The organism is Nocardioides litoris (assembly GCF_006346315.1).
In the GTDB taxonomy this organism is placed as follows: domain Bacteria; phylum Actinomycetota; class Actinomycetes; order Propionibacteriales; family Nocardioidaceae; genus Nocardioides; species Nocardioides litoris.
Genome location: NZ_VDMR01000003.1, coordinates 338335 through 395080, shown reverse-complemented (window position 1 = coordinate 395080; position 56746 = coordinate 338335). Strand labels below are relative to the sequence as shown.

General features: G+C 72.8%; 54 protein-coding genes and 1 pseudogene (2 of these 55 running past the window's edge). 36 read left to right on the top strand and 19 right to left on the bottom strand.

The annotated features are described in order from the left end of the window. The 3 genes in view from FJQ57_RS14045 to FJQ57_RS14040 are tightly spaced (at most 32 nt apart) and all read left to right on the top strand, a layout consistent with a single transcriptional unit that may run on beyond the window. On the top strand, positions 1-531 hold the 3' end of the coding sequence (locus FJQ57_RS14045) for a phosphoenolpyruvate--protein phosphotransferase (protein WP_139981275.1). 1179 nt of this gene lie to the left of the window's left edge; 531 of the gene's 1710 nt are visible here — the last part of the coding sequence; the start codon falls outside the window, past its left edge; the stop codon is at positions 529-531. Positions 532-563: 32 nt separating this feature from the next. Next, entirely contained in the window at positions 564-896 is a 333-nt protein-coding gene (locus FJQ57_RS23010) for a hypothetical protein (RefSeq protein ID WP_211348928.1), read from the top strand. A gap of 8 nt (positions 897-904) precedes the next feature. Next, positions 905-1795 (top strand): molybdopterin-dependent oxidoreductase, encoded by an 891-nt coding sequence (locus tag FJQ57_RS14040; RefSeq protein WP_211348927.1) that lies wholly within the window; start codon positions 905-907, stop codon positions 1793-1795. Here the strand turns inward: FJQ57_RS14040 and FJQ57_RS14035 are convergent. Further along, positions 1782-3926, bottom strand: a complete 2145-nt coding sequence (locus tag FJQ57_RS14035; RefSeq protein WP_139981273.1) for a molybdopterin-dependent oxidoreductase — start codon at positions 3924-3926, stop codon at positions 1782-1784. The genes FJQ57_RS14040 and FJQ57_RS14035 overlap by 14 nt on opposite strands. A 108-nt stretch (positions 3927-4034) precedes the next feature. Here FJQ57_RS14035 and FJQ57_RS14030 point away from each other — a divergent pair, with 108 nt between their 5' ends. The 3 genes from FJQ57_RS14030 (at position 4035) to FJQ57_RS14020 (ending at position 7057) form a co-directional block, all read left to right on the top strand. After that, positions 4035-4616 (top strand): TerD family protein, encoded by a 582-nt coding sequence (locus FJQ57_RS14030; protein ID WP_139981271.1) that lies wholly within the window; start codon positions 4035-4037, stop codon positions 4614-4616. A gap of 51 nt (positions 4617-4667) precedes the next feature. Then, positions 4668-5756 (top strand): DUF475 domain-containing protein, encoded by a 1089-nt coding sequence (locus tag FJQ57_RS14025; protein WP_139981269.1) that lies wholly within the window; start codon positions 4668-4670, stop codon positions 5754-5756. A gap of 86 nt (positions 5757-5842) precedes the next feature. Further along, positions 5843-7057 carry a hypothetical protein gene (locus FJQ57_RS14020; protein ID WP_139981267.1) on the top strand — a complete coding sequence of 405 codons (1215 nt, stop codon included), beginning with the start codon at positions 5843-5845 and terminating at the stop codon, positions 7055-7057. Positions 7058-7283: 226 nt separating this feature from the next. Here the strand turns inward: FJQ57_RS14020 and FJQ57_RS14015 are convergent, their stop codons facing one another. Further along, positions 7284-7862, bottom strand: a complete 579-nt coding sequence (locus FJQ57_RS14015; RefSeq protein ID WP_139981265.1) for a TerD family protein — start codon at positions 7860-7862, stop codon at positions 7284-7286. Positions 7863-8032: 170 nt separating this feature from the next. On the opposite strand from FJQ57_RS14015, the gene FJQ57_RS14010 reads away from it, so the two are divergent. From FJQ57_RS14010 to FJQ57_RS13980, 8 genes are all read left to right on the top strand, one after another. After that, positions 8033-9202, top strand: coding sequence for an HpcH/HpaI aldolase/citrate lyase family protein (locus FJQ57_RS14010; protein ID WP_139981263.1), 1170 nt, complete (start codon positions 8033-8035; stop codon positions 9200-9202). After that, positions 9199-10434: a phosphoribosyltransferase family protein gene (locus tag FJQ57_RS23005; RefSeq protein WP_211348926.1), complete on the top strand. Its 1236-nt coding sequence runs from the start codon at positions 9199-9201 to the stop codon at positions 10432-10434. Before FJQ57_RS14010 ends, FJQ57_RS23005 begins: the two co-directional genes overlap by 4 nt. Continuing rightward, complete coding sequence (locus tag FJQ57_RS23000) at positions 10431-11576, top strand: cysteine protease StiP family protein (protein WP_211348925.1); 1146 nt, start codon at positions 10431-10433, stop codon at positions 11574-11576. The genes FJQ57_RS23005 and FJQ57_RS23000 overlap by 4 nt, the downstream gene beginning before the upstream one ends. 1 nt (position 11577) lies before the next feature. After that, positions 11578-12333, top strand: coding sequence for a Cof-type HAD-IIB family hydrolase (locus FJQ57_RS14000; RefSeq protein ID WP_139981262.1), 756 nt, complete (start codon positions 11578-11580; stop codon positions 12331-12333). Between the two features lie 40 nt (positions 12334-12373). Continuing rightward, on the top strand, positions 12374-13465 hold the full coding sequence (locus FJQ57_RS13995) for a WD40/YVTN/BNR-like repeat-containing protein (protein WP_139981260.1): 1092 nt from the start codon (positions 12374-12376) through the stop codon (positions 13463-13465). Positions 13466-14189: 724 nt separating this feature from the next. After that, positions 14190-14465: a 30S ribosomal protein S15 gene (gene rpsO, locus FJQ57_RS13990; protein WP_139981258.1), complete on the top strand. Its 276-nt coding sequence runs from the start codon at positions 14190-14192 to the stop codon at positions 14463-14465. Positions 14466-14723: 258 nt separating this feature from the next. Beyond that, positions 14724-16949, top strand: coding sequence for a polyribonucleotide nucleotidyltransferase (locus tag FJQ57_RS13985; protein WP_246081814.1), 2226 nt, complete (start codon positions 14724-14726; stop codon positions 16947-16949). 81 nt (positions 16950-17030) lie between these two features. Next, complete coding sequence (locus FJQ57_RS13980) at positions 17031-18338, top strand: M16 family metallopeptidase (RefSeq protein WP_246081813.1); 1308 nt, start codon at positions 17031-17033, stop codon at positions 18336-18338. Positions 18339-18351: 13 nt separating this feature from the next. On the opposite strand, the gene FJQ57_RS23635 is transcribed toward FJQ57_RS13980, so the two are convergent. Both FJQ57_RS23635 and FJQ57_RS13970 read right to left on the bottom strand, forming a co-directional pair. Continuing rightward, positions 18352-19884, bottom strand: a complete 1533-nt coding sequence (locus tag FJQ57_RS23635; RefSeq protein WP_139981253.1) for an outer membrane protein assembly factor BamB family protein — start codon at positions 19882-19884, stop codon at positions 18352-18354. A gap of 10 nt (positions 19885-19894) precedes the next feature. Continuing rightward, positions 19895-20410 (bottom strand): SAM-dependent methyltransferase, encoded by a 516-nt coding sequence (locus FJQ57_RS13970; RefSeq protein WP_139981251.1) that lies wholly within the window; start codon positions 20408-20410, stop codon positions 19895-19897. 60 nt (positions 20411-20470) lie between these two features. Here FJQ57_RS13970 and dapB point away from each other — a divergent pair, with 60 nt between their 5' ends. Together dapB and FJQ57_RS13960 are read left to right on the top strand one after the other, a co-directional pair. Beyond that, a complete protein-coding gene (gene dapB, locus FJQ57_RS13965) occupies positions 20471-21226 on the top strand; it encodes a 4-hydroxy-tetrahydrodipicolinate reductase (RefSeq protein ID WP_211348924.1) in 756 nt (251 codons plus the stop codon). 167 nt (positions 21227-21393) lie between these two features. Further along, complete coding sequence (locus tag FJQ57_RS13960) at positions 21394-23028, top strand: M4 family metallopeptidase (protein ID WP_139981249.1); 1635 nt, start codon at positions 21394-21396, stop codon at positions 23026-23028. 440 nt (positions 23029-23468) lie between these two features. On the opposite strand, the gene FJQ57_RS13955 is transcribed toward FJQ57_RS13960, so the two are convergent. Beyond that, entirely contained in the window at positions 23469-24023 is a 555-nt protein-coding gene (locus FJQ57_RS13955) for a GNAT family N-acetyltransferase (RefSeq protein ID WP_139981248.1), read from the bottom strand. A gap of 44 nt (positions 24024-24067) precedes the next feature. Here FJQ57_RS13955 and FJQ57_RS13950 point away from each other — a divergent pair, with 44 nt between their 5' ends. Then, the gene (locus tag FJQ57_RS13950; RefSeq protein WP_139981246.1) at positions 24068-25078 is read left to right on the top strand and encodes an aldo/keto reductase family protein; all 1011 of its coding nucleotides are present in this window, start codon (positions 24068-24070) and stop codon (positions 25076-25078) included. An 88-nt stretch (positions 25079-25166) separates the two neighbouring features. On the opposite strand, the gene FJQ57_RS13945 is transcribed toward FJQ57_RS13950, so the two are convergent. Beyond that, positions 25167-25718 carry a DUF3043 domain-containing protein gene (locus tag FJQ57_RS13945; protein ID WP_139981244.1) on the bottom strand — a complete coding sequence of 184 codons (552 nt, stop codon included), beginning with the start codon at positions 25716-25718 and terminating at the stop codon, positions 25167-25169. Between the two features lie 62 nt (positions 25719-25780). Here FJQ57_RS13945 and FJQ57_RS13940 point away from each other — a divergent pair, with 62 nt between their 5' ends. The 5 genes from FJQ57_RS13940 (at position 25781) to FJQ57_RS13920 (ending at position 29662) form a co-directional block, all read left to right on the top strand. Next, entirely contained in the window at positions 25781-26563 is a 783-nt protein-coding gene (locus tag FJQ57_RS13940; protein ID WP_211348923.1) for a PspA/IM30 family protein, read from the top strand. Beyond that, positions 26560-26868, top strand: a complete 309-nt coding sequence (gene pspAA / locus FJQ57_RS13935; protein WP_139981242.1) for a PspA-associated protein PspAA — start codon at positions 26560-26562, stop codon at positions 26866-26868. Before FJQ57_RS13940 ends, pspAA begins: the two co-directional genes overlap by 4 nt. Before the next feature lie 10 nt (positions 26869-26878). Then, complete coding sequence (htpX, locus tag FJQ57_RS13930; protein WP_139981240.1) at positions 26879-27790, top strand: zinc metalloprotease HtpX; 912 nt, start codon at positions 26879-26881, stop codon at positions 27788-27790. An 11-nt stretch (positions 27791-27801) separates the two neighbouring features. Then, the gene (gene pspAB, locus FJQ57_RS13925) at positions 27802-28398 is read left to right on the top strand and encodes a PspA-associated protein PspAB (protein ID WP_139981238.1); all 597 of its coding nucleotides are present in this window, start codon (positions 27802-27804) and stop codon (positions 28396-28398) included. A gap of 106 nt (positions 28399-28504) precedes the next feature. Next, positions 28505-29662 carry a sensor histidine kinase gene (locus FJQ57_RS13920; RefSeq protein WP_139981236.1) on the top strand — a complete coding sequence of 386 codons (1158 nt, stop codon included), beginning with the start codon at positions 28505-28507 and terminating at the stop codon, positions 29660-29662. Positions 29663-29836: 174 nt separating this feature from the next. Here FJQ57_RS13920 and FJQ57_RS23720 read toward each other — a convergent pair. Both FJQ57_RS23720 and FJQ57_RS13910 read right to left on the bottom strand, forming a co-directional pair. Beyond that, a pseudogene (locus tag FJQ57_RS23720) lies at positions 29837-30273 on the bottom strand (VOC family protein). Then, on the bottom strand, positions 30270-30884 hold the full coding sequence (locus FJQ57_RS13910) for a DinB family protein (RefSeq protein WP_139981234.1): 615 nt from the start codon (positions 30882-30884) through the stop codon (positions 30270-30272). The pseudogene FJQ57_RS23720 and the gene FJQ57_RS13910 overlap by 4 nt, the downstream one beginning before the upstream one ends. 62 nt (positions 30885-30946) lie before the next feature. Between FJQ57_RS13910 and FJQ57_RS13905 the strand changes: the two genes are divergently transcribed. The 4 genes from FJQ57_RS13905 (at position 30947) to FJQ57_RS13890 (ending at position 34486) form a co-directional block, all read left to right on the top strand. After that, positions 30947-31939, top strand: a complete 993-nt coding sequence (locus tag FJQ57_RS13905) for a helix-turn-helix transcriptional regulator (protein ID WP_246081812.1) — start codon at positions 30947-30949, stop codon at positions 31937-31939. Positions 31940-31963: 24 nt separating this feature from the next. Continuing rightward, positions 31964-32446 carry an MSMEG_6728 family protein gene (locus FJQ57_RS13900; protein WP_139981230.1) on the top strand — a complete coding sequence of 161 codons (483 nt, stop codon included), beginning with the start codon at positions 31964-31966 and terminating at the stop codon, positions 32444-32446. Between the two features lie 82 nt (positions 32447-32528). Then, positions 32529-33872, top strand: a complete 1344-nt coding sequence (locus tag FJQ57_RS13895) for an MFS transporter (protein ID WP_139981228.1) — start codon at positions 32529-32531, stop codon at positions 33870-33872. After that, on the top strand, positions 33869-34486 hold the full coding sequence (locus tag FJQ57_RS13890; protein WP_139981226.1) for a hypothetical protein: 618 nt from the start codon (positions 33869-33871) through the stop codon (positions 34484-34486). Before FJQ57_RS13895 ends, FJQ57_RS13890 begins: the two co-directional genes overlap by 4 nt. Before the next feature lies 1 nt (position 34487). Here the strand turns inward: FJQ57_RS13890 and nadA are convergent, their stop codons facing one another. Next, positions 34488-35663 carry a quinolinate synthase NadA gene (gene nadA / locus FJQ57_RS13885; RefSeq protein ID WP_139981224.1) on the bottom strand — a complete coding sequence of 392 codons (1176 nt, stop codon included), beginning with the start codon at positions 35661-35663 and terminating at the stop codon, positions 34488-34490. 42 nt (positions 35664-35705) lie between these two features. Next, positions 35706-36611 (bottom strand): GNAT family N-acetyltransferase, encoded by a 906-nt coding sequence (locus FJQ57_RS13880; protein ID WP_139981222.1) that lies wholly within the window; start codon positions 36609-36611, stop codon positions 35706-35708. 42 nt (positions 36612-36653) lie between these two features. On the opposite strand from FJQ57_RS13880, the gene FJQ57_RS13875 reads away from it, so the two are divergent. Continuing rightward, complete coding sequence (locus FJQ57_RS13875; RefSeq protein ID WP_139981220.1) at positions 36654-37739, top strand: glycerate kinase family protein; 1086 nt, start codon at positions 36654-36656, stop codon at positions 37737-37739. An 85-nt stretch (positions 37740-37824) separates the two neighbouring features. Next, positions 37825-38184 (top strand): iron-sulfur cluster insertion protein ErpA, encoded by a 360-nt coding sequence (erpA, locus tag FJQ57_RS13870; protein WP_139981218.1) that lies wholly within the window; start codon positions 37825-37827, stop codon positions 38182-38184. An 85-nt stretch (positions 38185-38269) separates the two neighbouring features. Here erpA and FJQ57_RS13865 read toward each other — a convergent pair whose 3' ends face one another. After that, complete coding sequence (locus FJQ57_RS13865; RefSeq protein ID WP_139981216.1) at positions 38270-38491, bottom strand: hypothetical protein; 222 nt, start codon at positions 38489-38491, stop codon at positions 38270-38272. A gap of 129 nt (positions 38492-38620) precedes the next feature. On the opposite strand from FJQ57_RS13865, the gene FJQ57_RS13860 reads away from it, so the two are divergent. Further along, the gene (locus FJQ57_RS13860) at positions 38621-39553 is read left to right on the top strand and encodes a carbohydrate kinase family protein (RefSeq protein WP_139981368.1); all 933 of its coding nucleotides are present in this window, start codon (positions 38621-38623) and stop codon (positions 39551-39553) included. Positions 39554-39560: 7 nt separating this feature from the next. On the opposite strand, the gene FJQ57_RS13855 is transcribed toward FJQ57_RS13860, so the two are convergent. Beyond that, a complete protein-coding gene (locus FJQ57_RS13855; protein WP_139981215.1) occupies positions 39561-39797 on the bottom strand; it encodes a sulfurtransferase TusA family protein in 237 nt (78 codons plus the stop codon). Continuing rightward, on the bottom strand, positions 39794-40909 hold the full coding sequence (locus FJQ57_RS13850; protein ID WP_139981213.1) for a cysteine desulfurase family protein: 1116 nt from the start codon (positions 40907-40909) through the stop codon (positions 39794-39796). Before FJQ57_RS13850 ends, FJQ57_RS13855 begins: the two co-directional genes overlap by 4 nt. Before the next feature lie 93 nt (positions 40910-41002). Between FJQ57_RS13850 and ctaC the strand changes: the two genes are divergently transcribed. From ctaC to FJQ57_RS13830, 4 genes are all read left to right on the top strand, one after another. Further along, the gene (gene ctaC / locus FJQ57_RS13845) at positions 41003-41911 is read left to right on the top strand and encodes an aa3-type cytochrome oxidase subunit II (RefSeq protein ID WP_246081810.1); all 909 of its coding nucleotides are present in this window, start codon (positions 41003-41005) and stop codon (positions 41909-41911) included. After that, positions 41908-43677 carry an aa3-type cytochrome oxidase subunit I gene (ctaD, locus tag FJQ57_RS13840; protein ID WP_139981211.1) on the top strand — a complete coding sequence of 590 codons (1770 nt, stop codon included), beginning with the start codon at positions 41908-41910 and terminating at the stop codon, positions 43675-43677. Before ctaC ends, ctaD begins: the two co-directional genes overlap by 4 nt. Continuing rightward, entirely contained in the window at positions 43674-44090 is a 417-nt protein-coding gene (locus FJQ57_RS13835; protein ID WP_139981209.1) for a cytochrome c oxidase subunit 4, read from the top strand. Before ctaD ends, FJQ57_RS13835 begins: the two co-directional genes overlap by 4 nt. A gap of 129 nt (positions 44091-44219) precedes the next feature. After that, positions 44220-45461, top strand: a complete 1242-nt coding sequence (locus FJQ57_RS13830) for a L,D-transpeptidase (protein WP_139981208.1) — start codon at positions 44220-44222, stop codon at positions 45459-45461. Between the two features lie 712 nt (positions 45462-46173). Here FJQ57_RS13830 and qcrB read toward each other — a convergent pair. From qcrB to ctaE, 4 genes are all read right to left on the bottom strand, one after another. Then, positions 46174-47922: a cytochrome bc1 complex cytochrome b subunit gene (gene qcrB, locus FJQ57_RS13825; RefSeq protein ID WP_139981206.1), complete on the bottom strand. Its 1749-nt coding sequence runs from the start codon at positions 47920-47922 to the stop codon at positions 46174-46176. After that, positions 47919-49037 carry a cytochrome bc1 complex Rieske iron-sulfur subunit gene (qcrA, locus tag FJQ57_RS13820; protein ID WP_246081809.1) on the bottom strand — a complete coding sequence of 373 codons (1119 nt, stop codon included), beginning with the start codon at positions 49035-49037 and terminating at the stop codon, positions 47919-47921. Before qcrA ends, qcrB begins: the two co-directional genes overlap by 4 nt. After that, positions 49034-49918, bottom strand: coding sequence for a cytochrome bc1 complex diheme cytochrome c subunit (gene qcrC / locus FJQ57_RS13815; RefSeq protein WP_246081808.1), 885 nt, complete (start codon positions 49916-49918; stop codon positions 49034-49036). The genes qcrA and qcrC overlap by 4 nt, the downstream gene beginning before the upstream one ends. Before the next feature lie 144 nt (positions 49919-50062). Further along, on the bottom strand, positions 50063-50701 hold the full coding sequence (gene ctaE / locus FJQ57_RS13810) for an aa3-type cytochrome oxidase subunit III (RefSeq protein ID WP_139981202.1): 639 nt from the start codon (positions 50699-50701) through the stop codon (positions 50063-50065). Between the two features lie 74 nt (positions 50702-50775). On the opposite strand from ctaE, the gene FJQ57_RS13805 reads away from it, so the two are divergent. From FJQ57_RS13805 to trpD, 3 genes are read left to right on the top strand one after another with little or no spacing between them, the layout of a single operon-like run. Beyond that, positions 50776-51750, top strand: coding sequence for a cytochrome c oxidase assembly protein (locus FJQ57_RS13805; protein WP_246081807.1), 975 nt, complete (start codon positions 50776-50778; stop codon positions 51748-51750). A 23-nt stretch (positions 51751-51773) separates the two neighbouring features. Next, positions 51774-52202, top strand: coding sequence for an Rv3143 family two-component system response regulator (locus FJQ57_RS22995; protein WP_425465423.1), 429 nt, complete (start codon positions 51774-51776; stop codon positions 52200-52202). Further along, positions 52199-53239: an anthranilate phosphoribosyltransferase gene (gene trpD, locus FJQ57_RS13800; protein ID WP_246081805.1), complete on the top strand. Its 1041-nt coding sequence runs from the start codon at positions 52199-52201 to the stop codon at positions 53237-53239. Before FJQ57_RS22995 ends, trpD begins: the two co-directional genes overlap by 4 nt. 3 nt (positions 53240-53242) lie before the next feature. Here trpD and FJQ57_RS13795 read toward each other — a convergent pair whose 3' ends face one another. Together FJQ57_RS13795 and FJQ57_RS13790 are read right to left on the bottom strand one after the other, a co-directional pair. After that, positions 53243-53863, bottom strand: coding sequence for a YgjV family protein (locus tag FJQ57_RS13795; RefSeq protein ID WP_139981198.1), 621 nt, complete (start codon positions 53861-53863; stop codon positions 53243-53245). A gap of 43 nt (positions 53864-53906) precedes the next feature. Next, positions 53907-56746: the 3' portion of an Ig-like domain-containing domain gene (locus FJQ57_RS13790; protein WP_170219438.1), read on the bottom strand. It continues 667 nt past the right edge of the window; 2840 of the gene's 3507 nt are visible here — the last part of the coding sequence; the start codon falls outside the window, past its right edge; the stop codon is at positions 53907-53909.

Below are 56746 nucleotides of genomic sequence, written 5' to 3'. Positions count from 1 at the left end.
GAGACCTGGGTGATGGCCCCGATGGTGGCCACGGTCGCCGAGGGGGCGGAGTTCGCCGAGGCCGTCCGCGCCCGTGGGCTCAAGCCGGGCGTCATGGTCGAGGTGCCCTCGGCGGCGCTGCTGGCCCACCGCCTGCTCGAGGTGGTCGACTTCCTGTCCATCGGCACCAACGACCTCACGCAGTACACGATGGCGGCCGACCGGATGGCCACCACGCTGGCCCACCTGACCGACCCCTGGCAGCCCGCCGTCCTGCAGCTCGTCGCGATCACGGCCGAGGCCGGTCGTCAGGTGGGCAAGCCGGTCGGTGTGTGCGGCGAGGCCGCCGCCGACCCGCTGCTGGCCTGCGTCCTGGTCGGCATGGGCATCACCTCGCTGTCGATGGCGCCGGCGGCCGTGCGGGCGGTCGGCGCGCGGCTCGCCACGACCAGCCACGACGCCTGCGAGGAGGCCGCCGAGGCGGCCCTCGCGGCCGTCGACCCGGCCGCCGCCCGGGAGGCCGTGCTCGCCGTGCTCGAGCAGGGCGCCTAAGTCACCTGAGATTGTGCTGTTAGGGTCGGCCCATGTCGACCCGCACCGCAGCGACCCGCCGGACCGTCCTCACCACCGCCGTCGCGGCCCCGGCCGCCGCCGGTCTCGTCGCCACCGCGAGCAGCCCGGCCGCGGCCGGTGCGCCCTCGATCGTCAAGCCAGTGCCTGCCTCGCGCTTCTACGACTACGGCACCAACGCCGAGATGCGGTGGGACTCGGTCGACCCGCGCCGCTTCGCGACGTCGCAGGCCGACCTGTTCGTCCGCAACCACACCTCCACCCCGACCATCGACCCGACGACGTACGCGCTGCGCGGGTCTTCGGCGACGGCCTCGCCGGGCCCCGCTCCGAGGCCGAGGCGCTGAGCCTGTCGTTGCGCGACCTGAAGGCGCTGCCGCACACCCGCCTGACCTCGGTCCACGAGTGCACCGGCAACGGCCGCAGCTTCTTCGGCAGCCAGCAGGGCCAGCCCGCCAGCGGCACGGCGTGGAAGCTCGGCTCGGTCGGCACCGTCACCTGGGAGGGCGCCCGGCTGCGCCACGTGCTCCGCCGGCTCGGCCTCGCGCCCGACGCGGTCTCGATCCAGGCCACCGGCCTCGACGCCCCCTTCGTCAGCGGCGGCGTCGACTACGGCCGAGTGCGCCGGCCGTTCCCGGTCGAGAAGGCGCTGGACGACGCGATCCTGGCCTGGGGTGCCAACGGCGAGGACCTGCTGCCCGACCACGGCTTCCCGCTGCGGCTCGTGCTGCCGGGCTGGGTCGGCATCGCCAGCATCAAGTGGCTCGGCTCGCTCGAGGTCGCCCGCCGCGAGCTCACCTCGCCCTGGAACACGACCTTCTACCGGCTCACCGGCCCGTCCTACCCGGCCGACTCGCCGCCGCTGACCGTCAACCCGGTCCGCTCGGCCTGGGAGCTGCCCTTCCCTGCCACGCTGCCCGCCGGCGCCACCCACACCCTGACCGGCCGGTCGTGGAGCGGCGCCGCCCCGATCCAGCGGGTCGACGTCAGCCTCGACGGCGGCGCGACCTGGCGGCGCGCCGACCTCGTCGACGAGGGCAAGGGCGGCCCTGACCGCGACCGCGGCGACCGCGGGTTCGGCTGGACCCGCTGGTCGGTCCGCTGGGCGCGGCCCGCCGCCGGGTCCTACACCCTGCTGGCCCGGGCGACCGACCGTGACGGCCGCACCCAGCCCGACGTGTCGCCGTACAACACGCAGGGCTACTTCTTCGACGCCGTCGTGCGGCACCCGGTCACGGTCGGCTGAGGGCCCCGACGGTCACCGGGGTGCCGCTGAAAGCGGCGTTGCCCGACACGTCGAGACGCGCGGGGTCGGTGAGGTCGTTGATCGAGACCCCCGGCACGGTGCTCGCGTGCCCGAGGCGGGTGCCCTCGACCTGGTGGCCGTAGCCGTGGGGGAGGGAGACGACGCCCGGCATCATGTCGTCGGCCCCGGTCACCTCCACCTCGACCGCCCCGACCCGTGAGCGCACCTCGACCCGCTCGCCGTCGGACAGCCCGCGGGCGGCGAGGTCGTCGGGGTGCATGAGCAGGTGGTGGCGCGGGCGGCCACGCGTGAGCCGGGTCGTGTTGTGCAACCAGGAGTTGCAGTCCTGCTTGTGGCGGCGGCCGATGAGCAGCAGCTCGTCACCGTCGGACGCGGCCGACGCGGCGCCGGCCAGCCAGGCCTCGAGCCGCGGCAGGTCGTCGACGACGAGCGCGGGCACCACGTCGATGCGCTGCTCGGGCGTGCGCAGCCGGCCGGGCATGGTCGGGCGCAGCGGGCCGAGGTCGACGCCTTCGGGGTGCGCGAGCACCTCCGCCGCCGTCGTGCGCCCGCCCGCGTCGAGGAGCAGCTCGACCAGGTCGGCCGGGTCGGCCGCCAGCCGGCCGGCGGTCGCGTCGTCGAGCGGCGTGCCCAACCGGTCGGCGACCCGGGTCGCCAGGGCGGCGAAGACCTCCCAGTCGTGGCGCTGGTCGTCGCCCCTGGCGTGCACCGCCGGGGTCCAGCGGGCGGTGTTGCGGACGGCGAAGCCGTGGAAGACCAGGTCGTACTGGTCGCGCTCGAGGGCGCTGGTCGGGGGCAGCACGACGTCGGCGTGCCGGGTGGTCTCGTTGAGGTAGATGTCGATGGCGACCATGAAGTCGAGCCCGTCGAGAGCCTCGGCCAGCGCCCGCCCGTCGGGCGTCGAGAGCACCGGGTTGCCGGCGACCGTGACCATCGCGCGCAGCCGGCCCTCGCCCGGCTCGGTCATCTCCTCGGCCATCACCGCGGCGGGCAGCTCCCCGGCGTACTCGGCGATGCCGCGCACCCGGCTGTGCCAGCGGCCGTGGCGGCCCGGGCCCTGCAGCTCGACCAGGTCGATCGCCGGCTCCGGGAACATCACGCCGCCGGGGGAGTCGAAGTGGCCGGAGAGCAGGTTGAGCACGTCGATGGCCCAGGAGCACAGCGTGCCGAAGTCCTGGGTGGTCACGCCCATCCGGCCGTAGACCGCGCCCGCGTCGGCGGCGACGAGCTCGCGCGCCAGCCGCCGGGTGACCTCGGCGGGCACGCCCGAGACCGCCTCGGCCCGCTCGGGGGTGAACGGCTCGACCAGCTCGGCCAGGCGCTCCAGCCCGTCGACGTACGCCGGCGGCGCGGCCAGGCCCTCGGCGAGCAGGGTGCGCACCATCGCCAGCAGCACGGGGGCGTCGGTGCCGGGGCGGACGAAGTGGTGCTCGTCGGCCACCTTGGCCGTCTCGGTGCGGCGCGGGTCGAGCACGACCATCCGGCCGTCGCGGGCGTGCAGGTCGCGCACCCGCTGCGGGAAGTCGGGCACGGTCATCAGCGAGCCGTTGGAGGCCATCGGGTTGGCCCCGACGACGAGGAGGAACGACGTCCGGTCGATGTCGGCGACCGGGATCATCAGCTGGTGGCCGAACAGCTGCCAGGCCGCCAGCTGCTGCGGCACCTGGTCGACCGAGGAGGCGCTGAAGCGGCTGCGGGTGCCCAGCGCCTTGATGAACGTCGCGCCGTGGGTGCCGAAGCCGAGCGAGTGCGCGTTGGGGTTGCCGGAGTACAGGCCGACCGCGTCGGCGCCGTGCTCGGTGATGGTCGCGGCGAGCCGGTCGGCCACCAGGTCGAGCGCCTCGTCCCAGCCGATCTCCACCCACCCGTCGTCGGTGCGGCGCACCGGCCGGCGCAGGCGGTCGGGGTCGGCGTACACGTCGGCCAGGGCGACGCCCTTGGGGCAGACGTAGCCCCGCGAGAGCGGGTCGTCGGGGTTGCCGCGGACGCCGGTGACGACGCCGTCCTCGAGGGTCAGGCGCAGGCCGCAGATGGCCTCGCAGAGGTTGCACACGCCCAGGCGGGTGCCGGTGAAGCCGTCGGGGACCGGAGGCTGGCGGAGGATGCCCATGCGGGTCATCGAACCACCTGAGCGGCTCCGTTAGGGTTGCCGCGCACGCACTCTCCACTCCGGGCGCGCACCGGCGTGCCCGACCCCCGAGCGAAAGAGGAAGTCGACATGGTCGTCAGCTTGTCCAAGGGCGGGAACGTCTCCCTGACCAAGGAGGCCGGGCCCTCCGGTCTCAACAAGGTGCTCGTCGGTCTGGGCTGGGACGTCCGCACCACCACCGGTCAGGACTTCGACCTCGACGCGTCGGCGCTGTCGTGCAACGCCGAGGGCAAGGTCGTCACCGACCAGCACTTCGTGTTCTACAACAACCTCACCTCGCCCGACGGCTTCGTGGTCCACCAGGGCGACAACCGCACCGGCGAGGGCGAGGGCGACGACGAGGTCGTCGAGGTCAACCTCGGTGGCATGGGCGCCGACGTCGACAAGGTCGTCTTCGCGGTCTCGATCGACCAGGCCGACGCCCGCGGCCAGAACTTCGGCCAGGTCACCGGTGCCTTCATCCGCGTCGTCAACGCCGACAACGGCACCGAGCTCGCCCGCTACGACCTCTCCGAGGACGCCTCGAGCGAGACCGCCATGGTCTTCGGCGAGCTCTACCGCAACGCCGCGGAGTGGAAGTTCCGCGCCATCGGCCAGGGCTACGCCTCGGGCCTCGCGGGCATCGTGCGCGACTACGGCGTCAACCTCTGACCGACGCGCACCCGCGTCGGTCTCCCTCCGGACCTGAGCTGAGCTGAACCCATGCAGTTGTTGAAGACCCTGAAGTGGTCTTTCCTGATCACCCTGATCGGGCTCGTCATCGCGTTCTTCTACGACGGCACCGCCGCCGTGGCGATCGTGGCCATCCTGATCGTGCTCGAGGTGTCGCTGTCCTTCGACAACGCGGTGGTCAACGCGAAGGTCCTCAACCGGATGTCGGAGTTCTGGGTCAAGATCTTCTTGACCGTCGGCATCCTCATCGCCGTCTTCGGCATGCGCCTGCTGTTCCCGCTGGTCATCGTCTTCGTGACGGCCGACCTGACGCCGCTGCAGGCGTGGGAGCTCGCCCTGGAGCGTCGGCCCGAGAGCGACCCGACGTCGTACGCCGCGATCCTCAACGACGCCCACCCGCTGATCGCAGCGTTCGGCGGCATGTTCCTGCTGATGATCTTCCTCGACTTCGTCTTCGACGAGGACAAGGAGCACCACTGGCTGGGACCGATCGAGCGGCCGCTGGCCAAGGCGGCGGCGTTCCCGGCGATCACCTCGCTGGTCGCGCTGGTGTGGCTGTTCGCCTTCTCGCGGATCTTCCCCGAGGAGGCCGACCAGCTGCTGCTCGCCGGCGTGTTCGGGATGATCCTCTACCTGCTCGTCGGCGGGCTCGGTGACTTCTTCGACGGCGGGTTCGAGGACGACGACGAGAGCGACGAGGCCGAGCGCGCCCGCGCGACCGGCCAGGTCGTCAAGGCCACCGGCAAGGCGGCGTTCTCGCTGTTCCTCTACCTGGAGCTGCTCGACGCCTCGTTCAGCTTCGACGGGGTCATCGGCGCGTTCGCCATCACCACCGACCCGATCATCATCGCGATCGGTCTGGGTGTCGGGGCGTTCTACGTCCGCTCGATCACCATCTACCTGGTCCACCAGGGGACGCTGAGCGAGTACGTCTACCTCGAGCACGGCGCCCACTGGGCGATCGGCGCGCTCGCGCTGCTGCTCTTCGTCAGCGTGGGCCCGCACATCCCCGAGGTCGTCACCGGCCTCATCGGCGTCGCCTTCGTGGCGGCGGCCCTGTGGTCGAGCATCCGCTACAACAAGACGCACCGCGACGAGGAGCACGTGGTGCACGTCTAGCGCTGCCCCTCACGCACGTCGTCGACGGCCCGTCACCCCGCTCGGGGTGGCGGGCCGTCGCTCGTCCGGCCTCCTAGGATGAGCACGTGCCGAGCCGTCCCCCCGCGTCGCAGCTGGAGGCGACGCAGAACGCGCTCGACCAGCTCATGGAGGACTTCCGCCACCTCGACCAGTCCCAGCGCACGGTCCGCGGGATGGTGGAGAGCTTCCAGGCCTACCTGCCCGAGCGGGCCGGGGCGTCGGGGCTGGTGCCGCGCTTCCGGATCCTCGACCGCGAGGCCGAGCAGCTGATCACCGAGTACCTCTCGGTCCTCGACCGGCACCCCTTCGACGAGACGCTCGACCAGCGCGCGCTCGGCGCCGCCCACCGGGCGTACGCCGAGGTGGGGCCCAAGCTGGCCAGGACCGCCGAGGCGCTCGACCAAGTGGTGCTCGACTACGACGCCGACCTGACCCGCATCGGCAACGCCGTGCAGCGCGCCCGGGAGGCCAGGGAGCGGGCGACCGCACTCACCCAGCGCGTCGCGGCGGCGGCCCGCACGCTGCGCGAGACCGGCGTCGAGGTGCCCGAGCTCAACGACGTGCTGCGCCGCACCCGCGCGGCCGCCACCACGGCCTCGGAGTGGCAGCCGGCCGCCGGCGCCCCGGCCCTCGACGCGGCCGTCGGCGAGCTCGAGACCCTCGCCGCCGAGGCCGAGCGGCTGGCCACCGAGCTGCCCGACCGGATCGCCAGGGCGACCACGCGGCGCACCTCGCTGCGCACCGTGGCCGAGAGCGTCGAGTCCAGGATGCCGCGGATGCGGGAGGACCTCGCGACCCTGCGACGCGAGTTCAGCCTGGCCAACTTCGCCGACCTCGACACCGACGAGGACGCCGTGCGTGCCGACCTCGCCACCGCGCGGGCCAAGCTCGCCGACTTCGACCGGCTCGTCGCGGCCGGCGCCGACTGGGGCCTGCCGCTGCGGCTGCTCGACGAGGCCCGGGCGGCGGCCGACGCCGCCAAGGCCCGGGTGGGCGGGCCGGGCGACCGGCTGCACCGGCTCCGCGAGGTCAAGGCCGACCCGGAGGATGTCCTCAAGAAGACCCGCTTCCGGCTGCGCGACGCCCAGATGATGGTCACCCAGACCCCCAAGCCCGTCGGGCAGCAGGTCGCGCGCGAGCTCGACGCGCTCGCCGTCCGCCTCGACGGCCTCCGCTCCGGCCTGCGCGGCACCCACCCGGACTACTGGGGCCTGGCCCGCGAGGCCGACCGCATCACCGAGGCCGTCAAGGCGCAGGTCGACCGCTTCCGCTCCGCCTGACCGGCCGCACGGTGGTCGAGGTAGGCCGCCTGGCGGCCTGTCCCGAGACCACGGGACCGCAGCGGCTGGCGCTTGACGGGCGGTGGCGGTTGCGTGGTCTCGAGACGGTCCCCAGCGGAACCTCCTCGACCACCGTGCGCCCGCGGTGGTGGCGGAACCGCTTCGACCACCGTGCCCCCACGGCGGTGGCGGAACCTCCCCGACGACCGTGTGGTGGCCGCAGCGCTCAGGCCAGGGTCACGCCGTACGTCGTGATGATGCCCTGCAGGCCGGAGGCGTAGCCCTGGCCGATGGCGCGGAACTTCCACTCCGCGCCGTGGCGGTAGAGCTCGCCGAAGACCATGGCGGTCTCGGTGGAGGCGTCCTCGCTGAGGTCGTAGCGGGCGAGCTCCTCGTTGGTGGCGATGTCGAGGACGCGGATGTAGGCGTTCTTGACCTGGCCGAAGTTCTGGCCGCGGGAGTCGGCGTCGTGGATGGTCGCGCTGAAGACGACCTTGTCGGTCTGGGGGGTCAGCTGCGACAGCGCGACCTCGAGCACCTCGTCGTCGCCGGCGACCGCGCCGTCGCGGATGTCGCCGGTGTGGCGCACGGTGCCCTCGGGAGAGGCCAGGTTGTTGTAGAAGATGAAGTGCTGGTCGGAGAGCACCCGGTCGCCGGGGCCGCACACCAGGGCGGTGGCGTCGAGGTCGAACGGCGTGCCGTCGGTGGTGCGGGCGTCCCACCCGAGGCCGATGCGCACCGACTGCAGCGACGGCGCGATCTTGGTCAGGCTGACGTTGCCGCCCTTGGTCAGGGACACGGGCATGGGGGCTCCTCGGGGCTCACGGGATGGGCACTGCGGTGGTCGCGAGCAGGCTATCCACCTGAGGTTTCGGCGACACCTCAGCGGCCTATCCTGTCCCGGACCCCGCCCGACCGCCCTCCGACGGCTGGAGTCCCACCCCCCGAAGACCCCCCAGCAGAGCGGACAGCGGCGTGCGCCAGTTCCACTTCCTCGACCCGGCCGACCGGGCCGAGCTCTTCCACGTCGAGCCGGCCGAGATCAGCCGCGAGGCCCCGCTCGAGCTGCTCGCCCACGGCCTCGGCGCCACCCTCTACATCCCGGCCACGCGCGAGGAGCTGGCGGCCGACGTGCTCCGGGTCGCCGGCCGCGGGGTCAGCAGCTGCGTGGTGTGCCTGGAGGACTCGATCCCCGACGGTGCCGTCGAGTTCGCCGTCACCCACGTCGCCGACCAGCTCGCGCGCCTGCGCGGCCGCGACGACCTGCCGCTGCTGTTCGTGCGGGTGCGCAGCGCCGACCAGCCGGCCCGCCTCGCCGGGCTGATGGGCGAGGCCGCCGACGTGATCGACGGGTTCGTGCTGCCGAAGTTCTCCACCGAGCGCGGGCCGGAGTTCCTCGACGCGGTGAGCGACGTCGAGACCACGGTGGGCCGCCGGGTGCTGGTGATGCCGGTCGTCGAGACGCCCGAGGTGATGTACCGCGAGACCCGCGTCGAGGAGCTGCTCGGCATGCGGGCGCTGCTGGCCAAGCACGCCGACCGGGTGCTGGCGGTGCGCATCGGCGCCACCGACATGTCCTCGGTCTTCGCCCTGCGCCGCCCCCGCGACCTCACGATGTACGACGTCCGGCTGGTCGCCGGCGCCGTGGCCGACGTCGTCAACGTGCTCGGGCGCCCGGGCGGGCACGCGGTGACCGGACCGGTCTGGGAGTACTTCACCTCCCCCGACCGGCTGCTCAAGCCGCTGCTGCGCGAGGCGCCGTTCGCGCGCCGCCGCGACGACCGCGAGCTGCGGGCGCGGCTGCTGGCCCGCGACCTCGACGGCCTGATCCGCGAGGTGCTGCTCGACCGGGCCAACGGGCTGGTCGGCAAGACCGTCATCCACCCCAGCCACGTGCCGGTCGTGCACGCGCTGTCGGTGGTCTCGCACGAGGAGTTCGACGACGCCCAGGGCGTGCTGTCGGCCAAGGAGGGCGGCGGGGGCGTGACCCGGTCGAGCTACCGCAACAAGATGAACGAGGCCAACCCCCACCTGGCCTGGGCCCACCGGCTGATGCTGCGCGCCGAGGTGTTCGGCGTCGCCGCGCCCGAGGTCACCTTCGTCGACCTGCTGGCCGCCGCGACCCACGAGGGCGACGCCCTGTGACGCCGTCGACGACGTGGTCGGGGGAGTGGGTGTGCGCCCACGCCGGCGTCGAGCTGGTCACCCGCGAGGGCAGCGCGCCCGTCGAGGAGCTCGTCGGCCTGGCCGTGCGCCGCAACCCGCGCCGGGTCCACCTCGTGGTGAGCCAGGTGCTCGCCAAGCACGTGCCGCTCGCGCCGTCGGTCGCCCGCCGGCACGGCTCCGACCTCGGCGCGCTCGTCGAGGAGGCCCTCGACGGCGCCCGCGCCGAGCTCGTCCTGGGGTACGCCGAGACCGCGACCGGCCTGGGCCACCTGGTGGCCGACCGCCTCGGCGCGACCGCGATCCACTCGACCCGGCGGCCCGGCTGGTCGGCGCTGAGCTTCGAGGAGGAGCACAGCCACGCCACCACCCACCGGCTCCAGCCGCGCGACCCCGCGCTGCTGCAGGGCACCGGCCCGCTCGTGCTCGTCGACGACGAGCTGACCACGGGCCGCACCATCCTCAACACGGTCCGCGAGCTGCACGCCATCTCCGCCCGCCCTGCCTACGTCGTGGCGGCGCTGGTCGACCTGAGGCCCGACGATGCCCGCACCACCGCCGAGCTGGTCGCGGCCGAGCTCGGCACCAGCATCACGTTCGTCTCGCTGCTCCAGGGCGAGGTGCGCACCCACCACGAGCCCGACGAGGAGGTCCGTGCCGCGGTCTCCGCCGGTGGGCCGGGCGAGGCCGGGCCGACAGGACCGGACCGCGCGGCCGAGTCGGTGGCGGCGTACGCCTGGCCGGCGGGGGTGCCGACCGGCGGTCGGCACGGACTGGGGGCGACCGACGCAGCCGGGTTCGAGGTCGCGGTGGCCGACCTCGCCGCCGAGGTCGGCGACCTGGTGGCGGGGGCGCGCCGGGTGCACGTCCTCGGCAGCGAGGAGCTGGTGTACCTCCCGCTGCGCCTCGGCGAGGCGCTCGAGGCGGCTCGGCCGGCCGTCGAGGTCACCGTGTCCTCCACGACCCGCTCGCCGGTCGTGGTGCGCGACGACCCGGCGTACGCCGTGCGCCACGGACTCAGGTTCGCCGCGCACGACGGGGCCGACGACGACAAGCCCCGGTTCGCCTACAACCTCGAGCCCGGCCGCTTCGACGCCGTCGTGCTCGTGGTCGACGCGGCGACGCCGCCGCCCGACGAGGGTGGCGCCGCCGACCTGCGGGCCGGGCTCCGCACGCTGACCGACCGGCTCGTCGTGGTCCGGGTGGGGGCGTGAGCGACGTGGGTGCGACCCCGCTGCACGGGCCGGCCTTCGGGTCCTACCCCGCCGACGACGTGACCTGGCTGCTCACCGACCTCAGCCACGCCCAGCTCGAGGCGCCGGTCGAGGAGCGCGAGGAGGCCATCCAGGCCGGGCGCGCCCACTACGCCGAGTCGCTGCCGGTGGAGTACCAGCCCAGCGAGGAGTACTACGCGCTCTTCGACCGCGCGCTGGCCGACCAGGCCCGCCGGGTCGCGCTCGCGGCGGCCACCCTCGTGCACCTCGTCGTCGAGCTCCGGGGCCCGGACGCCGTGCTCGTCTCGCTCGCCCGCGCCGGCACCCCGATCGGCATCCTCCTGCGCCGGTACGCCGCCCGCCTCGGTCTGGGCGGGGGAGCCGGGCTGCCGCACTACACGATGTCGATCGTGCGCGGCCGCGGCCTCGACACGGTCGCGCTGCGCCACCTGGCCGCCCACCACGACCCGGCCGACGTCGTGTTCGTCGACGGCTGGACCGGCAAGGGCGCGATCTCCCGCGAGCTCACCGCCGCCTGCGCGGAGGTCGAGGAGACGCTCGGGCTGCGCTTCGACCCGTCGCTCGCCGTGCTCGCCGACCCCGGCAGCAGCACCGACGTCTTCGGCACCCGCGACGACTTCCTCATCCCCTCGGCCTGCCTCAACTCCACCGTCTCGGGCCTGGTCTCGCGCACCGTCCTCAACGACACCCTCATCGGCCCCGACGACTTCCACGGCGCGAAGTTCTACGCCGAGCTCGCCCCGGCCGACGTGTCGATGCGCTACGTCGAGACCGTCGAGGCGTGCTTCGACGACGTCGCCGAGGAGGCCCGGGCCGAGGCCGCGCGCCTGCTCGCCACCGACCGGTCGCCCACCTGGTCGGGCTGGGCCGCCGTCGAGCAGGTCAGCACGGCGTACGGCATCGGCGACGTCAACCTGGTCAAGCCCGGCGTCGGCGAGACGACCCGCGTGCTGCTGCGTCGGGTGCCCTGGCGCGTGCTGGTGCGCCCCGACCGGCGCGACGAGCTCGGCCACGTCGAGCTGCTCGCCACCCAGCGCGGCGTGCCCGTCGAGGAGGTCGAGGGCCTCGCGTTCTCGTGCATGGGCCTCATCCACCCCCAGTTCGCCCGGACGGAGTCCTGACGTGATCGCCTCCGACATCGACCGCACGCTGTTGTGGTCGCACAAGCGGGTCGGCGACGTGCCGCTCGAGGACCTCGTGGTCTGCGAGGTGCTCGACGGCCGTGACTGGGCCTACGTCACCCGCACGGCGTACGCCGCCCTGGAGGGCCGGCCCGACCTCGTGCTGTGCACCACCCGCACCCCGGCCCAGGTGCTGCGGCTGACCCTGCCGTCGTACAAGCGGGTGCTGTGCCTCAACGGCGGCGCGCTGCTCGTCGATGGCGTGCCCGACCCCGACCACGCGCAGGCCACCGAGGCGCTGGTGGCCCAGCGGCGGCCGATGGCGGAGTTCGCGCAGCGGGTGGCCCACCTCGTCGAGGCGCCGCACGTGCGCGGGCTGCGCGACGCCGACGGCACCTTCGCCTACTTCCTGCTCAACGGCGAGCCCGTCGAGGCCGCCTGGGTGGAGGAGCTCGAGGCGGTGGCGGCTGCGGACGGCTGGCGGCTGACCCACGAGCAGACCAAGGTCTACGCCATGCCCGACACCCTGACCAAGGAGGCCGGCCTGGCCCGCCTGGTCGAGCTCGACGACGACCCGCTGGTCGCCGCGGCCGGCGACTCGCTGCTCGACGATGGCATGCTCCGGATGGCCGAGCACGCGCTGGTCCCGCGCGGCGCCTACCTCGAGACCCACGGGTGGGACGGCCCGCTCACCGACGCCACCGGCGTGCTCGCCGGCGAGGAGGTCGCGCTCTGGCTGGCCGGCCATGGCCACTGACCGACCGATGAGTCCGGGCCGCGGGGCCGGTCGACCTGGCATGGGCACTGTACTGATGGTCGGCACGCGCAAGGGACTGTGGATCGGGACGTCGGACGACGACCGGGCGGACTGGTCGTTCACCGGCCCGCACCACGACATGGAGGAGGTCTACTCCTGCCTCGTCCTCCCGCGGTCGGGCGAGGGCGGGCGGCCGCGGCTGCTCGCCGGTGCCTCGTCGTCGTGGCTCGGGCCGCAGGTGCGGTGGTCCGACGACCTCGGCGAGACCTGGCACGAGACCCCCGGCGGGGGCGTCCGGTTCCCCGAGGGCAGCGGAGCCAGCGTCGAGCGGGTCTGGCAGCTCGTCGCGGGCCCGGGCGACGGTGAGGTGTGGGCCGGGACCGAGCCGGGCGCGGTGTGGCGCTCCCGCGACGGGGGCGAGACCTTCGCCCTCGAGGAGGCGCTCTGGAACCACCCGCACCGCCCGGACTGGGGCGCCGGCTTCGGCGGCCAGGCCTTCCACACGATCCTGCCGCACCCCACCGATCCCGACTCGGTGACCGTGGCCATCTCCACCGGCGGCGTCTACCAGACCGCCGACGCCGGCCGGTCGTGGACGCCGCGCAACGTGGGCGTGCGCGCGGACTTCCTGCCCGAGGGCTCGCAGTACCCCGAGTTCGGCCAGTGCGTGCACAAGGTGGCCCGACACCCCTCGCGCCCCGACCGGCTCTACCTGCAGAACCACGGCGGCGTCTACCGCTCCGACGACCACGCCGCCACCTGGCACCCCATCGCCGACGGGCTGCCGAGCGACTTCGGCTTCCCGGTCGTGGTCCACCCCCACGAGCCCGACACCCTGTACGTCTGGCCCAACGGCGCCGGGGAGAGCCGCTACCCGCCGAACGCCCGCGCCCGAGTCTGGCGCAGCCGCGACGCCGGCGCCTCCTGGGAGCCGCTCGACCACGGCCTGCCCGACCGCTTCTACGTCAGCGTCATGCGCGACGCGATGTGCGCCGACGACCACGGCCCCGCCGGGCTGTACGTCGGTGCGCGCAACGGCGCCGTGTGGGCCTCGGCCGACGCCGGCGACTCCTGGCGCGAGGTCGTGGCCCACCTGCCCGACGTCATGTGCGTCAAGGTCGGCACCTCCTGACCCCCGTTGCCCGAGGTGCGAGGAGCACCAGCGACGAGCCTCGAAGCCTCGCAGCCGGTCTGCGGGCTACACCCTGTGGTTGGTGTGGGCGGCTGCGCGCGTAGTCGATCGGGTCTCCGCGTCAAGGACGCCTGCGGCGCCGCTGCGCGGCCGCTTCGCGGTCCTTGACCCGGAGCCTCGCCCGATCGACTGACGGCGCGCTCGACGGCACGGGCTCCGCCCGCGCCGCCGCTGGCGCGGCCGCCCTGACTCCTGGCGCCGATCTCCCACTCCTGGCGGGGAACTACCGACCAGGAGCGGGAGATCCCGCCCAGGAGAGGGGTGGTTGTTGCTGGTGGGGCGGGTGGCCGCGCCAGCGGCGGCGCGCCGGGCACGGGACCCGAGGCGTCGCCGACAGCGCGCAGGTCGGCGGGTCGCGCGAGGCTCGGGGTCAAGGACGGCCGCAGGCCGCCGCGCAGCGGCGCGAGCGCAGCGAGCGTCCTTGACGTCGAGACGCGGCCTGCCACGCGCGCGGCCACCCGACCCACCCGCGACCACCAGCCCCGCAGGACACGATGGAGCCCGCGCGATTGGGTGACCCGCCCGCGTCGCGCTAGATTGTCCTGTCCGTCCCGTGCTGGGACGGGCATCACCCTGACCGCCGTGCAACGGCCGCGGATCCAGAGTGCCCGGGAGAACAGGCCCCGGCGCGCCGCGCAGCGAGTGAACACCCAGGAGGAGACGCATGTCCGTCGGTACCGACGCGGAGACCAAGAAGAAGATCATCGCCGAGTACGCCACGACCGAGGGCGACACCGGCTCGCCCGAGGTGCAGATCGCGCTGCTCAGCCACCGGATCGCCCACCTGACCGAGCACCTCAAGACGCACAAGCACGACCACCACAGCCGTCGTGGTCTGCTGCTGCTCGTCGGCCAGCGCCGCCGGTTGCTCAACTACCTGCGCAAGACCGAGATCGAGCGCTACCGCTCGATCATCGAGCGTCTCGGCCTGCGCCGCTGACCCACGTCGGGGTCCACCACCCGGTGGGCCCCGACGAGTAGTTTTGGGGTCAGGCCCCCACGCACCACCACAACTGAACACCCACTCACAGGAGCGATCCGCGCCACCGTCAGGCCCGGTCCTCGGTAGTGATCTTCAGGAGCCGGCATGCCGCCCCTGCGGGTCTCGATCGAAGATCGGCCAACCGCTCCGGGCCCCGTCGGGGCCGGGGCACGTGCGCGGGAGTCGCGGATCGCACCGCGAACGAAAGAGTCACACGTGACAGAACCCGTCATCACCGCTGTCGAGACCGTCCTCGACAACGGCAAGTTCGGCACCCGCACCGTCAAGTTCGAGACCGGCCTGCTGGCCCGTCAGGCCGCCGGTTCGGTGACTGCCTACCTCGACGACGAGACGATGCTGCTCTCGGCCACCACGGCCGGCAAGCACCCCAAGGACCACTTCGACTTCTTCCCCCTGACGATCGACGTCGAGGAGCGGATGTACGCCGTGGGCCAGATCCCCGGCTCCTTCTTCCGGTCCGAGGGTCGCCCGGGTGAGGACGCGATCCTCACCTGCCGCCTCATCGACCGCCCGCTGCGCCCGACCTTCAAGAAGGGCCTGCGCAACGAGGTCCAGGTCGTCATCACCGTCATGGCGCTCGACCCCGACCAGCCCTACGACGTGCTGGCCATCAACGCCGCGTCGATGTCGACCCAGCTCTCCGGCCTGCCGTTCTCCGGCCCGGTCGGCGGCGTCCGCGTCGCCCTCATCGAGGGCCAGTGGGTCGCCTTCCCGAGCCACAGCCAGCTCGAGAGCGCCGTGTTCGACATGGTCGTCGCCGGTCGGGTCACCGACTCCGGTGACGTCGCGATCATGATGGTCGAGGCCGAGGCCCCCGAGAACACCTACGAGCTGGTCGCCTCCGGCAGCCAGGCTCCCTCGGAGGAGGTCGTGGCCGGTGGCCTCGACGCCGCCAAGCCCTTCATCAAGCAGCTCTGCGACGCGCAGGCCGAGCTGGCCAAGCAGGCCGCCAAGCCCGTGCAGGAGTTCCCGGTCTTCCTCGACTTCGAGGACGACGTGTACGACGCCGTGCACGCCGCCTCCGCGACCGCCACGACCGAGGCCCTGGCCATCGTGGGCAAGCAGGAGCGCGACGAGAAGCTCGACGAGGTCAAGGCCTCGCTGCTCGACCAGGTCGGCGCCCAGTTCGAGGGTCGCGAGAAGGAAATCGGGGCGGCCTTCAAGGCGGTCACCAAGTCCCTCATGCGCGAGCGCGTCCTGCGCGACAAGGTCCGCATGGACGGCCGCGGCCTGGCCGACATCCGTCCGCTGTTCGCCGAGGTCGGCGTCATCCCGCGGGTGCACGGCTCGGCCCTGTTCGAGCGCGGCGAGACCCAGATCCTCGGCGTCACCACGCTCAACATGCTCAAGCTCGAGCAGCAGCTCGACACCTTGAGCCCCGAGAAGCACCGCCGCTACATGCACAAGTACGTCTTCCCGCCGTTCTCCACCGGCGAGACCGGCCGCGTGGGCTCGCCCAAGCGCCGCGAGGTCGGCCACGGTGCGCTCGCGCGCCGCGCCATCCTGCCGGTGCTGCCGAGCCGCGAGGAGTTCCCCTACGCGATCCGCCAGCTGTCGGAGGCCATGGGCTCCAACGGCTCGACCTCGATGGGCTCGGTCTGCGCCTCGACGCTGTCCCTGCTCCAGGCGGGCGTGCCGCTCAAGGCGCCCGTGGCCGGCATCGCGATGGGCCTCATCTCCGGCGAGGTCGACGGCGAGACGACGTACGTCGCGCTGACCGACATCCTCGGCGCCGAGGACGCGATGGGCGACATGGACTTCAAGGTCGCCGGCACCCGCGAGTTCGTCACCGCGCTGCAGCTCGACACCAAGCTCGACGGCATCCCGGCCGAGGTCCTGGCCGCCGCGCTGACCCAGGCCAAGGACGCCCGCCTGGCGATCCTCGACGTCATGGGCGAGGCCATCGACGGCCCGGAGGAGATGTCGGTGCACGCGCCGCGCATCATCACCGTGCGCGTCCCGGTCGACAAGATCGGCGAGGTCATCGGCCCGAAGGGCAAGGTGATCAACCAGATCCAGGAGGACACCGGCGCCACGATCTCGATCGAGGACGACGGCACGGTCTACATCGGGGCGACCAACGGCGACGCCGCGGAGGCCGCGCGCAACGCGGTCAACCAGATCGCCAACCCGACGATGCCCGAGGTCGGCGAGCGCTACCTCGGCACGATCGTGAAGACGACCAACTTCGGTGCGTTCGTCTCCCTGCTGCCCGGCAAGGACGGCCTGCTCCACATCACCAAGCTGCGCGGCCTGGTGGGCGGCAAGCGGGTCGAGAACGTCGAGGACGTCGTCTCGGTCGGCCAGAAGATCCAGGTCGAGATCGCCGAGGTCGACGACCGCGGCAAGCTCTCGCTGATCCCGGTGGTCGAGGAGTCGGCCGAGGCCGGCGCCGAGGCGAGCGAGCCCGCCGAGGCCTGATCCACCGCGCTGACCCGTCGTGAACGCACGGCGGGTCAGCGTGTTTTTCGGGCCCTTGGCGGGCCGGGGAGGATGGAGGACGTGCAGAAGAGCAGGACCACGCGCACCGTCTCGACGGTGCGCGACAGCGGGGGAGCGGTCACCTCACGCGTACGCCGGACCGTGCTGGCCAGCGGGTTGCGGATCGTCACCGAGCAGATGGCCGGCGCCCGGTCGGCCACGATCGGCGTCTTCGTCGACGTCGGGTCGCGCGACGAGACGCCGAAGCTGCACGGCTGCTCCCACTTCCTCGAGCACCTGCTGTTCAAGGGGACGCACGAGCGCTCGGCGTTCGACCTCTCGATCGCCCTCGACGCCGTGGGCGGTGAGATCAACGCCTTCACCGCCAAGGAGTACACCTGCTTCCACGCGCGGGTGCTCGACGAGGACCTCCCGCTCGCCGTCGACGTGCTGGGCGACATGATCACCAGCTCGGTCATCACCGACGACGACGTCGAGGCCGAGCGCGAGGTCATCCTCGACGAGATCGCCATGCACGACGACGACCCCGACGACGTCGTGCACAACCTGTTCGCCGAGCAGGCCTTCGGCGCGACCTCACCGCTGGGCCGCCCGATCGCGGGCACCGTCGAGTCCATCACCGCCCTCGACCGGGCGACCATCCAGCGCTTCTACCGACGGCACTACCGACCCGAGCGCATGGTGGTGGCCGTCGCCGGCAACCTCGACCACACCACCGTCGTCCGGCAGGTCGAGCGGGCCTTCGGCCGCAGCGGCTGGCTCGACGGCGAGGCCGAGCCGGTCGGACCGCGCCGGCTCGGGCGCCGGGTGCGGGTCAAGCCCGGCACCTCCGAGGCCACCCGGCCCTTCGAGCAGGTCAACGTGGTCCTGGGCATGGAGGGCCCCGCGCGCGACGACGACCGCCGCTTCGCCCTCGGTGTCCTCAACACCGCGCTCGGCGGCGGCACGTCCTCGCGGCTGTTCCAGGAGATCCGTGAGCGCCGCGGCCTGGCCTACTCGGTCTACTCCTTCTCCTCCCACCACGCCGACGCCGGTCTCGTCGGCGTCAGCGTCGGCTGCCTGCCCGCCAAGCTCGACGAGACGCTGGCCGTGGTCCGGCTCGAGCTCTCCCGCGTGGCCGCCCACGGCATCACCGCCGAGGAGCTCGAGCGTGGCAAGGGCCAGCTGCGCGGCGGTCTCGTCCTCGGCCTGGAGGACTCCGCCTCCCGGATGGTCCGGCTCGGCAAGGCCGAGCTCGTCCACGACGAGCTCCTCGACATCGACGGCGTGATCGCGCGCATCGACGCCGTCACGCTCGAGGAGGTGCGCGAGGTCGCCGCCGAGGTCTTCACGCGCAAGGAGGTCCTGGCGGTCGTCGGGCCGTCCTGACCCTCGCGCGGTCCTACCGGACGCCGACCAGGGTCGTGCCCGTCGCGAGCACGGCCGGATCCCCGCGGTGACGGCTCGCGGCCAGGGTCTCGACAGCCGCCAGTCCGACCGGCCACGGCGTGAACCGTCGCGACGGCACCACCCAGCGTCGTGCGCCGTCGCGCAGGCGCACGGCGCCCACCTGTCCCCGTGGGCAGTGCCACAGCTCGTCGCCGGCCACCGCGGCGGGTCCGAGGTCGGCCTGCCACACGACGTGCCCGTCGTCGTCGATCGCGACCACGAGGTCGTCGTGGCGCTGGCGCGCCCACGCGTTCTGCGGCTCGACGGTGTCCCGGCGCTGGCACACGGTCAGGCCGGGCTCGCGGTGCAGCACGGTCAGCAGGTCGGGGCGCTCCCAGACCATCCGCCCGTCGAGGGTCGACATCCGGCTGGGCCGGCCGTCGCGCGCCGCCCGGCCGGTCGTGAGCACGTGGTCGGCGTCCACCGGCACCGTGCGGGTCTCCCGAGCCGCCCCGGCCGCTGGGTCGGCCCAGCGGGGGGCCTCGCTGCCGTCCGGGCTGACGACGAGGAGCCCGACGGCGTGGCGGCGCGCGGACCGGACCCGGAGGAACCGCCGCGCGACGCCGACCGGGTGCTCGACCACCTGGATGAGCGTGGCGCCGTCGAGGCCCTCCACGCGGTGGGGGAGGGTGGCCTCGACGTGCGGCTGACCGTCGGCGACGTCGGTGCGCACCAGCCGCAGCACCCCGGCGTCCACCTCGGCCGTCCACCAGGCTGCGGGCGGGGTGCGGGGGCGACCCTCCCACGTCGGCGGCGGCGCCTCGGTGACGTACCGCTCCGCGCCGGTCGCGACGTCGAGCCCGACCACCGGGCCGCCGCGCGTGTCGGCGTGGAGCGCGACCGTGCCGCCCCCGAGCCCGGCCACGCTGTCCAGCCCCGGGAAGGGACGCGTCCAGCGCACTCGACCGTCCGCCAGGTCGTACGACGTCAGCCGCCCGTCGACGTGCACGAGGAGGAGGCCGGCGTGCGTCAGCACCTCCAGGCCGGCCGGCACCACGGGCGTGGACCAGCGGACCTCGCCGGAGCGGGCGTCGATGGCGGTGAGCAGCACCGCCCCGTCGGACCCGTGCCGCCACAGCGCCTCGGTGTCGACGATCGCGACCACGCCGTCGTGCTGGGCGAGGAAGCTCGGCGACCGGGCGCCGCTGCCGGCCCGCAGCGCCCGGGCCCACCTCCACTCCGGTGGACCCGGCGGTGGGCTCGCCGGGCCGGTCGCCGTGACGAGGGGCCTCCGGTCGAGGTCGTCCCAGCGGCCCTCGGCGCCAGGGAGCCCGGCCGTCAGCAGCGCGTCGAGGAGAGCGGCGCGGCACGCGGTGTCCTCGTCGTCGAAGACCGTCGTGACCAGGTCGCCACGCCAGCTGTACGTCGTCAGCGCCCAGGGGTCTGTCCCGAGCCGCCGGTCGCGGGCCTGGTCGGCCATGGCCGGCAGCCCGGCCCGGGCCAGCTCGCGGTCGAGCCCGGCGCGGTCGAGCGGCCCGTCGTCCACGGGGCCGGCGTCAGCGGCGACCGACGATGCCGACGACCGGCGGCACCCTGTTGTCGACGGCCGCGACCCGGAACCCGCCGTCGGCGAGGGCCTTCGAGGCGCCCTTGACGATGTCGGGCACCTTCTCGGGGATCTTCACCTCGTAGAACAGGTGCACCGCGCCCCCGGGGAGCACGCGCTCGTGCAGCAGCGCGATCTCGTCGGCGCAGTTGCGCACCCAGAAGAGGTCGACGTTGAAGGCGAAGACCTTGGTCAGGCGCTTGACCGGCACCCGCAGGGTGGCGAGGTCGATCTGGCGGACGGTCAGTCGCCCGGCCTTGATCGCGGCCTCGTTGCGGCGCTTGGTGCGGTCGACCCCGGACTCCGACCGGTCGATCGCGAACATCTTGCCGGTCTCCAGGCGCGAGCAGATCAGCTCGGCCGCGGCGCCGGCGCCGCACCCGATCTCGAGGACGTGGTCTCCCGGCTGGGGGTCCATGAAGTCGACGGCCCACCTGATCCGGGCCGGAATCTGCGGGGCAGGCATGCGTCCCACCCTGCCAGAACCGGGGCGGCCGCACACGCACCGTCCCACTACCCTGGCGCCGTGGCGGACACCATCGCGGTCGGAGTTCTGGGAGCGCGCGGCAAGGTCGGGGCCGAGGTGTGCGCGGCCGTGACCGACGCCACGGACCTCGAGCTCGTCGCCGAGGTCGACCAGGGCGACGACCCGCAGGTGCTCGTCACCGCCGGCGCCCAGGTCGTCGTCGACTTCACCCACCCCGACGTCGTCATGGACAACCTGGCGCTCTGCATCGAGCACGGCATCCACGCCGTCGTCGGCACCACCGGGTTCGACGAGCAGCGCCTGGCCGTCCTGCGCGACCAGCTCGGCGACGCGCCACGCAGCGGCGTCCTCATCGCCCCCAACTTCTCCATCGGCGCGGTGCTGATGATGCGGTTCGCCGCCCTCGCCGCACCCCACTTCGACTCGGTCGAGATCGTCGAGCTCCACCACCCCGACAAGGCCGACGCGCCGTCCGGCACCGCTCGTCGTACGGCGGAGCTCGTCGCGGCCGCCCGCCGTGACGCGGGCACCGGCCCGGCCCCCGACGCCACCTCCACCGCGCTCGACGGGGCCCGCGGGGCCGACGTCGACGGCGTGCCCGTGCACGCCCTGCGGGTCCGCGGCCTGGTCGCGCACCAGGAGGTCGTGCTCGGCGGCCTGGGCGAGACCCTGACGATCCGGCACGACTCGCTGCACCGCTCGTCCTTCGCCCCCGGCGTGCTGGCGGCCGTCCGTGCGATCGGCGACCACCCGGGTCTCGTGGTGGGCCTGGAGCACCTCGTCGACCTCGGCTGAGCCGCCCCTCCCGCGCCACCTGCGACGCGGTGTCGCAGGTGCCTCAGGAACCTGCGCTGCACAAACGTGGGGCGTCGAGACGGTCGACCGGTCCAGACCGCGCGTAGCACCCTCGGCCGAGGAACGGCGCCCTTCCGTGGGCGCCGCACGAACGGATGAGGACCACCATGCGCACATCTCTCGGACTGGCCGCTGCCGCGGTGGCGGTCGTCGGCGTCGCCGGCCTGCAGCCCGCCTCGGCCTCGGTCGCCGCGGTCGCCACCGCCGACCCGGCCGTCACCGCCAAGCCGACGCCGGCCCAGGCCGTCTCCCGGGCGGTCGACGCCCTCACCGGGTCTGCCGCCGCGCGGGGCAGCGTCGAGCAGGAGCTCACCACCACCGACGTCATCGTCGACCGGGACGGCGGCACCCACGTCCGCATGGAGCGCTCCTACCGCGGGCTGCCGGTGCTGGGCGGCGACCTCGTCGTGCACCAGGCCCCCGACGCCGACCTGGAGTCGGTGAGCCAGACGCTCAAGACGCCCGTCGACCTCGTGGTCGAGCCGGTGCTCGGCGCCGCCAAGGCGCTCAGCCGCACGCTGGCCCCCGCCGCGGGCACCCGCGACATCCGCAACCTGCGCGCGAGCGACCAGGCCCCCCGCTTGGTCGTCGACGCTCGTGGGGCCACCCCTCGCCTGGCGTGGGAGGTCGTCACCGTCGGCCGCCAGTCCGACGGCACGCCGAGCCGGCTGTCGACGTACGTCGACGCGCGCACCGGCGACGTCATCCGTCGCGTCGAGGGCATCCACACCGCCGAGGGCGAGGGCCGCTCGCTCTACAGCGGCACCGTGCCGATCCAGGTCACCCAGTCCGGCAGCGGCTTCACGCTCACCGACCCGGTGCACGGCGGGGCCAAGACCACCGACGCCCAGAACCGCGAGGACGGCGCCCTGTGCACGATCCTCAACGTCGGCTGCGTCCCCGGCGTGGCCTACACCAGCCCCGACGCGTCGTTCGGCACCGGCTCCAACGCCAACCGCGAGACCGCGGCCGTCGACGCCCACTACGGCCACGCCCAGACGTTCGACTACTTCAAGAACGAGCTCGGCCGCAACGGCATCTTCGGCAACGGCACCGCCGCGCCGAGCCGCGTCCACTACGGCAACGGCTACGTCAACGCCTTCTGGGACGGCAAGAAGATGACCTACGGCGACGGCGACGGCGCCAACTTCGGCCCGCTCGTCTCCCTCGACGTGGCCGGCCACGAGATGTCGCACGGCGTCACCGAGAACACCGCCAACCTGACCTACTCGGGCGAGTCCGGTGGCCTCAACGAGGCCACCTCCGACATCTTCGGCACGATGGTCGAGTTCCACGCCGCCAACGCCAACGACCCGGGCGACTACTACATCGGCGAGGAGTTCGACCTCAAGAACGGCGCCGGCTTCCGTCGCATGGACAACCCGATCGCCGACGGCCAGTCGCCCAACTGCTACACGGCCGGCACCAAGAACCTCGACGTCCACTACTCCTCGGGCGTGGGCAACCACTTCTTCTACCTGCTCGCCGAGGGCTCGGGCGCCAAGACGATCGGCGGCAAGGCGCACAGCTCGTCGACCTGCAACGGCTCGACCGTCACGGGCATCGGGCGCGAGGCCGCCGAGAAGATCTGGTTCCGCGCGCTGACGACCTACTTCACCTCGGGCACCACCTACGCCCAGGCGCGCACCGCCACCCTCAACGCCGCCCGCGACCTGTACGGCGCCGGCAGCGCCCAGCAGAACGCCGTCGCCGCCGCGTGGAGCGCGGTCAGCGTCGGCTGACCCAGCCCCACCCCTGACGAACGGGGTCCGTGCCGGACGGAACCGGCACGGACCCCGTTCTCCGCGTCCGGGCCCGCTCCTCGCACCTCAGCCGGTGGCCGCACGGTGGTCGAGGAGGGACGACGTCCCGTCTCGAGACCACACGACCGCAGCCGGTGGCCGCACGGTGGTCGAGGAGGGACGGAGTCCCGTCTCGAGACCACACGACCGCAGCCGGTGGCCGCACGGTGGTCGAGGAGGGACGGAGTCCCGTCTCGAGACCACACGACTGCAGCCGGTGGCCGCACGGTGGTCGAGGAGGGACGGAGTCCCGTCTCGAGACCACACGACCGCAGCCGTTGGCGGGTCTGGAGACAGGCGCCAGCGCGCCTTCCTCGACCTCCGGGGGTGGGGTCGCGCACGCCGGCTGCGCGGCCTCGAGGCCCGGTGCCGGCCACCCCTCAGGCCAGGGCGGTGTGCAGCCTGACCTGCTTGACCGTCGTCTCGCCCGACCCGTCGAGGTCGAGCTCGCGGTGGGCGGTGTCGGGCGCCCAGCCCGCGCCGGTGAAGAACGCCCGGCGGTCGTCGTCGCCGGCGAGCGTCCAGGTCACGGCCCGGGTGAACCGGTCGGCCTGCAGCGTCTCGGCGCAGGCCTGGAGCAGGCGGCTGCCGTGACCCTTGCCCTGCTCGTCGGGCAGCACGACGAGCTCGCCCACCTCGCCGTCGGCGACCGGGTCGCAGTCGGGGTCACCTGCCGGTCCGGTGACCGCGAACCCGACCACCCGGTTGCGCTCGAGGGCCACCAGGGCCCGCTGCCGGGCGTCGGCGGGACGACCGAGCGACGCGCGCCAGGCCTCGGCGACCGGCGCCGGGTCGTCGGGCAGCGCCCCCGCGGGCAGGACGTCGGCGTACTGCACGGCCCAGGCGCTCACCTGCACCGCCGCGATCGCGTCGGCGTCGTCGGCCCAGGCGACCCGGACCGAGACGTCGGCGGTCGGTCCGGTGGGAGCAGCCATGGCGCCGATCATGGCACCAGGTGGTGGTGGCTAGGTTGGCCGGCATGGAGTTTCGCAACCTCGGACGGAGCGGCCTGCGGGTCTCGGCCGTCTCCTACGGCAACTGGCTCACCCACGGTTCACAGGTGGAGGAGGACGCCGCCAAGGCCTGCGTGCGGCAGGCGCTGGAGGAGGGCATCACGACCTTCGACACCGCCGACGTCTACGCCAACACCGCGGCCGAGACCGTCCTCGGCGAGGCCCTCAAGGGCGAGCGCCGCGCCGGCCTGGAGATCTTCACCAAGGTCTACTTCCCGACCGGCCCCGGCGCCCACAACGACCACGGCCTGTCCCGCAAGCACATCCTGGAGTCGATCGACGGGTCGCTGCAGCGGCTGCAGACCGACTACGTCGACCTCTACCAGGCGCACCGCTTCGACCACGAGACGCCGCTGGAGGAGACGATGCTCGCCTTCGCCGACGTCGTCCGCGCCGGCAAGGCCCTCTACATCGGCGTCTCGGAGTGGCGGGCCGAGGAGCTGCGCGCCGCCCACGAGCTGGCCACCGAGCTGCGCGTGCCGCTGGTCTCCAACCAGCCGCAGTACAACATGCTGTGGCGGGTCATCGAGGCCGAGGTCGTGCCGACCAGCGAGGAGCTCGGCATCGGCCAGGTCGTGTGGTCGCCCATCGCCCAGGGGGTGCTCACCGGCAAGTACAAGCCGGGCGGGGAGCACCCGGCCGGCTCCCGGGCCACCGACGAGAAGGGCGGCGCCGACATGATCAAGCGCTGGCTGGACGACGACGTCCTCGAGCGCGTCCAGCGCCTGCAGCCCATCGCCGAGGAGGCCGGCCTCAGCCTGGCCCAGCTCGCCGTCGCCTGGACCCTGCAGAACCCCAACGTCTCCTCGGCGATCATCGGCGCCTCCCGGCCCGAGCAGGTCACCGACAACGTCAAGGCCGCCGGTGTCGTGCTCGAGCAGTCGGCGCTCGACGCCATCGACGAGGTCGTCGGCGACGTGGTCGAGCGCGACCCGGCCAAGACGCAGTCGCCGAGGCGCACCGAGTCCTTCGGCTGACCCACGGCCCCGCCGTACGACGACACCGCCCGGCCCCTCGCGATCGAGGTGCCGGGCGGTGGTGCGTCGGGGTCGGGGTGCGGACGCCTCAGCGGTAGCGCTCGGGGAGCTCCTGGCCGATCTTGACCTGGGTCTTGGGCAACCGCATGAACCGCATCTGCATCGCCCGGGTGATCGAGTAGTAGGTGGTGCCCTTCATCGACTCCTCGGGGAACCGCTCGGCCAGCGCCTTGCGCAGCCGCGAGCGCATCCACACCAGGTCGATGAGCAGCACGAGGAACAGCGGCAGCACCAGCGCCGGCACGAAGATCGCGACGAACATCAGCGGGATGACCACCTCGGCGAAGCTGAAGCGGGCGTCGACGAAGTCGCGCACGAAGCGGCGCACCGGGCCCTTGTCGCGGGGGAGCAGGTAGCGCTCGTCGCCGTCCTTCATGCCCTGGCGGACCTTCTGGCTCGACTCCGAGCGCAGCGCGCGCTGGCGCTGCATCTGCTCCTTGCGGGTCCGCGGGACCTTGGCCTTGGCCCGCGCAGCGGCCTCGGCCTCCTTGCGGGTGGGGGTGGGTCGGCCCTTCCCCCCGGGCTTGGCGAGGGTGACCTCGCTGGTGGCCTCGTCGGGCTTCGATCGGCGCAGCTTCATGGCGCCACCAGGGTACCCGCAGGGCCGGTGACGACCTTGCCGCCGCGGCATAGGGTGTGGCCATGAGCGTGATGAAGCGGATGAGCCTGATCTTCCGGGCCAAGGCCAACAAGGCGCTCGACCGCGCCGAGGACCCGCGCGAGACCCTCGACTACAGCTACCAGCGCCAGCTGGAGCTGCTCTCGAAGGTGCGCCGCGGCGTGGCCGACGTGGCCACCAGCCGCAAGCGCGTCGAGCTGCAGATCAACCAGCTCGAGCAGCAGTCCGGCAAGCTGCAGACCCAGGCCGAGAAGGCCCTGCAGATGGACCGCGAGGACCTCGCCCGCGAGGCGCTCACCCGCAAGTCCGGGCTCACCCAGCAGATCTCCGACCTCCAGGCCCAGCACGCGCAGCTGCAGGGCGAGGAGGAGAAGCTCGTCCTGGCCCAGCAGCGCCTGCAGGCCAAGGTCGAGGCGTTCCGCACGCGCAAGGAGACCATCAAGGCCACCTACACCGCGGCCGAGGCGCAGACCCGCATCAACGAGGCCGTCTCCGGCATCGGCGAGGAGATGGGCGACGTCGGCATGGCCATCCAGCGCGCGGAGGACAAGACCGCCCAGATGCAGGCCCGCGCCGGCGCCATCGACGAGCTCATCGCCTCCGGTGCGCTCGACGACGTCACCGCCCAGCCCGGTGACGACATCGCCCGTGAGCTCGACTCGCTCAGCAGCCAGTCCGACGTCGAGCTCGAGCTCGCCCGGCTCAAGGGCCTCTCCGCCCCGCAGGCGCCCGGCCAGCTCGGTGCCGGCCAGCAGGGCAGCGCCGACCCGCTGTCCAAGCAGGCCGAGGGCGAGACCCCGCGATGACCGAGGCGACCGGAGCCGCCGGCGGCCTCATCATCCGCATCCTCGGTGAGGGCCAGTACGACGTCGCCGAGTCGGCGCTCGACCGGCTCAACGAGCTCGACGCCGCCGTCGAGGCGGCCATCGAGGCCGGTGACGAGGCGTCGTTCCGCCCGGCGCTGCACGCGCTGCTCGAGGGCGTCCGCGCCGCCGGGGTCACCCACGACCTCGAGGACATCCACGAGTCCGACCTGATCCTCCCGCACGGCGACGCCTCCATGGACGAGGTCCGCGAGCTGCTCGCCGACGACGGCCTGATCCCCGGCTAGGGGCCGGCCCGTGGCCCGCACCCGCTTCGTGGGCGACTCCGGGCTGACCGCGCGGATGACCCTGGTCATGTTCCTGCTCGGCGGCCTGTTCGTCGTGCTCGTCGTCGGCCTCGCCCTGGCCGTGCGCAGCCCCGCGCTCGGGCTGGTCATCGGCGTGGTCGGCATCGGCATCGCGATCTACCAGTGGGCCCGCAGCGACGTCGTCGCGATGCGCGCCATGCGCGCACGCGAGGTGACGCCCGCCGAGGCGCCCGAGCTGCACGGCATGGTCGAGCGGCTCTGCGCCCTGGCCGACATGCCCAAGCCCCGCGTCGGGGTCGCCGACACCCCGGTGCCCAATGCGTTCGCCACCGGTCGCTCGCCCGACCGGGCCGTGGTCTGCGTGACCACCGGCATCCTGCAGCTGCTCACCGCCGAGGAGCTCGAGGGCGTCCTCGCCCACGAGCTCTCGCACGTCGCCCACCGCGACGTCCTCGTCATGACCGTCGCCTCCTCGGCCGGGATCGCGGCCGGCACCCTCAGCCAGGGCGCCCGGTTCGGAGGGCTCGGCATGATGGGCGGTGGGCGCCGCGACAACCGCAACGGGCTGCCGGTCTGGGTGCTCGTCCTGTTCCTCAGCCTCCTGGTGTACGCCGTCAGCTTCCTGCTCCTCCGCCTGCTCTCGCGCTACCGCGAGCTGTCGGCCGACCGCGCGGGCGCCTACCTCACCCTGCAGCCCGGCCACCTCGCCTCCGCCCTGCAGAAGATCGCCGGCGGCGTCGAGCGCAGCCCGCAGCAGGACCTGCGCGAGGTCGCCGCCGGCAGCGCGCTGTGCATCACGCCGATGAGCCTCGGCGGCCTCACCTCCACCCACCCGCCGCTGCAGCGTCGCCTCGAGCAGCTCGCCCGCATCGAGCGCGACCTCGCCGCGCCGGGCGCCTGAGCGGGCCGGCGGTGGGCTTCCTCGACAAGATCCTCGGCCGGTCGGTGCCGCCGGCGGCCGACCTCGACGCGCTGTTCCAGGTGCCGTCGGCGGCCATCACCCTCCAGGCCGCGCTGGGCCTCGTGCCCACCGGCGACGGGTCGGTCTGCTTCCGGCCCGCGGCCGGAGCGGCGTTCGCCCAGACCCAGCGCGACGTCGTCGACCTGCTGGGCGCGAGCGCCGACGCGCCCGAGGTCCGGGTCACGACCGACGGCTTCGGGTTCACCTGGCTCGAGGTCGACCGCCCGCCGCACGACCCGCAGACGGGTGACCTGGGCGGGCTGTGCACCGACCTGCACGCGGTCAACACCTCGCTGGAGGCCGCCGGGTTCGGCACCGGGCTGCTGTGCACGTTGGTCCCGCTGGCCGACACCGCCGGCCGCCGGGTCGGCCTGGTCTACCTCTACAAGCAGGGCACCTTCTACGCCTTCGCCCCCGCGGCGGGTGGCGGGCAGCGGCGTGAGGAGCTGCTCGAGATCTCCGTCCTCGACGCCGTACGGGCCGAGCTGCCCGTCGAGGACGACCCCGGTCGCAGGCTCGCCGTGTGGGGCGCGCCCGGACTCGGCTAGGACGGCGGCCCGCGACGTGTCCCGGCCAGCCCGGGACGGTGCCTCGACGACCGACTGTCACGAGCCCCTGCGCTGAGGGGGCGGCGGTGGCTATCCTCGACAGGCCATGGCCGACACCACCAGCGCGAAGCGCCTCACGCGCATCGAGCAGTACGACATCCTGACCCGACCCCCGCGGCTGGAGCTGCAGGCGATCGTCGAGCTCGCCGCGCAGGTGTGCGACACCCCGATGGCCACGATCAACCTGATCACCGACGTGGCCCAGCACCAGGTCGCCACCTTCGGCTTCGACGCGGCGATCTGCCGTCGCGAGGACTCGATGTGCGCGATGACGCTCGACAGCGACACCCCGGTGGTGGTGCCCGACGCCCGGCTCGACGAGCGGTTCGCGACCAACCCGTTCGTGACCGGCGAGATCGGCAGCGTCCGCTTCTACGCCTCCCACCACCTGCGCACCCTCGACGGGGTCGTGATCGGCACCCTCTGCGTCTTCGACGAGGAGCCGCGCGAGCTCGGCGCCACCCAGGTCGGCGCCCTGGCCACCCTGGCCGAGCGGATCGTCGACGTCCTGGAGCTCTCGCTGCGCAGCCGACAGCTCGCCCAGTCCAACGAGCGCCTGTCCACCTTCGCCGGCCGCGTGAGCCACGACCTCAAGTCGCCGCTGACCAGCGTGTCGATGTCGTTGGAGATGCTGCGCGAGCGGCTCTCCGACGACGACGAGGCCGCCGACGCGGTGTGGCTGCTCGAGCGCGCGCTCAACGGCTCGCGCCGGATGGCCGCGCTCATCGACGAGGTGCTCTCCTACGCGACCCTCGGCGGCTCGATGGCCGCGGAGCCGGTCGACCTCGACGAGGTGCTCACCGACGTGCTCAGCGACCTCAGCGGCGCCCTGTCCGGGGTCGAGGTGCAGCGCGGCCCGTTGCCGACGGTCACCGGCGACCCGGTGCAGCTGCGCTCGGTCGTGCAGAACATCGTCGACAACGCCGCCAAGTACCGCCACCCCACCCGCCCGCTCGAGGTCGCCGTCTCCTCCCGGTCCGAGGAGGGTCGTGTGGTCATCGCGGTCGCCGACAACGGCGTCGGCATCCCCGAGGCCGACCGCTCCCGCGTCTTCGAGCCGCGGGTCCGCCTCTCCGACGACAACCTCGGCTCCGGCATCGGCCTCGACACGGTCCGCCGGGTCGTCCAGGCCCACGGCGGCACCATCGGGGTCGACGAGACCCCTGGTGGCGGCGCCACGGTCTGGTTCGCGCTGCCTGTCTGAGGGGCTGGGCAGGGTGCTGCGGCACCGGGTCGGCAGATTCTCCGGTTAACTGGAGGATCTCCCACTCCTGGTGGGAAGTTCCCCGTCAGGAGTGGCAGTTTCTCCGGTTAACTGGAGATTCTGCCCGAACACACCCGTCACACACGTCACTCCCGCCCCGCAGAACCCGGGACCTCAGTCGAGGCAGAGCTCGTTGCCCTCGGGGTCGGCCATGACGATGAACCCGTGGCTCAGCGGCGGGTCCGGCTCGTGCCGCGCCAGACGGGTGCCGCCGAGCGCGACCAGCCGCGACGCCTCGGCCTCGAGCGCGGCCATCCGCTCCTCGCCGGTGAGGCCGGGCGCGGCACGGACGTCGAGGTGGAGCCGGTTCTTGGCCGTCTTGCCCTCGGGCACCGCCTGGAAGAACAACCGAGGGCCGCGGCCGTCGGGGTCGGAGCAGGCCGAGCGCGTGTTCCGCGCCTCCGGCGGCACCCGAACGCGTCGAGCGCCTCCTCCCACGTGGCGAACCCCGCGGGCGGTAGGTCCGGCCGGTAGCCCAGCACCTCGCACCAGAAGCGCACCAGCCGGTCGGGGTCGGCGCAGTCGATGCTCACCTGCAGCTCGCGGCTCATCGCAGCACCGTCCCACGGGCCCCAGCCGCGTGGTCTGGGTGACGCTCGTGGTCCGCGAGCCCCGCTCGGGCGGCGTACAGGTCGCGGAGCAGGCAGACCTCGGCGAGGTGGTGGACGAGCTCGCGATGGATGTGGAGCACCAGGACGGCGTACGGCTCGGCGGCGAAGGCGCCCTCGGCCGGACCGACGGCCCGCTCGAGCCCGTCGTCACCGAGGGCCTCGACGCCGGCGAGCCACGTGCCGACCTCCGCGTCGAGCCGGGCGAGCGCCTCGGCGGCGGTCGCGGGGTAGTCGTAGCTGCCGTAGTCGGTGGCCGGGCCGCCGACGTGGGAGGCGTTGCGCATCGCCAGCACGCCGACGAGCACGTGGCCCAGGCGCCACGCGATCGTGGTGACCGGGGCGGGCTCGGGCTCTGGGAACGCGAAGTCGATCGTCATCGCCCCGGAGCCTGCCTGCACGGGTGCGGTCGAGGTGCCGCGAGGTCGCAGGCTCCAGCAGTGCGGCACCCGCTCCCAGAGGTACTCCGCGTCGGTCATCCCCACCAGGCGCGGGCGCACCTGGCCGTCCCAGTGGGACGTGAGCTGGTCGGTGAGTCGTCGGTTCCAGGTCATGGACCCAGCACAGCACCAGACCCGGACCGTTCCGGTCCGCGATGCGTGGCAGGCTCGTCGACGTGGCCGACGCGACGACCCAGCGGGTGCTCACCCTGCTGTCCCTGCTCCAGCGCCGGCACGTGTGGACCGGGCCCGAGCTCGCGGCCGAGCTCGGCGTCACCGACCGGTGCGTACGCCGCGACGTCGGCCGGCTCCGCGAGCTCGGCTACCCCGTCGAGGCGGCCCCGGGCGTCGGCGGCGGCTACCGGCTGGGCGCCGGTCGCGCGCTTCCGCCGCTGCTGCTCGACGACGACGAGGCCATCGCCACCGCGGTCTCGCTGCGCCTGGCCGCGGGCGGCACGGTCGCGGGCGCGGGGGAGGCCGCGCTGCGGACCCTGGCCAAGCTCGACCGGGTCATGCCGCCGCGCCTGCGCCGCGAGGTCCGCACGCTCCACGACGCCACCGACACCCTCGCCGGGGGCGCGATCGAGGTCGACGGTGACGTGCTGCTGGCCCTGGCCCGGGCCTGCCGCGACGGCGTCCGCGTCCGCTGTCGTACGCCGCCCGCCCGCCCGGCCGACCCGGCCGCGGCACCCGTTGCGCCCGTCGATCGGCGGGTCGAGCCGGTCCGGCTCGTCGCCACCGGCCGCCGCTGGTACCTGCTGGCCTTCGACCTCGACCGCCACGACTGGCGCACGTTCCGGCTCGACCGGGTGGCCGGCGTCGAGGTGACCACCTGGCGGTTCGCCCCGCGCGAGCACCCCGACCCCGCGGCCCACGTGCAGCGCTCGGTGACGGCGGCGCCGTACCGGCACGTCGCGGTGGCCCGGGTCGCCGCCCCGGCCGCGCTCGTGCGCGCCGAGGTGCCGCCCGCTGTCGCCACGGTGGAGCCCGACCCCGACGACCCCGACGGGCACTGTCGGCTCACGGCCGGGGCCGACGACCCGACGTGGCTGGCGGTGCGGATCGCGATGCTCGGGCACGACGTCGAGGTGCTCGAGCCACCGGAGGTCCGCGAGGCCGCGGGTCGCCTGGCGGAGCGGCTCGGGCGGATGGCGGGAGCGGGTGGCTGACCCCGCCGGCGGGTACCCCGCTCCGTGCAGACCTTCCTCCCCGTGACCGGCTTCGCCGACTCCGCCCGCCTGCTCGACGCCCGGCGGCTCGGCAAGCAGCGGGCCGAGACGGTGCAGGTGCTCCGCGCCCTCGTCGTCCCCGGGTACGGATGGCGCCACCACCCGATCGCTGCGATGTGGGCGGGCTACGAGGAGGCGGTGGTGCGCTACGGCCTGGACGTCTGCGCGGCCTGGCGGGCCCTGGGCCGGGCCGACACCTGCGCCACCACGCTGGTCAGCGACCTCGTGACCGCCGGCGGCCCAGGCACCGTGCGCGACCAGGACGAGCTGGCCGCCGCCGGGGAGCTGCCGCCGTGGCTCGGCGACGACGACCTCCACCGCAGCCACCGCTCCGCCCTGCTGCGCAAGGACCCCGAGCACTACGGACCGCTGTTCCCCGACGTCCCCGACGACCTGCCCTACACCTGGCCCGTCTCCGACCGCCCGCGGCGACCCGGCACGGGCTGAGCGCTGCGGACCGGCTGGCAGGACCGGCTGGCAGGACCGGCTGGCAGGACCGGTGGGCAGGACCGGCTGACAGGATGGGCCGGTGCGTCGCGTCGTCACCGCCCTCCTCGTGGTGACGGTGGCGCTCGTGCTGGCCGACTCGGCCGTGGTGACCCTGGCCCTGCCGGAGATCCTCCTGGAGCTCGACACCACCGTCGGCGAGGTCGCCTGGGTCCTCATCTCCTTCAACCTGGTCCTCGCCCTGGTCGCCGTGCCGACCGCCTGGAGCCTGCGGGTCACCTCGCCGCGCGTCGCGAGCGCCGTGGGCATCGCCGTCTTCGCCGGGGCGTCCGCCTGGTGCGCCGCGGCCGGCACCATCGAGGTGCTCGTCGCCGCCCGGTGCCTGCAGGCGGTCGGCGGCGCGCTCGCGCTCCTGGGTTGCCTGGAGCTGCTCGTGGCGTCGTACGGCGAGCGGAGGGGCGTCGCGACCTGGATCACCGCCGGGGTGGTGGGGACGGGGCTCGGGCCGGTCCTGGGCGGGCTGCTCACCGAGGCCATCTCGTGGCAGGCGATCTTCGTGGTGCAGGTGCCGTTCGCGGTGCTGGCGGTCCCCGCCGCGCTGACCGTGGCCGCGCCGCGCGAGCCCCCGGCCGACCGGCACCGCCCGGCGGTGCGGGCCAACCTGACGCTCGCGGTGCTCTCGGCCGCGCTGGTGGCGGCGTCCTTCCTGCTGGTGCTGCTCCTCGTGGAGGGGTGGCGCCGGTCACCGGCCACGGCGGCGGTCACGGTCTCGGTCGTCCCGCTGGCGGCCCTGGCCGCCCGGCCCCTGGCCCGGGCGCTGCGCACGCCGCCCACCGTGGAGGTGGCCGTCGGGTGCTTCCTGGTCGCGGGCGGGCTGGTCGGGCTCGCGGTGCCGCCGTCGGCGCACCTGGCCTGGACGGTCGCCCCGCAGGTGCTGGTCGGCCTCGGCCTCGGCATGACCGTCGACCGCCTCACCGAGCGTGCCCTGGAGCAGCGGCTGCCGCGCGCCCGGCACGCCGCGTGGACCATCGGGGCCCGGCACGCCGGCATCGTGCTCGGCCTCGCCCTGCTCACCCCCGTCTTCACCGCCGACCTGCGCGAGGCCGAGGCGCCGGCCCAGGAGGCCGTCACCGCGCTCGTCATCGACGCCCCGCTCCGGCCCGAGGACAAGGTCGCGGTGGCCGAGGCGCTGGGGCGGCAGCTGCAGGCAGAGCGCGGTCAGGTGCCTGACCTCGCCCCGGCCTTCGCCTCGCTCGACCTCGACCCCGCCGAGCGGCCCGCCGCCGACGACCTGGAGCGCGCGCTGGACGACCAGCTCGAGCGCGCCGCCACGGCCGCCTTCCGCGACTCCTTCCTGCTGGGGGCCGGCCTGGCGCTGCTGGCCATGCTCACCGTCGCCCTGCCCGGACGGAGGCGCCACCCGTGACCGCGCGCCGCCTCGTCGAGCTCCTCGGCCTGCCCCTGGTGGCCCTCGTGCTGGTCGCCGCCGTGCTCGGGGTCCAGGTCGCCCAGGGCGGCGGCACCTACGAGCCGCTGCGCCCGGCCGACCCCTGCGCCGAGCGCGCCGTCACCTCGCGCGCCGACGGCATCGACGGCCTCACCGAGCGCATCGTGCTGCTCGGCGTCGACGCCGCCGCCTGCCGCCTCGGCACCAGCCGCGAGGCCCTCACCCTCCGCCTGGCCCAGCGGGAGGACCCCACCGACGCCGAGGTCGACGCCCTGCGGGCCGGCCTGCGCGACGCCGTACGCCGGCTGGGCGACGACGGCGACCTGCCGCCGGCCTCCGAGCTGGCCGACGAGGCCCTGGCCGCGGCCGACCTCAACCGGTTCGTCGAGGCGGCCCTGCGGGCGCTGCCCGACTCGGTGGTCGACGGCGCGCTGGACACCGAGGACGTCCTGCTGCGCGCCGTCGACGAGCTCGACGTGCGGGCCCTGCTCGACGACCTCGACGACCCCGACGCGCTGGAGGCCGCCGTCAGCGCCGCGGTGCAGCAGGCCGTGCGCGACGCCCTGCTCGACCGGCTGCGCGACTTGTTCTGACTCAGTCCTTGTGGGTGCGACCCGGCAGGTCGAGCATCCGCTGCAGGGCGACCAGCGCCTCGCGCTCGGTGTCGGGGTCGACCTCGATGCGGTTGACCACCGTGCCCGCGGCGAGCGACTCCATGGCCCACACGAAGTGCGGCAGGTCGATGCGGTTCATCGTCGAGCAGTAGCAGACGTCCTTGTCGAGGAAGACGATCTGCTTGTCGGGGTGGGCGTTGGCCAGGCGCTGCACGAGGTTGAGCTCGGTGCCGATGGCCCACGACGAGCCGGCGGGCGCGGCCTCGATGGTCTGGATGATGAACTCCGTGGAGCCCACCAGGTCGGCCTTGAGCACGACCTCGTGGCGGCACTCGGGGTGCACGAGCACCTGGACGCCGGGGATGGTGGCCCGCAGCTCGTCGACGACCTCGGGGGAGAAGCGCCCGTGGACCGAGCAGTGGCCCTTCCACAGGATCATCTTCGCCTCGCGCAGCTGCTCGACGGTGAGGCCGCCGCCCGGCAGCAGCGGGTTCCACACGACGCAGTCGTCGAGGGAGTAGCCCATCTTCAGCACCGCGGTGTTGCGGCCGAGGTGCTGGTCGGGGAAGAACATCACCTTGGTGTCGGGGCCGTGCTGCTCGAAGGCCCACTCCAGCGCCACCTCGGCGTTGGAGGACGTGCACACGACACCACCGTTGCGGCCGCAGAAGGCCTTGATGTCGGCGCTGGAGTTCATGTAGGTCACCGGCACGACGGAGTCCTGCACGCCGGCCTCGGCCAGCGCCCGCCAGGCCGTCTCGACCTGGGGCAGCCGCGCCATGTCGGCCATCGAGCAGCCGGCGGCCAGGTCGGGCAGGACGACCTGCTGACCGGGACCGGTGAGGATGTCGGCCGACTCGGCCATGAAGTGGACGCCGCAGAACACGACGTACTCCGCCTCGGGCCGGGCGGCCGCCTCGCGGGCGAGCTTGAAGGAGTCGCCGGTGACGTCGGCGAACTGGATGACCTCGTCGCGCTGGTAGTGGTGGCCGAGCACGAACACCCGGTCGCCGAGCGCCTCCTTGGCCGCGCGGGCCCGCGCCACCAGGTCGGGGTCGGACGCCGCGGGCAGGTCGCCCGGGCACTCCACGCCGCGCTCGGAGGCGCGGTCGGTCCCGCGGCCGAGGGGCAGGAGCGGGAGGTCGACGGTCGTCATGCCCCCATCGTAGGGAGCGCGCCGCGGGGCCGGCGCGGTGCGTCAGAGCAGTGCGCCGTGGTGCAGGTACGGCGCCGGCGGGTCCATCCCGCGCAGCGCGAGGAACCCGGAGGTGCGCAGGGCGAGCCGGGCCGCGGTGCCGATCTCGACCGCCCAGGCGTTGGCCGCGGTCACGTGGGTCACCCGCTGCTGCTCGGGCCCGTCGGCCAGCGCGGTCCACAGCAGCCGGGCGGCGGTGCGGCGGTCGGTCGCGGCGAGCAGCTGCACCGAGGACTCGCGGTCGAGGTAGGCGTAGCCCGAGGCGGCCCGGGTCTCCACCACGAGCAGGCGGCAGGTGTCCTGCAGGTAGGCGTGGTCGGGGCCGTGGCCCGAGCCGCGGCGCCGCCGGTCGAGCGACTCCAGCAGGTCGGTGTCGGCCGAGGTGCCCTCGCGCACCCGCTCGCCCGTGCCCGGCGGGATCGCGGACCGGTCGACCGTGCCCGCCAGCGTCATCTGCGGGTGCATCTCGAACCCGGCCAGCACATAGCGGCGCACGGCGGCCGGGTCGGCGCTCGACGACAGCATCCCGCGCAGGCACCCCCGGCTGTGGGTCAGCGCCGCGTCCAGCAGGTGCCGGCCGACCCCGCGGCCCTGCCGGCCGGGCCGGACGGCGTACGTCGCGAGGACCCAGGTGCCGTCGCGGCGCATGCTCGTGGCGAACCCGACCAGGCCGTCCGGTGCGCCCGGGGCGCCCGGGTCCTCGGCCACCCAGCACCCGCCGGGGTCGGTCGCGACGGTGCCGAGCGTGCGGGCGACCCAGCGGGCCGCGCGCGGCTGCGGCCGCTCCTGCGGCTCGGGGTCGCCCGGCGCCCGCAGCGCCCGGTCGACGCCCAGGAAGGCCTCGGCCGACAAACGCTCGGCCGCCGGCACGTCGGCGGGTCGCATCGGGCGGACGACGACGTCGGGCACGCGCTCACGCGAGGGCGTGCCCCCGCCCGGCAGGATGGCGGCATGCGCGTGCTCGTGGCCCCGGACAAGTTCGCCGGCACCCTCACCGCCGTCGAGGCGGCCGAGGCGGTCGCCGAGGGCTGGCGGCGCCAGGCCCCTGACGACCAGCTCGACCTGGCGCCGATGTCCGACGGCGGGCCCGGGTTCGTCGACGTGCTGCACGCCGCGCTGGGCGGCGAGCTCCACCTCGTCACCGTCACCTCGGCCGTCGGTGACCCCGTGCCCGCGGCCGTGCTGCGCGTCGGCGCGACGGCGTACGTCGAGACCGCGCAGGCCTGCGGACGCCACCTCGTGCCGGAGGACGCCGCCGAGACGGCCTCGACGGTGGGTGTCGGCGAGCTGCTGCTGGCCGCCCTGGACGGAGGCGCGGAGGAGGTCGTGCTCGGCCTCGGCGGGTCGGGCACCACCGACGGGGGAGCGGGGCTGCTGGCCGCGCTCGGCGCCACCGCCGACGCCGCCCTGGACGGCGGTCCGGCCGGGCTCGACGGCCTCGGGGCGGTCGACCTCGGTCCCGCCCGCGCCCGGCTCGGCGACGTGCGCCTGGTGATGGCCTCCGACGTCGACAACCCGCTGACCGGCCTGTTCGGGGCGGCCAAGACCTACGGGCCGCAGAAGGGCATCGGCGAGGACCGGATCGCCGCGGTCGACGCCCGGCTCGAGCTGCTCGCCGTCGCCACCGACCGCCGTACGGCGCTGGAGAAGGGCGCCGGCGCCGCCGGCGGGCTCGGCCACGCCCTGCTCTGCCTCGGCGCGAGGCGCGAGCCCGGCATCGGCCTCGTCGTCGACGCCGTCGGGCTCGCCGAGCGCGCCCGGGCGGCCGACCTCGTCGTCACCGGCGAGGGCGCCTTCGACTTCTCCAGCCGCTCGGGCAAGGTCCCGTACGGCGTCGCGGAGGTCGCTGCCGAGGCGTTGCGGCCCTGCGTCGCGCTGGCCGGGCAGGTGCTGGTGGGGTCGCGCGAGATGCGGGCGCTGGGGGTCGAGTCTGCCTACTCGATGGCCGACCTCGTCGGCCTGGACCGGGCGATGGCCGACCCGGCCGGGTCGTTGGCCGCGCTGGCCGAGCGCACCGCCCGCACCTGGTCGCGCTAGCCGGCGGCGGGGGAGGAATAACCCGCCGTGTGCGACGATTGACCAGGAGCAACCACCCCACGTCTCGTACCAGGGAGCCACTGACATGACCGAGCAGCTCGAGACCACCGAGCGTCGCACCGACCAGATCAACCTGAGCTCGGTGGCCGCCGCGAAGGTGAAGAGCCTGCTGGAGCAGGAGGGTCGCGACGACCTCCAGCTGCGCATCTCCGTGCAGCCCGGCGGCTGCAGCGGCCTTCGCTACCAGCTCTTCTTCGACGAGCGCACCCTCGACGGTGACGTCGTCACCGACTTCGACGGCGTGGCCGTCGTCGTCGACCGCATGAGCGTGCCCTACCTCAACGGGGCCGAGATCGACTTCGTCGACTCCATCGAGAAGCAGGGCTTCACCATCGACAACCCCAACGCCACGGGTTCGTGCGCGTGCGGTGACAGCTTCCACTGAGCCGCTGGCACAGCTGACACGACAGGCCCCCGCCGACGGCGGGGGCCTGTTGCTGTCTCGGGCCGGACGTGGGCCGGCCACCAGGTCACTCCAGGTGGAAGTGCAGCGCCCCCGCCAGCCGGGCCGCGGCGGCCGAGACCTCGATCGTCGGCTTGGACCGCTCGGCCGGCTGCTCGTCGTAGTGCAGCGACGGCGCGGGCGCGGTGACCCGGCGCGCGGCCCGCTCGAGACGCGCCGTCGTCGCCCGGCAGTCGGCCTGCATCTGGGCGGGGGAGCCGAGGTCGTCGTACGGGCGCGAGGAGGTCATGACGTCGACGCTAGGGGCTACTGACAGGTACCCCCAGGAATACCGATCGGTAGTCTCCGCGCCCTAGGGTCGGCTCACGTGACCCACGGTTCCCTGCTCATCGCCGGCTCGATCGCCACCGACCACCTCATGGGCTTCGGCGGCAAGTTCGCCGACAGCCTCGTGGTCGAGCAGCTCGACAAGATCTCGCTGTCCTTCCTCGTCGACGACCTCGAGATCCGCCGCGGCGGCGTGGGCGCCAACATCACCTTCGGCCTCGGCCAGCTCGGCCTGCGGCCGGTGCTCGTCGGTGCGGCCGGCGAGGACTTCGCCGACTACCGCTCCTGGCTCGAGCGCCACGGCGTCGACTGCCAGTCGGTCCGGATCTCCGAGAGCCGCCACACCGCACGCTTCGTCTGCACCACCGACCCGACCGGCGCCCAGATCGCCTCCTTCTACCCCGGTGCGATGAGCGAGGCCCGCCTCGTGGAGCTCGGCCCGATCGTCGGGCGCGTCGGCGAGCCCGACTACGTGCTCGTCGGTGCCGACGACCCCGACGGCATGCTGCGCCACACCGAGGAGTGCCGCCAGCGCGGCTACGCCTTCATCGCCGACCCCAGCCAGCAGCTCGCGTTCAGCGGCGGCGACCTCATCCGCCAGCTCATCGACGGCGCCTCCATCTTGTTCTCCAACGAGTACGAGTCGCACATGATCGAGCAGAAGACCGGGTGGAGCGCCGAGGAGGTCCTCTCGCGGGTCGGCACGCAGGTCACCACCCTCGGCAAGGACGGCGTCCGCGTGCAGCGCGCCGGCCAGCCCACGATCGAGGTCACGGCCGCGGCCGACGTCACCGCGGTCGAGCCCACCGGCGTCGGCGACGCGTTCCGCGCCGGCTTCCTGGCCGCCCTGAGCTGGGACCTCGGCCTCGAGCGCGCCTGCCAGGTCGGCTGCGTCCTCGCGGCGTACGTCGTCGAGACGGTCGGCACCCAGGAGTACTCCTTCACCGCCTCCGAGTTCCTGGGCCGGCTCGAGACGTCGTACGGCGCCGACGCGGCGGCCGAGGTGGGCCGCCACCTGTCCTGACGCCGGCTCAGCCGGTGCGCCGCACCAGGTAGCGCGGCGTGCCGTCGTCGGCACGCTCCTCGCCCAGGTAGTCCTGGCCCTTCATCCGGCACCAGGCCGGCACGTCGTACCGTGCGGCCGGGTCGTCGGCGACCACCGCCACGACCGAGCCGACCGCGACCTCGGCGTGCCGACGACCGAGCTCGATGATCGGGGCCGGGCAGAGCATCCCCCGGCAGTCGAGCTCCAGCGCGCCGTCGGTCATGCGCGCAGCTCCGCGACGACCCCGGGCAGGGCCGCGCAGAAGGCGTCGACGTCGGCCTCGGTGGTCCCGCGGGCCAGCGAGACCCGCACGTTGCCGTGGGTGAGGGCGCCCATCGCGGCCAGCACCCGGGAGGGCTCGAGCGTCGAGGCCGTGCAGGCCGACCCGCTCGCCACCCCGAAGCCGCGCCGGTCGAGCTCGGTGACGAGCCGCTCGCCGTTGACGTAGAGCACCGAGAACGTCACGAGGTGCGGCAGGCGACCGACAGGATCGCCGACCACGTCGACGTCGCCGATCGCGGCCGCAGCGGCCCGGACCCGGTCGACCAGGGCGTGCTGGCGGGCCGCGACCTCGGTCCGCTCGGCGACCACGGCCTGCAGCGCGGCGGCCGCGGCCAGCGCCGCCGGCACGTTCTCGAAGCCCGCGGCCCGGTGGTCGGTGCGGTCGTCGGCGGGGAACGGGCTCTCCCACGCCGCCCCCCGTCGTACGACGAGCACGCCGACGCCCGCGGGCCCGCCCCACTTGTGGGCCGAGCCGGCCAGCGCGGCCCCGGCGCGGGGGAGCGGGAGGCGGCCCATGGAGGCACAGGCGTCGACGAACAACGGCACGCCGTCGGGCAGGCCGAGCTCCATGACGCCGTGGACGTCCTGCGTGGTGCCGACCTCGTGGTTGGCCGACTGCAGGGCGGCCACCGCGACGTCGCCGCCGCGGCAGTCCTCCACGAGGTCGTCGGGCCGGACCCGGCCGACCCGGTCGACCCCGACCTCGCTCGGGGTCCCCCACCAGGCGGCGGCGTGCGCGACCGCGCTGTGCTCGACGGCCGAGAGCACGACGCGCCGTCCGACGTGCCGACGGGCGGCGGCCAGGCCGAGCAGGCCGCGGTGGGTCGCCTCGGTGCCCGAGGCCGTGAACGTCACCTCGTCGGCTCGGACGTCGAGCGCCTCGGCGACCGCGGCCCGGGCGTTGTCGAGCAGCAGGCGCGCCGAGCGGGCCGGGTGGTGGAGGCGTCGCGGATCGGCCCACCCCGCGTCCAGGGCGGCGAGCAGCGTCTCCCGTGCCGCGGGGTGCAGCGGCTCGGAGGAGGCCGCGTCGAGGTAGCGGGTCGGCGCGAGCACGTGACCGATCCAACCACCCACCCGGGCGCTCCCTGGGAGTCAGTTGGGAGTACTCTGAAGAAGTTCGTGACCACCTGAGAGAAGGGCTCGTTCGTGGGTCTGCTCCTCCCCGGGCGCCCAGGTCGCCGGCGTCCGCGCCGCGCCGCCCTGGTCGCTCTCCTGGGTCTCACCGCCATCGTCGTGTCGGGCTGCGGCTCCGACTCGGAGTTCGAGCGGCTCGCCATGCCCAAGCCCGCCACCGAGGAGGGCGAGCACACGCTCGACCTCTGGCAGGGCGCCTGGATCGCTGCGCTGGTCACCGGCGTCGTCGTCTGGGGACTCATCTTCTGGGCGATCTGGCGCTATCGCCGTCGTCACGACGACGAGGTCCCGGTGCAGACGCGCTACAACCTGCCGCTCGAGATCTTCTACACGATCTTCCCGATCATCATGGTCATCGTCTTCTTCGACCACACGATCCAGACGCAGAACCAGGTCCTCAACAACCCCGACGACCCGGTCGAGAACACCGTCTACGTCGTGGGTCAGCAGTGGTCGTGGACCTTCAACTACGAGTACACGCCCGAGGGCGAGTCCGAGCCGGTCAACGTCTACGAAGTCGGCACCGGTTCCGACATCCCCACGCTGCACGTCCCGGTCGACACCACGACCCGGTTCGAGCTGCGCAGCCCCGACGTCATCCACGACTTCGGCGTGCCGGCGTTCCTCATCAAGATGGACGTCATCCCGGGCCAGGCCAACCACTACCAGGTCACGCCCAAGACCACCGGCGAGTACGCCGGCAAGTGCTACGAGCTGTGCGGGGTCTACCACTCCCGCATGCTGTTCAACGTGAGCGTGGACACCGAGGCGGAGTACGAGGCCTACCTCGAGCAGCAGTACGACGCGGGCAACGTCTCCCAGGGCGTCATCTGCGGCGGCGAGAACGCCAGCACCCAGGACGGCCTCGAGGCCACCGAGGGTGAGACCGAGGAGAGCAACAGCGAGGAGGTCTGCCTGTGACCACGACCGCGGACCCGCAGAACGAGAGCATCACCCCCGTCGCGGGGCGCAAGCCGCTCGGCCAGGAGGTCGTGCGCCTCCTGACCACGACCGACCACAAGCTGATCGGCAAGCTGTACCTCGTCACGTCGTTCGTCTGGTTCCTGCTCGCCGGCGTGATGGCCCTGGTCATCCGCTCCGAGCTCGCCTTCCCCGGCAGCCAGGTCGTCAACGAGCAGCTGTACAACCAGCTGTTCACGATGCACGGCACGATCATGCTGCTGCTGTTCGCGACGCCGCTGTTCTTCGGCTTCGCCAACGTGATCATGCCGCTGCAGATCGGCTCGCCCGACGTCGCGTTCCCGCGCCTGAACATGTTCAGCTACTGGCTGTTCCTGTTCGGCGGCATCATCGCGGGCTCCGGGTTCCTGACCCCGAGCGGAGCGGCCGACTTCGGCTGGTTCGCCTACACCCCGCTCTCCGACGCGGTCCGCTCGCCGGGCGTCGGTGGTGACTTGTGGATCATGGGCCTGTGGATGGCCGGTCTCGGCTCCATCCTCGGCGCGGTCAACTTCATCACCACGATCATCTGCATGCGTGCGCCGGGCCTGACGATGTTCCGGATGTCGCTGTTCACCTGGAACACCCTCATCACCAGCCTGCTGGTGCTCATCGCGTTCCCGATCCTCGCCGGCGCGCTGCTGATGCTGGAGGCCGACCGCCAGATCGGGGCCAGCGTCTTCGACACCGCCCACGGCGGCGCGATCCTCTGGCAGCACCTGTTCTGGTTCTTCGGGCACCCAGAGGTCTACATCATCGCGCTGCCGTTCTTCGGCATCGTGACCGAGATCCTCCCCGTCTTCAGCCGCAAGCCGATCTTCGGCTACGTCGGCCTCGTGGGCGCCACGCTCGGCATCGCGATCCTCTCGGTCGCCGTCTGGGCCCACCACATGTTCGTCACCGGGTCGGTCAACCTGCCGTTCTTCTCCGGCATGACGTTCTTGATCGCCGTGCCGACAGGCGTGAAGTTCTTCAACTGGATCGGCACGATGTGGGGCGGGTCCGTCTCCTTCGACACCCCGATGCTGTGGTCGATCGGCTTCCTCACGACCTTCTTGTTCGGTGGCCTGACCGGCATCATCCTGGCCAGCCCGCCGCTGGACTTCCACGTCTCCGACTCCTACTTCGTGGTGGCGCACTTCCACTACGTCGTCTTCGGCACCGTGGTGTTCGCGATGTTCGCGGGCTTCTACTTCTGGTGGCCCAAGATGACCGGCCGGATGCTCGACGAGCGCCTCGGCAAGCTGCACTTCTGGCTGCTGTTCGTCGGCTTCCACGTCACGTTCCTCGTCCAGCACTGGCTGGGTGTCGAGGGCATGCCGCGCCGCTACGCCGACTACACCGAGGCCGACGGCTGGACCACGCTCAACCAGGTCTCCACGCTCGGCTCGTTCCTGCTCGGCGCCTCGATGCTGCCGTTCCTCTACAACCTCTGGGTCTCCCGCAAGGCGCCCAAGGTCGAGGTCGACGACCCGTGGGGCTGGGGCCGCTCGCTCGAGTGGGCCACCAGCTGCCCGCCGCCGCGCCACAACTTCCACTCCATCCCGCGCATCCGATCGGAGTCGCCGGCCTTCGACCTGCACCACCCCGAGGTCGCGGCCATCGAGATGGAGGAGAACGCCGCTGCGCGTGACGGCAAGTTCGCCGACGCCCCGGACATGGAGGGTCGCGACACGCTGCTCAAGGAGCGCATGCAGCGCAACGACACGGAGGGTGACGAGCGATGAAGGCCGAGGCCTGGATCTTCGGCATCACCACCATCTTCCTGGTGCTGGTGACGCCGGCCTACTGGCTGGTGACCGACGCGGGCGACAGCGGTGGTGACTGGACGGGTACGTCGGCGCTCGTCATGACCGGCCTGCTGACCCTCATGGTCACGATGTACCTCGGCTTCCACGCCCGGAAGATGGACGAGCGCCCCGAGGACCGCAAGGACGGCGAGATCGCCGACGGCGCGGGCGAGCTCGGGTTCTTCCCGCCGTACTCCTGGTGGCCGCTGTGGTGCGGCGCCACCCTGGCCGTCATGGTCTTCGGCGTCGCCGCCGGCGCCTGGTGGCTGTTCATCATCGGCGGCGCCCTGGGCTCCCTGGCCCTGCAGGGCCTGGTCTTCGAGTACTACCGGGGCGAGCACGCTCACTGAGCAGACCCACCTGCATCATCCGACGACGGCCCGGGGCGACGCCCCGGGCCGTCGTTGTTTCGGGTTCGTGACCGGCCGCCGGTTAGGCTTCATCGTCCGGACCAGTCGCCACACCCGCTTGGAGTGCTCATGTCCCAGCGCCTCTCGGGCCGAGCCTCGGCCCGCCGCCTCGCCGCGGTCGCCCTCGCCGGCGTCCTCGGGGTCTCGCTCGTCGCCTGCTCCGGCGGCGACGGCGACGCCGGCGGCCAGCGGCGCGGTGACGCGACCGGCAGCGCCGACGGCGGCGCCACGGGCGCCGGGGTGGCCGAGAAGCCCAGCGGGCCCGCGATCGACGTCAACGTCAAGCGCGGCGCCTCGGCGGTCCCCGTCTCGACGCTCGTCGAGGTCAGCGCCGAGAGCGGCTCCCTGGGTGAGGTGACCGTGTCCTCGCCCGAGGGCACCGTCGAGGGTGCGCTGAGCGACGACGGCGCCTCGTGGACCGCCTCCGACAGGCTCGAGCCGGGCACCACCTACACCGTGCGGGCGACGGCCGACGACGGCGAGGGCTCCTCGCAGCTGCGGCAGCGGTTCACCACGGCCGACCTCACGCTGGCCGAGCAGACCTACCCGTCGGTGGCGCCTCTGGACGGCGAGACCGTGGGCGTCGGCATGCCCGTCATCGTGACCTTCGACGTCGCCGTGACCGACCGCGCCGAGTTCGAGCGCCACATGACGGTCACCTCGCAGCCCGCGCAGGAGGGCTCCTGGTACTGGCTGAACGGCAACGAGGCCCACTGGCGCCCCAAGTCCTACTGGCGACCCGGCACCGAGGTCAGCGTCGACGTCGACGTCAACGGGGTCGACGCCGGCGACGGCATCTACGGCCAGGAGGACCGCGACGTCGACTTCACCGTCGGTGACGCCCACATCTACCAGGTCGACGCCAAGACCCACCAGATGAAGGTCTTCAGCAACGGCAAGCTGCTGCGCACCATCCCGATCACCACCGGCAAGCCCGGCTTCACGACCCGTTCGGGCACCAAGGTCATCATCGAGAAGTTCGACTCCAAGCGGATGAACTCCGAGACCGTCGGCATCCCGCAGGGCAGCTCCGAGGCCTACGACATCGACAACGTGCAGTGGGCGATGCGCCTGACCTACTCCGGAGAGTTCATCCACGCCGCGCCGTGGTCGGTCGGCTCCCAGGGCAACGCCAACGTCTCGCACGGCTGCACGGGTCTCAGCACCGAGAACGCCAAGTGGCTCTACGACATGAGCCGTCGCGGCGACGTCGTCGAGTACACCGGCACCGACCGCGAGATGACCTTCGACAACGGCTACGGCGACTGGAACACCTCCTTCGCCGACTACCGGACGCACTCGGCCCTCTGACCCGTCGGGCTCCGCTCGGGGAGCGGACCCGACGGGGACGTCCGCCTCTGACCGTGTCCGTGGGCGGTGCCACAGCGGCGCGCTGGGCGCGAACGGGTTCGGGCGTCGCCTTCGTGCTGCCCTGGCAACGATCGTCGTGCTCGGCTTCACCACCTCGACGGTCCAGGCCCAGCCGGACATCTCCGGTGGCACGGCGGGTCGACCCGGGTCGTCGAGATCCGGCAGAACACCGCGATGTACATCGGCGAGGTCGTGCGGAAGAACGTCCGCCAGGTCTCGATCAGGGGCACCCTCGGCGGCCGCTGCCCGTCCTCCGGCTACCGGACCGCCGTCAGGTCCCGCTCGCCGGGTGGTCTCGCTGGCGGCGGCTCGGGCACGTTCCAGCTCAGCCCGGGACCGTGCGGCAAGCGGCCCGGTGTCTTCGCCAGCTGGTAGGCCTGCGTGTCGAAGTACTCCGACCGGGCTGGTCCCGGTCCGAGCCGGGGGAGTGGTGTGCAGCTCCGTCTGGCTTCAGGAGCGTGCCAATCGCACCTGTGCCTCCCCGCTGCTGACCGCGTCACGCCCGCAGGGCTCTTGCGATCGGGCTGAGCGACTCCTGGGCCCGGCCGCCGTAGTGCTCGGGGCGGCGGTGCTGGGGCTCGGTGTTCCACCTGCGAAAAGCAGATCGACCCGCCGTAGGACTACGACGGGTCGATCTGGTGGAGCGGGTCGGTCAGTCGCCGCGCAGGGCCTCGTCGTCGACGGGGCGCTTGCCGTCGAACTGGTGGCCGTCGGCGGCGTGGCCGGTCAGGGCCGCGGTGAGGGCCTTCTCGTGCTCGGCGTGGTGGTGCGCCTCCTCGAGCTCGGCCCGCGTCGGCTTCTGGATGTTGTCGGCGTACATGAGCGTCGACAGCTTGGCGCGGACGCCGTCCAGACGGCCACCGGGAGCGGCGACACCGTTCTCGTCGATGCGGCCGTCGGCGGTGAACACCTTCTCGCGGTCACGAGCGGTGAGGCGGTAGGCCTCGGACTCGCTGATCGGGAGGTGGCGCTCGCTGTAGCCACCGTCGGGGGACCGCATGATGACGCCGGTCTCGTAGCCGTGGAGCAGCTTCTCGCGGTCGTGCCGCTGCAGCGAGATGCACCAGCGCCTGGTGATGATGAAGGCGATCACCGGGCCGATGAACAGAGCACCACGCATGAAGTAGGTGATCTGGTTGATCGACAGGTGCAGCTTGATCGCGATGATGTCGTTGCCGCCGGCGGCCCAGGCCAGACCGTAGAACGTCATCAGGGCGACCATGATCGCCGTGCGCGTCGGGGCGTCACGCGGACGCTGCAGCAGGTGGTGGTCCCGCTTGTCCTTGGTGATCCACTGGTCGATGAACGGCAGCATGATCAGCAGGACCAGCAGGGCCGGCGGCGTGATCAGGATCGGGATCATGACGTTCCACGAGATCGTGTAGCCACCGATCACCGACTCCCAGCCGGGGATGACGCGCAGCAGGCCGTCGGGCCAGCCCATGTACCAGTCGGGCTGCGAGCCGGCCGTCACCTTGGTCGGGTCGTAGGGCCCGAACTTCCAGACGCCGTTGATGGTCATGGTCGCGCCCATGATGGCGACGACACCGAAGACGATGAAGAAGAACCCACCGGCCTTGGCGGCGTACACCGGGAGCATGGGGTAGCCCACGACGTTGTCGTTGGTGCGACCGGGGCCAGGCCACTGCGTGTGCTTGTGGTAGACGAGCAGCAGCATGTGGGCCGCGACCAGGGCGACCAGCAGGCCGGGGATCAGCAGCACGTGGATGGTGTAGAGCCGCGGGATGATCGACTCGCCCGGGAATTCGCCGCCGAAGAGGAAGAACGACATGTAGGAGCCCACGACCGGCGTGGCCTTCAGGAAGCCGTCGGCGGCGCGGATGCCGGTGCCGGAGAGCAGGTCGTCGGGCAGCGAGTAGCCGGTGAAGCCCTCGAGCGTGCCGAGGAACAGCAGCAGGCAGCCGATGACCCAGTTGAGCTCGCGGGGCTTGCGGAACGCGCCGGTGAACCACACGCGGAGCAGGTGGATCATCATCGAGGCGATGAAGATCATGGCTGCCCAGTGGTGCATCTGGCGCAGCAGCAGGCCGCCGCGCACGTCGAAGGACAGGTGCAGCGTCGAGGCGTAGGCCTCGGACATGTGCACGCCCCGGAGCGGGTCGTAGGAGCCCTGGTACTCGACCTCGCCCATGCTCGGGACGTACCAGAACGTCAGGAAGACGCCGGTGAGGAGCACGACGACGAAGCTCCACAGAGCGATCTCGCCGAGCATGAAGGACCAGTGGTCCGGGAAGACCTTGCGCAGGTTCTTCTTCATGGCACCCGCGAGCCCGAGCCGGTCATCGGCCCAGGTCGCTACGGCGCCGGCCTTGGACGGCTTGGACGCCTTGGCTGCACTGGTGGCGTTGCTGTCAGCAACCTTGCTGGTGTCGATGCTCATTTCTCACGATCCCAGAAGCTAGGTCCGACGGGTTCTGTGAAGTCTCCTTCGGCCACGAGGTAACCCTCGTCGTCGACACCCAGGTGCAGCTGGGGGAGCGGCCTTCCGGCCGGTCCAAAGACCACCTTAGCCGAGTCCGCAAGGTCGAACGTCGACTGGTGGCACGGGCACAGCACGTGGTGGGTGGTGCGCTCGTACAAGGAGATGGGGCAGCCGACGTGGCTGCAGATCTTGGAGTAGCAGATGACGCCGTCGACCGACCAGTCCTCCCGGCCCGGGCCCGGGGTGATCTCCCGGGGCTCCATCTTGACCATGATCACCGCGGCCTTGGCCTTGGCGACCTGCAGCTCGATGCCCTCGAGCTCGAGGAGGCCGTCGGGGACGCCGTTGACCAGGTCGCCGATCTGCAGGTCGGCCGGGCGGATCGGGGTGCCGACGACGTCGCGGACGACGCGGATGCGGTCACCGGTGCCCCAGAAGGTGTGCTTGAGCCCGGTGCCCTCCTCGGCATTGGCCACCGAGGCCGGGCTGGGACCGAGGTCGCGCAGCAGGATGACGGCGGGTGCGGCCAGCAGGCCGGTGGAGAGCAGCAGCGTGCGACGGATCATCGAGTGCTTGCCCAAGCCGGACTCCTCGAGCCCGGTCTGCAGGACCGCCGCGGTGGTCTCGCGGTCCTCGTCGGAGGACCGGGCCGGATGGCGCATCTCGACGATCTCGTGGTCGGCCATGAGCTTGCGGGCCCACTGGATGATGCCGACGCCGATGAGCAGCAGGGCGCCACCGAGGGTGAGGCCGAGGAACAACGTCGACGCCCCGAGGCCACCGAAGGTGGTCCAGTTGTCGCCGATGTCGAGGGTGAAGTAGGCCACGACGAACAGCACGGTGCACACGCCCGAGAGCAGGAACATCAGGGAGACCTGACGCTCGGCCCGCTTGGCCGCGCCCTCGTCGACGTCGGTGGGACGCCAGGTGTGCTCGGGCAGGCCCGGGTTGGCGATCGGCTCCTCGACGGGGAGGTAGCCCCCCGTCATCGCGGGCAGGCGACCCTGGGCGTCGTCCGGGGTGCCGTGGTCGTCGCCGTGCTGGTCGTCGCCGTGCTTCTCGAGGTCGGTCATGCGTTGCCCCCCTTCGGGCTGCCGGGCTCCCCGTCGGAGAGGTTGACCGGGAGGTTGGAGCTGCCGCCGGGCTTCTGCCGGGACGAGCGCGTGGTGTGCGCCGCGATCCAGATGGCGAAGCCGACGAGCAGGCCGATGCCGACGATCCAGGCGAACAGGCCCTCGCTCACCGGGCCGAGGTTGCCGAGGCCGAAGCCGCTGTAGGCGGGCTTGGCGCCGGTGTCCTCGAGGTAGGCGATGACGTCGCGCTTCTCGTCGGGGGTCAGGTTGCCGTCGGAGAACGTGGGCATCTGCTGCGGGCCGGTGAGCAGCGCCTCGTAGATGTACTTCGGCTCCACGCCCCGCAGGGTCGGGGCGTAGCCACCGCGCGGCATCGCGCCGCCGGCGCCGTCGAAGTTGTGGCAGGCCGTGCAGTTGGTGAGGAAGATCTGCCCACCGCGGGTGATCGCGGACTCGCGCTCCTCGTCGGTGAAGTCGCTGGGCAGCGTGTAGGCCGACTCGTCGGGGACGGCGGGGCCGGCGCCCAGCGTGTCGACGTACGCCGCGAGCTGGCGCACCTCCTCGTCGGTGTAGACGGGGGGCTTGCGCTCGGCCTGCTGGCCGGGCTGGGCCAGCGGCATGCGGCCGGTGCCGACCTGGAAGTCGACCGAGGCGCCGCCGACGTCGCTGAGGGCCGGGCCGTACTGGGTGCCCTCGACGGTGAGGACGCCCTCGCCGTTGCGGCCGTGGCAGAACGCGCAGCCGACGAGGAACAGCTCGCGACCCTTGGTGACGTCCTCAGCGGAGGTGTCGGCTTGTCCGGCGGTGGCGCCGGGGGAGAACAACGAGTAGGCGCCGCCGGTCAGGAGCAGCGCGAGCAGCAGGACCACGAGCCCGGCCACAGGACCTCTGCGGTGGCGCGAGAGGCGGCCGGCGGAGCGGTTGAGGAGTCGCACTTGTCTGTCTCGTCCCTTGTTTCTACGTGTGGTGCCGGGTGTACCGGGTGCAGCCGGGAGGGATGGTGCTGTGGGGGCGGGTCGGGTGGGCTACTTGATGAGGTAGATCGTGGCGAACAGCCCGATCCACACCACGTCGACGAAGTGCCAGTAGTAGGACACGACGATCGCGCTGACGGCCTGCTCGTGGGTGAACTTGCGGGCCAGGTAGGTGCGGCCCAGCACGAACAGGAAGGCGATGAGGCCGCCGGTCACGTGGATGCCGTGGAAGCCGGTGGTCAGGTAGAACATCGAGCCGTAGGCCGAGTCCTGGATGGTGATGCCCTCGTGGATGAGCTCGGCGTACTCCAGGGCCTGTCCACCGATGAACACCGCCCCCATGAGGTAGGTGAGGATGAACCACTCGCGCAGGCCCCACTTGCGGAAGTCGAGCACCCCGCCCGAGCGGCCCACCTGGCCGCGCTCGGCCGCGAACACGCCGAGCTGGCAGGTCAGCGAGGACAGCACCAGGATCGTGGTGTTGGCCGAGGCGAAGGGGATGTTGAGGGCCTCGGTGTTCTCGGCCCACAGCTCGGGGCTGACCGAGCGGATCGTGAAGTAGGCGGCGAACAGCGCCGCGAAGAACATCAGCTCGCTCGCGAGCCAGATGATCGTGCCGACCGCGACCATGGACGGGCGGTCGTGGTGCCCGTGCAGGCGGGAAGCCGGGATCGTTGCAGTCGTCGCCACCCCTTCATTATGTCTCCCCGTCGGCCCGCAGCCACCACACCCCCCGATTCAGGGCTGCGCGTAATGTCACAAGGGTGGAAACGCCCCTGTCCGCCGCCGTTCCGGCCGCCGCCGAGGTGCTCCCGCGCTTCACCGCGGGGAGCTTCTTCAGCGAGTGGCACCTGGCCCCGCTGCCGGTCGTCCTGACGGTCTGGGTGGCCGGTCTCTACCTGCTGGGCGTGCGCACGCTGCGGCGGCGCGGGGACCGCTGGCCGGTGGGCCGGACGGTCGCGTTCGTCGTCGTCGGCATGGGGGCGTTCCTGGTCGCCACGACGTCCGGCCTGGCGGCGTACGACACGACGCTGCTGAGCGTGCACATGGTCCAGCACATGGTGCTCTCGATGGTGGTGCCGCTGGCGCTGGCCCTCGGGGCGCCGGTCACGCTCGCGCTGCGCACGCTGCCCGCCCGGCCCCGGCGCTGGCTGCTGGCCGTGCTGCACTCGCGGGTGGCGAAGGTCCTGTCCTTCCCGCCGCTGACGTTCACGCTCTACGTCATCTCGCCGTGGGCGCTCTACTTCTCCGGGTGGTACCGCGCCTCGCTCGAGCACGTGTGGGTGCACGAGATGATGCACCTGCACCTGGTGATGGTGGGGGCGCTGTTCTTCTGGCCGCTGATGGGCATCGACCCGGTGCCGGGACGCGTCGGCTACCCGTTCCGGGTGCTGCTGACCGCGATGACGCTGCCCTTCCACGCCTTCCTCGGCGTGACGATCATGGGGCAGTCGACGCTGCTCGGCGGCGACTGGTACCCGCGGCTCGCCGAGGGCCCGATGGGCTCCTGGCTGCCCGACCCGTACGCCGACCAGGAGCTGGCCGGCGGCATCCTCTGGGGCTCGGGCGACCTGATCGGGCTGTCGTTCTTCGCCGTGCTGTTCGTGCAGTGGGTGCGCTCCTCGATGGCCGAGGCCAAGCGCGAGGACCGGCGGCTCGACCTGCTCGAGGCCAGGGAGGCGCGGGCACGCGAGGCCGAGGCCGCCCGCGGACCGGCCGAGGCGGTGTCCCGCGACTGAGCCGGGGTGGGCCGCGCACTAGCATGGCGCGCGTGACCGACGCCTCGTCCTCCACGGCCCGCCTCAAGGTGCTCGTCTACAGCGACGACTCCTCCGTGCGCCAGCAGGTGATCCTCGCCCTCGGCCGTCGGCCGCACCCCGACCTGCCCGAGGTCGAGTACGTCGAGGTGGCCACCGAGCCGGTCGTGATCCAGCACATGGACACCGGCACGATCGCGCTCGCGATCCTCGACGGCGAGGCCGTCCCCGCCGGCGGCATGGGCATCGCCAAGCAGCTCAAGGACGAGATCTTCCGGTGCCCGCCCATCCTGGTGCTCACCGGGCGGCCCCAGGACGCCTGGCTGGCGACGTGGTCGCGGGCCGAGGCGGCCGTGCCGCACCCGATCGACCCGATCCAGCTCGCGGAGGCGGTCGTCCGGCTGCTCCGCGACCGCGTGCCGTCGACCACGTGAGCGTCGGCGGCGTCGTGACCTGGCCCGACGTCCTGTCGGCGCTGGTCGAGCGTCGTGACCTGACCGCTGGCCAGGCGGCCTGGGCGATGGGCGAGGTGCTCTCCGGCGAGGCGACGCCGGCCCAGATCGCCGGGTTCGCCGTCGCCTTGCGGGCCAAGGGCGAGACGGTCGAGGAGGTCTCCGGCCTGGCCGACGCGATGTACGCGCGACGTACGCCGATCGAGGTCGAGGGCCGGCTGCTCGACGTCGTCGGCACCGGGGCCGACCGCTCCAACTCCGTCAACATCTCGACCATGGCCGCGATCGTGGCCGCAGGGGCCGGCGTACGGGTCGTCAAGCACGGCAACCGCTCGGCGTCCTCCATGGCGGGCAGCGCCGACGTGCTCGAGGCCCTCGGCGTACGCCTCGACCTGCCGGCCGACCGGGTCGCCGCCGTGGCGGTGGAGGCCGGCATCACCTTCTGCTTCGCCGCCGCCTTCAACCCCGCCATGCGGCACACCGCCGCGCCCCGGCGCGAGCTCGGCATCGGCACGACCTTCAACTTCCTCGGTCCGCTGGCCAACCCCGTCCGGCCGGCGGCCCAGGCCATCGGCTGCGCCGACCCGCGGATGGTGCCGGTCATGGCCGGCGTCTTCGCCGCGCGCGGGTCCGACGCCTGGGTCTTCCGCGGGGACGACGGGCTCGACGAGCTCACCACGACCACCACCTCGACGGTGTACGTCGCCACCGGCGGCACCGTGTCGGGCCCGGTCAGCATCGACCCGGCCGAGCTCGGCCTGGCCCGGGCGACCACCGAGGACCTGTTGGGTGGCGACGCCGCCCACAACGCCGAGGTCGTCCGTCGGCTGCTCGCCGGCGAGCAGGGCCCGGTCCGCGACGCCGTCGTCCTCAACGCCGGTGCCGCCCTGGCCGTGCACGCCGCCGACGGCTCCGCGGTGCCTGAGGCGCTGGCCGCCGGGATCGCGAGGGCCGCCGAGGCCATCGACTCCGGGGGAGCGCAGGCCGCGCTCGACCGCTGGATCGCCGCGGCCGGCTGACCGTCACAGGTCGAGCGCGTAGACCTCGCCCTCGCGCTCGAACCCGAGCCGGTCGTAGTACGCCCCGACCATCTGGGGCGGGGTGACGACGCGGCGGAAGCCGAGGGCGGCCACCGCCCCGCTGCGCCGCCACAGGAACTCGCCCGGCGTGAAGTCGCGGAAGCGGGGCGTCACGTAGTCGAGCCGCACCCGCGCCGTACCGGGGGTGGCGGGGTCGGCGTCGAGCAGCACGACCCCGACGGCCTCGTCGCCGCGCGCCACGACGAACGCGTGGTCGCGCCCGGCCGCCGGGGCCCAGGTCGCCTCGGGCTGGAACCGGGCGATGTCGGCGCCGTGCACGGCCAGCAGGTGGTCGAGGTAGGCGTCGTCGGGTCGCACCTGGACCACGGTGAACGCCGCCTCGTCGTGCCGGTCGCGCAGGAGCCGCACCAGGAACCACACGTTGATCGCCGACAGCACGGCGTTCATCCCCACCATCGGCCAGACCCCGACGAGGGCGTTGAACGCCACGAGGATCACGCACGCCACGAGGTTGAGCGCCCGGAAGCGCAGCACCCGCGTCTGGAGCAGGGAGAAGACGAGCAGGGCGCTCCCGCCCCACCCCAGCACGTCGAGCCAGGTCATCCGGAGGACGCTACCGGGTGACCCGCCGAGCGCCCTGCGCGGATCAGCGCTTCGTGCGGAGAGTGACCGTCTGCGGCCGCAGTGCGTTGCCGCTCCCGTCGGTGATCCCGGCGCTGATGGTCATCCGGAAACTCTTGCCGCGGGGCAGCTTGCTCCGCGGGCGGACAACAGCCGACCGTCCGTCGGGTCGCACGGACACCGAGATCGGCACCGCCTTGGCGGAGCCGGAGCGGACCAGACGGACCGAGACCGCGGAGACGCCCCGGACACGCTCCGAGAATCGGACGGTCAGGGTCGGCTTGCGGGGGACGGTGCCTCGAGGTCCGACGGAGAGCACGGTCGGGGCCGTGGCGTCGACGACGAACGAGCGGTAGCCGCTGGCGCCCACGGGTCTGCGGCCCGCGTCCAGGGCCACGACCCGCCACTGGCGAACCCCGGTGGCGAACGCCGTGGTGGGCGCATAGGCGTTGGCCGCAGTCGTGAACGATCGAGTCCGCGTGCCCTCGCGGACCTCGAGGAGGTACGTCGTCGCACCGGGGACGAGGGACCAGGAGAACAGCGTCCTGGACGCGGGCACCGCGGCTCCTGGCGCGGGCAGCGCCGCGCTCGGACTGGCGCCCGGGTTCGTGAACCGGCGAGGCTCGGACCACGCTCCCAGGTTGCCGACCGAGTCGACACGACGAACGCGCCAGACGTAGGGCAGAGCGGAGGCCGGGATGACCTGGTCCCAGGTGTAGGCGGTCTGCGCGGTCCTCGCGGTGAAGAGCACGTTCTCCGCGGAGAAGTTGGCGTCGTTGTTGGCCGCCACCTGCACCTGGTACGCCTGGGCGTAAGCCTGCGGGGCCCACCGCAGGGGGATCGACCCGCTGATTCGCGCTCCATTGATCGGTTCGCGCACCGTGACTTCGGGCGCCTGCTTGTCGACCAGGTAGGTCTCAGACCAGGTGAGACGGTTGCGGGTGTCGTCCGGCCGAGCATCGGCGGCCCTGACCCGCCAGAAGACCGGGCCGTCGGGATAGAGCGTCAGGTGGGACGTGTACGTCGGCTGGTCGACGACGGCGCTCTCGAGCAGAGTCGCGAACGACCGCACCGACGACACCTGGAGCTCGTACTTCTGCGCTGACTGGTTGGACTTCTCGCCGGTCTCCGACCACACCGTGTCGCCGTTGGTGTCGCGATAGTCGCGCCAGCTGAACACGACCTCCGAGCCGTCACCGGTGCCCGCCGTCGCAGTACCGCCCTCGATGGCCGGCGACTTCTTGCGGAAGCGGTTGGTGGCCAGGCTGGTCGACGCTGACACGGGGTCGGCCGCGCAGTGGGTCACCGACTTGCAGGGCCTGACGTGCCAGTAGTAAGAGGCCCCGGCGACGCTGTCCTCCAGGGTGGAGGCGCGAGCCTTCATGGTCGGGGTGAAGATGGTGTTGCTGGTCGCGCTCATGGCCGTCGTCGCCTCGACCAGGTTGGTGAAGCGGTCGTCCTGTGCCACGTACACGACGTACAATGCGGCGCCTGGCACCGGGTCCCAGCTCAGGACCGGGGTAGACGGCACGTCCTCGCAGGGAACTGATCCAGCGACCGTGCTGCCGACGCATCCGTCGCCCGCGACCAGGGTGTCGCCGTCGAGGGCCAGCATCTGCCCTGAGACTGCGGCGAGCGGCTGGATGCTGAACGTGTGTGCCGGCCCCTCGACGGAGCCGGTCGCCATCGTGGCGGTGACGCGCCACTCGTAGGTCCCGGGTGCCAGGAGGAGCCTCGAGGTCTCGGTCACCTCGTTGTAGGCCAAGGCCTCGTTCATGAGCTCGGCGTTCTGGTCGATGGTGATGTTGGTGCCCGGCCGGAAGATGCGGACGGAGTAGGACTCTGCGCCGGGGTATGGCACCCACGCAAAGCTTGGTGTCCGCAGGTGTGGACCAGTCCCGGATGTGGCCTCGAGCGGCTGTCCCGGAAGCGCCGGGACCTGGTCCGACACCTGGAAGGAGTTGCTGTAGCCGAGCGATCCCGGCTGTGCGTCGACCTCGGTCGCAGCCACGGACCAGCGGAAGGGGCCGTCCTTCGCCTGCAGCTTCCGCGTCGGCGTGTAGGAGGAGCCGTACGTCGTGGCTCGGACGACCTGGCTCCCTGCCCGGTTGAAGATCCTGACGTCGTAGGACTGGGCCTGCGACTGCTGGAGCGGGTGCCAGCGGAGCGTCGGGACGTCGACGACCTCGCCGTTCGTCGGACTGAAGCCGTCGGGGGCGAAGGTCTCGGGTTGGTAGACGAAGGCCTGGGTCGCGGAGAAGAGTCCCTGTACGCCGGGCACGACCTCGCCGGACTTGCGGAACGGCAGGTCGAGCGGACGGACGCGCCAGTAGTTGGTCCGGCCCAGGTCCGGATAGCAGAGCTCGGGGCGCACGGAGCCGGTACTGAGGTTCAGGGCGAACTGGCCGGGCGTGTAGGTGGTGGCCGCCGTCTGGCACGACTCGAAGGTGTCGGGCGAGAAGTTCGGGTCGTCGCCGACCTGGAGCTCGTACTGGGTGGCGTGGGCGACGGCCGTCCACTGGAAGAAGAGCGGATCTGCGACCTGGTCCGTCGTGGACAGCGGGTAGACCGGCTCGGGTGCGTCGTTCCACGAGCGCCGGAACGTGTTGAGCGACGACGTCCACGCCGACTTGACGCTGGCGTCGCTCGAGACGGCGCGCACCCGCCAGAAGTACTGGTCGTTGTTGTCGTACGTCACGACCGGCGAGTAGCGCGTGCCTGTCATCTTCGAGCGCGTGTCCACGATCCCCGCGAAGTCTCGATCGGTGCTGACCTCGAGGTCGTAGTAACGGGCGCCGGCGACCGGGCGCCAGTCCAGGACTACGTCGGTGAGATCGGCACCGGCGGCCGGGCTCACGATCTCGG

What these genes read in the sequence shown, in the direction of transcription:
- FJQ57_RS23010 (WP_211348928.1), top strand. Translation starts at nt 564, where the DNA reads ATGTCGACCCGCACCGCAGCGACCCGCCGGACCGTCCTCACCACCGCC.
- FJQ57_RS14035 (WP_139981273.1), bottom strand. Translation starts at nt 3,926, where the DNA reads ATGGGCATCCTCCGCCAGCCTCCGGTCCCCGACGGCTTCACCGGCACC.
- FJQ57_RS14030 (WP_139981271.1), top strand. Translation starts at nt 4,035, where the DNA reads ATGGTCGTCAGCTTGTCCAAGGGCGGGAACGTCTCCCTGACCAAGGAG.
- FJQ57_RS14025 (WP_139981269.1), top strand. Translation starts at nt 4,668, where the DNA reads ATGCAGTTGTTGAAGACCCTGAAGTGGTCTTTCCTGATCACCCTGATC.
- FJQ57_RS14015 (WP_139981265.1), bottom strand. Translation starts at nt 7,862, where the DNA reads ATGCCCGTGTCCCTGACCAAGGGCGGCAACGTCAGCCTGACCAAGATC.
- FJQ57_RS13995 (WP_139981260.1), top strand. Translation starts at nt 12,374, where the DNA reads ATGGGCACTGTACTGATGGTCGGCACGCGCAAGGGACTGTGGATCGGG.
- rpsO (WP_139981258.1), top strand. Translation starts at nt 14,190, where the DNA reads ATGTCCGTCGGTACCGACGCGGAGACCAAGAAGAAGATCATCGCCGAG.
- FJQ57_RS13970 (WP_139981251.1), bottom strand. Translation starts at nt 20,410, where the DNA reads ATGCCTGCCCCGCAGATTCCGGCCCGGATCAGGTGGGCCGTCGACTTC.
- FJQ57_RS13960 (WP_139981249.1), top strand. Translation starts at nt 21,394, where the DNA reads ATGCGCACATCTCTCGGACTGGCCGCTGCCGCGGTGGCGGTCGTCGGC.
- FJQ57_RS13955 (WP_139981248.1), bottom strand. Translation starts at nt 24,023, where the DNA reads ATGGCTGCTCCCACCGGACCGACCGCCGACGTCTCGGTCCGGGTCGCC.
- FJQ57_RS13950 (WP_139981246.1), top strand. Translation starts at nt 24,068, where the DNA reads ATGGAGTTTCGCAACCTCGGACGGAGCGGCCTGCGGGTCTCGGCCGTC.
- FJQ57_RS13945 (WP_139981244.1), bottom strand. Translation starts at nt 25,718, where the DNA reads ATGAAGCTGCGCCGATCGAAGCCCGACGAGGCCACCAGCGAGGTCACC.
- FJQ57_RS13940 (WP_211348923.1), top strand. Translation starts at nt 25,781, where the DNA reads ATGAGCGTGATGAAGCGGATGAGCCTGATCTTCCGGGCCAAGGCCAAC.
- pspAA (WP_139981242.1), top strand. Translation starts at nt 26,560, where the DNA reads ATGACCGAGGCGACCGGAGCCGCCGGCGGCCTCATCATCCGCATCCTC.
- FJQ57_RS13920 (WP_139981236.1), top strand. Translation starts at nt 28,505, where the DNA reads ATGGCCGACACCACCAGCGCGAAGCGCCTCACGCGCATCGAGCAGTAC.
- FJQ57_RS13910 (WP_139981234.1), bottom strand. Translation starts at nt 30,884, where the DNA reads ATGACCTGGAACCGACGACTCACCGACCAGCTCACGTCCCACTGGGAC.
- nadA (WP_139981224.1), bottom strand. Translation starts at nt 35,663, where the DNA reads ATGACGACCGTCGACCTCCCGCTCCTGCCCCTCGGCCGCGGGACCGAC.
- FJQ57_RS13875 (WP_139981220.1), top strand. Translation starts at nt 36,654, where the DNA reads ATGCGCGTGCTCGTGGCCCCGGACAAGTTCGCCGGCACCCTCACCGCC.
- erpA (WP_139981218.1), top strand. Translation starts at nt 37,825, where the DNA reads ATGACCGAGCAGCTCGAGACCACCGAGCGTCGCACCGACCAGATCAAC.
- FJQ57_RS13865 (WP_139981216.1), bottom strand. Translation starts at nt 38,491, where the DNA reads ATGACCTCCTCGCGCCCGTACGACGACCTCGGCTCCCCCGCCCAGATG.
- FJQ57_RS13860 (WP_139981368.1), top strand. Translation starts at nt 38,621, where the DNA reads ATGGGCTTCGGCGGCAAGTTCGCCGACAGCCTCGTGGTCGAGCAGCTC.
- FJQ57_RS13855 (WP_139981215.1), bottom strand. Translation starts at nt 39,797, where the DNA reads ATGACCGACGGCGCGCTGGAGCTCGACTGCCGGGGGATGCTCTGCCCG.
- FJQ57_RS13835 (WP_139981209.1), top strand. Translation starts at nt 43,674, where the DNA reads ATGAAGGCCGAGGCCTGGATCTTCGGCATCACCACCATCTTCCTGGTG.
- FJQ57_RS13830 (WP_139981208.1), top strand. Translation starts at nt 44,220, where the DNA reads ATGTCCCAGCGCCTCTCGGGCCGAGCCTCGGCCCGCCGCCTCGCCGCG.
- qcrB (WP_139981206.1), bottom strand. Translation starts at nt 47,922, where the DNA reads ATGAGCATCGACACCAGCAAGGTTGCTGACAGCAACGCCACCAGTGCA.
- qcrA (WP_246081809.1), bottom strand. Translation starts at nt 49,037, where the DNA reads ATGACCGACCTCGAGAAGCACGGCGACGACCAGCACGGCGACGACCAC.
- FJQ57_RS22995 (WP_425465423.1), top strand. Translation starts at nt 51,774, where the DNA reads ATGGCGCGCGTGACCGACGCCTCGTCCTCCACGGCCCGCCTCAAGGTG.
- FJQ57_RS13795 (WP_139981198.1), bottom strand. Translation starts at nt 53,863, where the DNA reads ATGACCTGGCTCGACGTGCTGGGGTGGGGCGGGAGCGCCCTGCTCGTC.